General features: G+C 69.5%; 52 protein-coding genes and 2 pseudogenes (1 of these 54 cut by a window edge). 26 read left to right on the top strand and 28 right to left on the bottom strand.

From position 1 onward, the window contains the following. Positions 1-398: the final stretch of a phosphocholine-specific phospholipase C gene (locus tag DN771_RS04870; protein WP_116996228.1), read on the top strand. The gene continues 1,756 nt to the left of window position 1, outside the view; only the last 398 of its 2,154 coding nucleotides appear in the window; its start codon lies off the left edge, out of view; it ends in the stop codon at positions 396-398. Between the two features lie 27 nt (positions 399-425). Here DN771_RS04870 and DN771_RS04865 read toward each other — a convergent pair whose 3' ends face one another. Together DN771_RS04865 and DN771_RS04860 are read right to left on the bottom strand one after the other, a co-directional pair. After that, positions 426-884 (bottom strand): SRPBCC family protein, encoded by a 459-nt coding sequence (locus DN771_RS04865; RefSeq protein ID WP_116996227.1) that lies wholly within the window; start codon positions 882-884, stop codon positions 426-428. After that, a complete protein-coding gene (locus DN771_RS04860) occupies positions 881-1,456 on the bottom strand; it encodes an ArsR/SmtB family transcription factor (protein WP_116996226.1) in 576 nt (191 codons plus the stop codon). Before DN771_RS04860 ends, DN771_RS04865 begins: the two co-directional genes overlap by 4 nt. Positions 1,457-1,682: 226 nt before the next feature. Between DN771_RS04860 and DN771_RS04855 the strand changes: the two genes are divergently transcribed. The 4 genes from DN771_RS04855 to DN771_RS04840 all read left to right on the top strand — a co-directional run bounded on the left by DN771_RS04855 (position 1,683) and on the right by DN771_RS04840 (position 7,054). Next, positions 1,683-2,465: a hypothetical protein gene (locus DN771_RS04855; RefSeq protein WP_116996225.1), complete on the top strand. Its 783-nt coding sequence runs from the start codon at positions 1,683-1,685 to the stop codon at positions 2,463-2,465. Between the two features lie 67 nt (positions 2,466-2,532). Continuing rightward, positions 2,533-3,285 carry an ABC transporter ATP-binding protein gene (locus DN771_RS04850; protein ID WP_116996224.1) on the top strand — a complete coding sequence of 251 codons (753 nt, stop codon included), beginning with the start codon at positions 2,533-2,535 and terminating at the stop codon, positions 3,283-3,285. Further along, positions 3,282-4,652, top strand: a complete 1,371-nt coding sequence (locus DN771_RS04845) for a sensor histidine kinase (protein ID WP_116996223.1) — start codon at positions 3,282-3,284, stop codon at positions 4,650-4,652. The genes DN771_RS04850 and DN771_RS04845 overlap by 4 nt, the downstream gene beginning before the upstream one ends. Further along, positions 4,649-7,054 carry an FtsX-like permease family protein gene (locus DN771_RS04840; RefSeq protein WP_116996222.1) on the top strand — a complete coding sequence of 802 codons (2,406 nt, stop codon included), beginning with the start codon at positions 4,649-4,651 and terminating at the stop codon, positions 7,052-7,054. The genes DN771_RS04845 and DN771_RS04840 overlap by 4 nt, the downstream gene beginning before the upstream one ends. Here DN771_RS04840 and DN771_RS04835 read toward each other — a convergent pair. From DN771_RS04835 to DN771_RS04800, 8 genes are all read right to left on the bottom strand, one after another. After that, a complete protein-coding gene (locus tag DN771_RS04835; protein WP_227462275.1) occupies positions 7,020-7,676 on the bottom strand; it encodes a response regulator transcription factor in 657 nt (218 codons plus the stop codon). The two genes, DN771_RS04840 and DN771_RS04835, sit on opposite strands and share 35 nt — an antisense overlap. A 7-nt stretch (positions 7,677-7,683) precedes the next feature. Then, positions 7,684-8,025 (bottom strand): hypothetical protein, encoded by a 342-nt coding sequence (locus DN771_RS04830; RefSeq protein ID WP_116996221.1) that lies wholly within the window; start codon positions 8,023-8,025, stop codon positions 7,684-7,686. Positions 8,026-8,114: 89 nt separating this feature from the next. After that, the gene (locus DN771_RS04825) at positions 8,115-9,236 is read right to left on the bottom strand and encodes a glycosyl hydrolase family 8 (protein ID WP_162941543.1); all 1,122 of its coding nucleotides are present in this window, start codon (positions 9,234-9,236) and stop codon (positions 8,115-8,117) included. A 2-nt stretch (positions 9,237-9,238) separates the two neighbouring features. Then, positions 9,239-10,858 (bottom strand): glycosyltransferase family 2 protein, encoded by a 1,620-nt coding sequence (locus DN771_RS04820; protein WP_162941542.1) that lies wholly within the window; start codon positions 10,856-10,858, stop codon positions 9,239-9,241. Between the two features lie 2 nt (positions 10,859-10,860). Continuing rightward, positions 10,861-13,566 (bottom strand): glycosyltransferase family 39 protein, encoded by a 2,706-nt coding sequence (locus DN771_RS04815; protein ID WP_116996219.1) that lies wholly within the window; start codon positions 13,564-13,566, stop codon positions 10,861-10,863. 92 nt (positions 13,567-13,658) lie between these two features. Beyond that, positions 13,659-14,804: a polysaccharide pyruvyl transferase family protein gene (locus tag DN771_RS04810; protein ID WP_116996218.1), complete on the bottom strand. Its 1,146-nt coding sequence runs from the start codon at positions 14,802-14,804 to the stop codon at positions 13,659-13,661. Next, positions 14,801-15,985 (bottom strand): glycosyltransferase, encoded by a 1,185-nt coding sequence (locus DN771_RS04805; protein WP_116996217.1) that lies wholly within the window; start codon positions 15,983-15,985, stop codon positions 14,801-14,803. The genes DN771_RS04810 and DN771_RS04805 overlap by 4 nt, the downstream gene beginning before the upstream one ends. Then, a complete protein-coding gene (locus DN771_RS04800; RefSeq protein ID WP_116996216.1) occupies positions 15,975-16,778 on the bottom strand; it encodes a glycosyltransferase in 804 nt (267 codons plus the stop codon). The genes DN771_RS04805 and DN771_RS04800 overlap by 11 nt, the downstream gene beginning before the upstream one ends. 373 nt (positions 16,779-17,151) lie before the next feature. Here DN771_RS04800 and DN771_RS04795 point away from each other — a divergent pair, with 373 nt between their 5' ends. Together DN771_RS04795 and DN771_RS04790 are read left to right on the top strand one after the other, a co-directional pair. Then, positions 17,152-19,659 (top strand): efflux RND transporter permease subunit, encoded by a 2,508-nt coding sequence (locus tag DN771_RS04795; RefSeq protein ID WP_116996215.1) that lies wholly within the window; start codon positions 17,152-17,154, stop codon positions 19,657-19,659. Between the two features lie 50 nt (positions 19,660-19,709). Continuing rightward, positions 19,710-20,903: a CaiB/BaiF CoA transferase family protein gene (locus tag DN771_RS04790; RefSeq protein WP_116996562.1), complete on the top strand. Its 1,194-nt coding sequence runs from the start codon at positions 19,710-19,712 to the stop codon at positions 20,901-20,903. A 19-nt stretch (positions 20,904-20,922) separates the two neighbouring features. On the opposite strand, the gene DN771_RS04785 is transcribed toward DN771_RS04790, so the two are convergent. Further along, positions 20,923-21,753: an EamA family transporter gene (locus DN771_RS04785; RefSeq protein ID WP_116996214.1), complete on the bottom strand. Its 831-nt coding sequence runs from the start codon at positions 21,751-21,753 to the stop codon at positions 20,923-20,925. A 92-nt stretch (positions 21,754-21,845) separates the two neighbouring features. Here DN771_RS04785 and msrB point away from each other — a divergent pair, with 92 nt between their 5' ends. From msrB to DN771_RS04770, 3 genes and pseudogenes are all read left to right on the top strand, one after another. Further along, positions 21,846-22,238, top strand: coding sequence for a peptide-methionine (R)-S-oxide reductase MsrB (msrB, locus tag DN771_RS04780; protein ID WP_116996213.1), 393 nt, complete (start codon positions 21,846-21,848; stop codon positions 22,236-22,238). A 124-nt stretch (positions 22,239-22,362) separates the two neighbouring features. Then, positions 22,363-23,298 (top strand): UDP-glucuronic acid decarboxylase family protein, encoded by a 936-nt coding sequence (locus tag DN771_RS04775; RefSeq protein ID WP_116996212.1) that lies wholly within the window; start codon positions 22,363-22,365, stop codon positions 23,296-23,298. An 11-nt stretch (positions 23,299-23,309) separates the two neighbouring features. After that, positions 23,310-25,205: pseudogene (locus tag DN771_RS04770) on the top strand (carboxyl transferase domain-containing protein); the annotation flags it as partial. Positions 25,206-25,293: 88 nt separating this feature from the next. On the opposite strand, the gene DN771_RS04765 reads toward DN771_RS04770, so the two are convergent. The 3 genes and pseudogenes from DN771_RS04765 to DN771_RS04755 form a co-directional block, all read right to left on the bottom strand. Next, positions 25,294-26,601, bottom strand: coding sequence for a phosphotransferase (locus DN771_RS04765; RefSeq protein WP_116996210.1), 1,308 nt, complete (start codon positions 26,599-26,601; stop codon positions 25,294-25,296). Between the two features lie 143 nt (positions 26,602-26,744). Continuing rightward, positions 26,745-28,004 (bottom strand): annotated as a pseudogene (locus tag DN771_RS04760) (acyl-CoA dehydrogenase family protein); the annotation flags it as partial. Between the two features lie 62 nt (positions 28,005-28,066). After that, positions 28,067-29,107: a M48 family metallopeptidase gene (locus tag DN771_RS04755; protein WP_162941541.1), complete on the bottom strand. Its 1,041-nt coding sequence runs from the start codon at positions 29,105-29,107 to the stop codon at positions 28,067-28,069. Between the two features lie 94 nt (positions 29,108-29,201). Between DN771_RS04755 and DN771_RS04750 the strand changes: the two genes are divergently transcribed. Together DN771_RS04750 and DN771_RS29205 are read left to right on the top strand one after the other, a co-directional pair. Beyond that, a complete protein-coding gene (locus DN771_RS04750) occupies positions 29,202-29,480 on the top strand; it encodes a hypothetical protein (protein ID WP_116996207.1) in 279 nt (92 codons plus the stop codon). A 283-nt stretch (positions 29,481-29,763) separates the two neighbouring features. Then, the gene (locus tag DN771_RS29205; RefSeq protein WP_162941540.1) at positions 29,764-30,579 is read left to right on the top strand and encodes a hypothetical protein; all 816 of its coding nucleotides are present in this window, start codon (positions 29,764-29,766) and stop codon (positions 30,577-30,579) included. A 105-nt stretch (positions 30,580-30,684) separates the two neighbouring features. Here the strand turns inward: DN771_RS29205 and DN771_RS04745 are convergent, their stop codons facing one another. From DN771_RS04745 to DN771_RS04720, 5 genes are all read right to left on the bottom strand, one after another. Next, entirely contained in the window at positions 30,685-30,864 is a 180-nt protein-coding gene (locus DN771_RS04745) for a hypothetical protein (RefSeq protein WP_116996206.1), read from the bottom strand. 207 nt (positions 30,865-31,071) lie between these two features. Further along, positions 31,072-31,704, bottom strand: a complete 633-nt coding sequence (locus DN771_RS04740; protein ID WP_162941539.1) for a trypsin-like peptidase domain-containing protein — start codon at positions 31,702-31,704, stop codon at positions 31,072-31,074. Positions 31,705-31,851: 147 nt separating this feature from the next. After that, positions 31,852-32,715, bottom strand: coding sequence for a hypothetical protein (locus DN771_RS04735; RefSeq protein ID WP_191912108.1), 864 nt, complete (start codon positions 32,713-32,715; stop codon positions 31,852-31,854). Positions 32,716-32,913: 198 nt separating this feature from the next. Then, positions 32,914-33,114 carry a hypothetical protein gene (locus DN771_RS04730; protein ID WP_116996203.1) on the bottom strand — a complete coding sequence of 67 codons (201 nt, stop codon included), beginning with the start codon at positions 33,112-33,114 and terminating at the stop codon, positions 32,914-32,916. A gap of 476 nt (positions 33,115-33,590) precedes the next feature. Continuing rightward, positions 33,591-34,511, bottom strand: a complete 921-nt coding sequence (locus DN771_RS04720; protein WP_116996201.1) for a hypothetical protein — start codon at positions 34,509-34,511, stop codon at positions 33,591-33,593. A gap of 169 nt (positions 34,512-34,680) precedes the next feature. Here DN771_RS04720 and DN771_RS04715 point away from each other — a divergent pair, with 169 nt between their 5' ends. The 8 genes from DN771_RS04715 (at position 34,681) to DN771_RS04680 (ending at position 41,419) form a co-directional block, all read left to right on the top strand. Further along, positions 34,681-34,881 (top strand): hypothetical protein, encoded by a 201-nt coding sequence (locus DN771_RS04715; RefSeq protein ID WP_116996200.1) that lies wholly within the window; start codon positions 34,681-34,683, stop codon positions 34,879-34,881. Positions 34,882-35,401: 520 nt separating this feature from the next. Then, entirely contained in the window at positions 35,402-35,824 is a 423-nt protein-coding gene (locus DN771_RS04710) for a hypothetical protein (RefSeq protein WP_162941538.1), read from the top strand. Between the two features lie 45 nt (positions 35,825-35,869). Beyond that, entirely contained in the window at positions 35,870-36,592 is a 723-nt protein-coding gene (locus DN771_RS04705) for a recombinase family protein (RefSeq protein WP_205528430.1), read from the top strand. Between the two features lie 293 nt (positions 36,593-36,885). After that, entirely contained in the window at positions 36,886-37,053 is a 168-nt protein-coding gene (locus DN771_RS30825; RefSeq protein WP_420810920.1) for a plasmid mobilization protein, read from the top strand. A gap of 205 nt (positions 37,054-37,258) precedes the next feature. Continuing rightward, on the top strand, positions 37,259-38,881 hold the full coding sequence (locus tag DN771_RS29195) for a hypothetical protein (protein ID WP_162941536.1): 1,623 nt from the start codon (positions 37,259-37,261) through the stop codon (positions 38,879-38,881). 464 nt (positions 38,882-39,345) lie between these two features. Beyond that, positions 39,346-39,978, top strand: coding sequence for a hypothetical protein (locus tag DN771_RS04690; protein ID WP_162941535.1), 633 nt, complete (start codon positions 39,346-39,348; stop codon positions 39,976-39,978). A 158-nt stretch (positions 39,979-40,136) separates the two neighbouring features. Then, complete coding sequence (locus tag DN771_RS04685; protein ID WP_162941534.1) at positions 40,137-40,550, top strand: hypothetical protein; 414 nt, start codon at positions 40,137-40,139, stop codon at positions 40,548-40,550. Then, a complete protein-coding gene (locus DN771_RS04680; protein ID WP_116996193.1) occupies positions 40,547-41,419 on the top strand; it encodes a serine/threonine-protein kinase in 873 nt (290 codons plus the stop codon). The genes DN771_RS04685 and DN771_RS04680 overlap by 4 nt, the downstream gene beginning before the upstream one ends. Here the strand turns inward: DN771_RS04680 and DN771_RS04675 are convergent. From DN771_RS04675 to DN771_RS04660, 4 genes are all read right to left on the bottom strand, one after another. After that, positions 41,353-42,144 (bottom strand): hypothetical protein, encoded by a 792-nt coding sequence (locus tag DN771_RS04675; RefSeq protein WP_116996192.1) that lies wholly within the window; start codon positions 42,142-42,144, stop codon positions 41,353-41,355. The two genes, DN771_RS04680 and DN771_RS04675, sit on opposite strands and share 67 nt — an antisense overlap. A 103-nt stretch (positions 42,145-42,247) precedes the next feature. Then, positions 42,248-43,207 carry a tyrosine-type recombinase/integrase gene (locus tag DN771_RS04670; protein WP_162941533.1) on the bottom strand — a complete coding sequence of 320 codons (960 nt, stop codon included), beginning with the start codon at positions 43,205-43,207 and terminating at the stop codon, positions 42,248-42,250. 94 nt (positions 43,208-43,301) lie between these two features. Beyond that, complete coding sequence (locus tag DN771_RS04665; RefSeq protein WP_116996190.1) at positions 43,302-44,339, bottom strand: tyrosine-type recombinase/integrase; 1,038 nt, start codon at positions 44,337-44,339, stop codon at positions 43,302-43,304. Positions 44,340-44,524: 185 nt separating this feature from the next. Next, positions 44,525-45,241, bottom strand: a complete 717-nt coding sequence (locus DN771_RS04660) for an MBL fold metallo-hydrolase (protein WP_116996189.1) — start codon at positions 45,239-45,241, stop codon at positions 44,525-44,527. Positions 45,242-45,251: 10 nt separating this feature from the next. On the opposite strand from DN771_RS04660, the gene DN771_RS04655 reads away from it, so the two are divergent. Next, a complete protein-coding gene (locus DN771_RS04655) occupies positions 45,252-46,748 on the top strand; it encodes an aldehyde dehydrogenase family protein (protein WP_205528429.1) in 1,497 nt (498 codons plus the stop codon). Between the two features lie 66 nt (positions 46,749-46,814). Here DN771_RS04655 and DN771_RS04650 read toward each other — a convergent pair whose 3' ends face one another. Further along, positions 46,815-48,221, bottom strand: coding sequence for an NAD(P)/FAD-dependent oxidoreductase (locus DN771_RS04650; protein WP_116996188.1), 1,407 nt, complete (start codon positions 48,219-48,221; stop codon positions 46,815-46,817). Positions 48,222-48,240: 19 nt separating this feature from the next. Between DN771_RS04650 and DN771_RS04645 the strand changes: the two genes are divergently transcribed. After that, a complete protein-coding gene (locus tag DN771_RS04645) occupies positions 48,241-49,128 on the top strand; it encodes a CPBP family glutamic-type intramembrane protease (protein ID WP_116996187.1) in 888 nt (295 codons plus the stop codon). Beyond that, positions 49,125-49,748, top strand: coding sequence for an acyltransferase (locus tag DN771_RS04640; protein WP_116996186.1), 624 nt, complete (start codon positions 49,125-49,127; stop codon positions 49,746-49,748). Before DN771_RS04645 ends, DN771_RS04640 begins: the two co-directional genes overlap by 4 nt. Positions 49,749-49,907: 159 nt before the next feature. On the opposite strand, the gene DN771_RS04635 is transcribed toward DN771_RS04640, so the two are convergent. The 3 genes from DN771_RS04635 to DN771_RS04625 form a co-directional block, all read right to left on the bottom strand. Further along, on the bottom strand, positions 49,908-50,456 hold the full coding sequence (locus tag DN771_RS04635; protein WP_116996185.1) for a GNAT family N-acetyltransferase: 549 nt from the start codon (positions 50,454-50,456) through the stop codon (positions 49,908-49,910). 272 nt (positions 50,457-50,728) lie between these two features. Further along, entirely contained in the window at positions 50,729-51,352 is a 624-nt protein-coding gene (locus tag DN771_RS04630) for a hypothetical protein (RefSeq protein ID WP_162941532.1), read from the bottom strand. Next, complete coding sequence (locus DN771_RS04625) at positions 51,349-51,867, bottom strand: DoxX family protein (RefSeq protein WP_116996183.1); 519 nt, start codon at positions 51,865-51,867, stop codon at positions 51,349-51,351. The genes DN771_RS04630 and DN771_RS04625 overlap by 4 nt, the downstream gene beginning before the upstream one ends. Positions 51,868-52,074: 207 nt before the next feature. Between DN771_RS04625 and DN771_RS04620 the strand changes: the two genes are divergently transcribed. Both DN771_RS04620 and DN771_RS04615 read left to right on the top strand, forming a co-directional pair. Then, complete coding sequence (locus DN771_RS04620) at positions 52,075-53,829, top strand: ABC transporter ATP-binding protein (protein ID WP_162941531.1); 1,755 nt, start codon at positions 52,075-52,077, stop codon at positions 53,827-53,829. Further along, the gene (locus DN771_RS04615) at positions 53,826-55,649 is read left to right on the top strand and encodes an ABC transporter ATP-binding protein (RefSeq protein ID WP_116996181.1); all 1,824 of its coding nucleotides are present in this window, start codon (positions 53,826-53,828) and stop codon (positions 55,647-55,649) included. The genes DN771_RS04620 and DN771_RS04615 overlap by 4 nt, the downstream gene beginning before the upstream one ends. Positions 55,650-55,659: 10 nt before the next feature. Here the strand turns inward: DN771_RS04615 and DN771_RS04610 are convergent, their stop codons facing one another. Then, positions 55,660-56,439: a DUF2510 domain-containing protein gene (locus DN771_RS04610; protein ID WP_162941530.1), complete on the bottom strand. Its 780-nt coding sequence runs from the start codon at positions 56,437-56,439 to the stop codon at positions 55,660-55,662. Between the two features lie 104 nt (positions 56,440-56,543). Here DN771_RS04610 and DN771_RS04605 point away from each other — a divergent pair, with 104 nt between their 5' ends. Further along, positions 56,544-57,224 carry a histidine phosphatase family protein gene (locus tag DN771_RS04605; RefSeq protein WP_116996179.1) on the top strand — a complete coding sequence of 227 codons (681 nt, stop codon included), beginning with the start codon at positions 56,544-56,546 and terminating at the stop codon, positions 57,222-57,224. The last annotated feature ends 206 nt before the right edge of the window (positions 57,225-57,430 follow it).

Raw genomic sequence — 57,430 nt, 5'->3', positions numbered from 1 at the left:
GGGACGTGGCCGCGGACGGCGGGCGCTACGACCTGTGGCTCCTCGGGCCCAGCGGGTTCCACCGCACCGTCGTCGGCACGGTCGACGACGCCGGCGGGCCCGAGGTGGTCGCCAGCCATGCCGCCGAGACGTCGACGCTGTCGCTGGCGCTCAGCACCTCTGGTGGCGAGCCATTGACGTTCCGCATCAGGCCGACGGCCTACGGCGGCGCCGCCCCCGAGCCGGTCGCCGTGTCTGGGGACGCCGCTGTCGTCGTCGACTGGGACGCCGCCGAGACCGGGGGTTGGTACGACCTGGTCGTCACCGTCGACGAGGTCGCCGGCTTCGAGCGCCGCTTCGCCGGACGCCTGGAGAACGGCCGGCCGAGCGTGAGCGACCCGGCGTTCGGGGTCGAGTAGGCACCGAGCGCGGCGCCGGAGAGCGACTCAACCGGTCGCGTTGAGCTGCTTGGCGAGACCGTCGAGCATCTCGATCCAGCCCTCGACCATCTCGTCGAAGTACTCCTTCTCCCAGTCCGCCCCGGTGCCGTAGGCACTGGAGACGACGCGGAGCACGCAACTGCCACCGGACGCCGATTCGATGAGGAACTCGGTGGCGATCGGGCTGACGTCCGACCAGTCGTGGCCGCCGATCGGGGGCCAGGGCTCCTCGTAGGCGAAGCGATGAGGCGGCGAGTAGTCGGTGACGACGCCGATGGACGTGAACTCGCCGAGGTCGAACGCCACCTCGCCGCCGACGTGCGGATCGAGACGGGTCGGCGCCATCCATGTGGCGAGGCCGTCGACGGTGGCGATCGCGTCCCACACCTGCTGCGGGGAGGCGGTCACCTCGTAGGTCCGTTCCATGCGGTGCCGGAATCGGTCGGGCTGATCGGCGGTGGTCATGAGGGCTCCTTCGGTCGGGGGTACGAGGCGATGGTCAGGCGGTGCGGTCGTCCGTCGTCGTGGTGATAACGAGCGGCCAGCGCGGCGACGGCCGACTGGAGATCGGCGGCGAACGCCGCCCGGTCCTCGGGTGATCGGAAGCCGATCACCGTGTCGACGGTGAGGGTGGGGAGGCGTGTCCCCGGCTCGGCGCGCTTGGCCATCGCTCCGACCTCGGACACCGACCGGGCGCTGACCGCGATGAGGTACGCGGACGACAGGTGATCGGCGACCTGGTCCGGGTCGGCCGCGGCGCCCTGGACGACTCCCGGTGCGACGACGAGATGACGCGCCGATCGTCGCATCAGCCGTTCGGTGATCCCACCCCAGACACGCTCGCCGGCGAGCTCGACGAGGCCGTGGGCTTCCAAGGCCTTGAGGTGGTAGTTGACCTTCTGGCGGGTCAGACCCACGGCCGCGGCGATCGTGGTGGCCGATGCCGGCTCGGTGAGGGCGTCGAGGATCGAGGTGCGGATCGGGTCGAGCGCGACCTCGACGGCCGCGGGATCGGCGAGCACCCGAACGTCGTCCATGCCGCGACGGTACCTCTTGACAAGAAATATTGTCAAGAGGTCGCTGCCGGCGAGCCGACGCCACGGCGGCGGCTGGGGAAGCGACCGCACGGGTCGGCGGTGGTGGTAGCACCACCGCCGTTCACCTGCTGGTCTGGTTCTCCGACAGGGCCGCGCGGCGCGTTGATGGTCACCGACATCAACCCGGATCACCGTCCGCAGACCCACCCCCTCAAGGAGCCGAACCGTGACGTCTCGTCGCCAACCCCCCGCCCGCCTGCTCACCGCCGCCGCCGCCCTCGTCGTCACGGCGTTCGCCGTCTCGTCCGGGGCGGCGGGCGCCGAGCCTCCGACCAGCGACCCGCAGCTCGACCCCGCCTTCTGTGACGGTGTCGTCGGCTACCAGGCCGCCACGACCGGATTCCCCGAGACCCCGGAGGAGATCGCCCTGTTCGTCGACGATCAGGTGATGCCGGCGCTCGACCTGATGGTCGAGCACAGCGACGGTGACCTCGCCGCCAGCGTCGGCGTGCTTCGCGACGCCATCCTCGAGCTCGAGGACTCGGGCGACCCGACTCCTCTGTTCGAGGACCCCGAGGTCCTCGGTGCCCAGGAGGCGGTCGGGGAAGCCACGCACCGCCAGTGTGAGCTGCAGGCGATCGACGTGCTCGCCGCCGACTACTCGTTCGGGGGCATCCCCGAGGAGATCGACGCCGGCCGCGTCAGCATCGCCTTCGTCAACGACGGCGAGGAGGAGCACGAGCTCGTCCTGCTCCGTCGTCCCGACGACAGCACGATGACGCTCGACGAGTACCTCAGCGGCGACCCGGGCGCGCTGTTCGAACAGGCCGAGTTCGCCGGCGTGCTGTTCGCCGGTCCCGGCGGGACGATGTACACCGCCCTCGACCTCGACCCGGGCACGTACTTCGCGATCTGCATGATCCCGACAGGCGGCGACCCCGAAGCCGAGCCGCACTCCGCCCACGGCATGACCGCCACCCTGGTCGTCTCCGACCCGGGCACGGTGTGAGCGGCTGATCGATCAGTCTCCGAAGGACACGGCGAGAGGGGGGCCGATGCGGCATCCTGGACGAGCGATGTCGCCGGCCCACCCTCCGTCCGTTCCCTCATCTCACCCCGCCGGCGGCCCCTCCGCACCGGCCGGCGTGTTGTCGGCCCGCGGGCTGCGACGTGTCTATGACGCCGACACGGCACCGGTGAGAGCCCTGCGCGGCGCCGACCTCCATGTATCCACCGGTGAGTTCGTCGCCGTCACCGGGCCGTCGGGCTCGGGCAAGTCCACGCTCCTCAACGTCCTGGCCGGACTCGAGCGCCCCGACGACGGGACGGTGACGCTGGCCGGTATCGAGCTCACCACGCTGAGCGACAGCGCGGCAGCCCGGGTGCGCCGCCGCCACGTCGGCATCGTGTTCCAGTTCTTCAATCTCGTCGAGTCGATGACGGCAGCCGACAACGTCGCCCTGGCCGCCCGCATCTCGGGCCGGCCCCGGCGGGCCGCGATGGCCAGGGCCGCCGAGCTCCTCGACGTGCTGGGACTCCTCGACAAGGCAGGGGCCCGGCCGGCCACGCTGTCGGGAGGCCAGCGCCAGCGCGTGGCGATCGCCCGGGCGCTGGCGTCGGAGCCGACGCTGCTGCTCGCCGACGAGCCGACCGGAGCGCTCGACAGCGACGGCACGGCCGAGATCCTCGAGTTGTTCGCCCGTCTCCACGCCGCGGGGCAGGCCATCGTCGTCGTCACCCACGACCACGAGGTCGCGGCGTGTGCGGACCGCATCGTCGCCATGCACGACGGGATCCTCCTGCCGCATCGTGACGGAGGCGTCCCGTGATCGCCGCCGTGCGCACGATCGTGGTCGCAGCCGTGGCCGTGGCCGTCGCGTACGTCGTGGTGCTCCTCGTCAACGGGCAACCGCCCGACGGCTCGTGGTGGCCCGGGCCGGCGATCGGCCTGGCCGCCGGCGCCGTCGTGATCGCCCACGGGCTGCAGATCGTGGCCGGCCGCTGGCGGTCGCGCCGTGTGCCGATGCGCTCGCCCGAGCGGGTGATCTCCACGTTCGCCGCCCGGCTCGGCAGCGGCGTGCCCGTCGATGAGCTGCTGACCGAGCTCGGAGACGCCGTGCGGTTCGGGTTCGCCGCCGACCGGGTGGAGGTGTGGGGCCGTGGATCCGTCGAGGACGACCACTTCACGCTCGTGGCCGCGGTGCCGCCGATTCCTCATCCCGCCACCGCCCCGGCCCACGAAGGGCTCGATCTCGCTCCGGCGGAGCTGGCGGCGCTCGGGCGTGTCGGCACTGCCGGTGAAGCGTGGATGGACGTGTGGACGCCGACCGTGGCCGCCCGCCGCTGCCTGACGATGGCGCGACTGGCACCGGCGCGGCACGGCGGAGATGTGCTCGGGCTCGTGCTCGTGGAGCGCGCCGACGCCGGCCACGAGTTCCGACCCGCCGACGACCGGGCGCTGGCCGATCTCGGCGGACGGCTTGGCGACCTGATGCGCAACCGGCTGCTCGACGCCGCGCTGCGCGACACGCTGCAGGACCTGCGCCGGGCCAACCAGGAGCTGCGAGCTTCGAGGACGCGCGTCGTCGCCGCCGCGGACGCCGAACGGCGCCGCGTCGAGCGGGACCTGCACGACGGCGTCCAGCAGGACCTCACGTCGCTGGCCGTGCGCCTCGGTCTGCTCCGTGACGTCGCCGCCACGGCACCGGCTCACGACGTCGTCGCCGGGCTCGACGCGCTGGCCGCCGACGTGGCGGGCATCGTGGGGCAACTGCGGGCCCTGGCCCACGGCATCTATCCGCCGCTCCTCGTCCAGAACGGCCTGGACAGCGCCCTTCGGTCGGCGGCCCGCCGCGCGCCTCAGGCGGTGACCGTCGAGGCCGATGGTCTCGGCCGGCTCCCGGGCGACGTCGAGGCGGCGATCTACTTCTGCTGTCTCGAGGCGATGCAGAACGCCGCCAAGCACGCAGCGGGATCCGACGTGACCATCACGCTCACGCGCCGTGACGACGACGCCGAGTTCACCGCCGTCGACGACGGGGCCGGGTTCGATCCCGCCGCTCCCAACGAGGGCCAGGGACTGCAGAACATGCGTGACCGCCTCGGCGCCGTCGGTGGCACCCTCGACGTGCACTCCGGCTCCGGCGGTACGACGATCCGCGGCTGGGTGCCGCTGACGACCCGGACGCAGTCGTGATCGCCGGCGCCGAGGATCCCGTGACGTCGTCGGCCGGGTTCTCGGTGTCGGGTGTGGTCGCCGTCGCCGGCCACCACGGACGGCGAAACCTGGCCGCACACGTCGTCCTCGGCGTGCTGACGGGACTCGCCCTGGCCGTCGCCGTGGGTGCCCTGGCGACCGCTCGGCGGACCGCCACCGTCTACGACCGCCTCGTCGAGGCATCGGGGACGGCCGACTACCGGGTGGCGCTCTTCGGCGGCGTCGACCTGGCCGGCGAGGTGTCCGTGGCACCCGGAGTCCGGGCGTCGTGGCCAGCGACCGCAGGAGTGGCCCGCCTCGACGGCTTCGGGGTGGTCTATCTCTCCGTCGAGACGGGCCCGACCGACGCCACCGGCGTGGTCGAGACGGTGGTGACGAGCGGCCGCGACATCGCCCCGGAGGCCGACGACGAGGTCGTCATCGCCCAACCCGTCGCCGTCGAGCTCGGGCTGCAGCCAGGAGACGAGCTGACGCTGTCGTTCCTCACCCCGGCCGAGATGCTCCAGTTCGACACGGGCTTCGGTGACCCCGACGGCCCGCGCGTGGTGGTGCGGGTCGTCGGCGTCAGCCGGGCGGCCGGGGTCCGCGCCCGGACGGCGATCGTGGCCGGGCCGGCCTTCGCCGAACGGTACGGCGACGACATCTCCGTGGGGACCGCCCTGTACGTCGACCTCGAGCCCGGGGCCGCGTCACGATCGCGGTTCCTGCGCGCGGTCGATGAGATCGTCGCCGCCCACATCGACCCTGCTGCCGGCCGGGCCGAGCTCGCACCGATCGAGCTGTCTCCTTCCGACGGCGACCGCGCCGCGTACGCCGCCACCGCTCGCGTGCTGGACGTCGGCCAGCTCGTCGCGGCGGCCATCGTCTTGGCCGGAACGCTCGTGGCCGTCGTCCAGGTGCTCGGTCGCCGGCACCGGGCTGCCCGTGCCGATCAGCTCACGGAAGCCGCGCTTGGGCTCTCCCGATCGGAGCGCACGGTCGCCAGGGCTCTGGGCGTACTCCCCGCCGCCGTCGTCGCGGCGGGGATCACCGGGGCCGGAGTGCTGGTCGCCGGCACGTTCGAACCGCTGGGAGCGCTCGCCAACCTGGAGCCGAACCCGGGGTGGGCACCTCACGCCGGGCTCGCCGTCGCCGGTGCGGCGACCGCCGGAGTGCTCGTCCTCGGGGCGTCGACGTGGGGCGCGTGGCGCGCCGGACGCCGGCAAGGTGCCGAGCTCCGGCCCTCCATCCGGGCCAGACGGTGGTCGGCCGTGCGGACCCTCGGGTCACCGCCGGTGGCGGTCGGCGTGGCCTTGGCCCTCGACACCGCGCCGGAGGGTGCCGGCGCGACGGGGTCGGTCCCGACGAGGGCGTCGGCGTTCCTCGTGGGGGCCGGGCTCGCCGGACTGGCCGCCGTGCTGACGTTCGGGGACAGTCTCGACCGCCTCGTGTCGAGTCCTGATCGATGGGGGTTCACCGCCGACATCTCGGTGATCGACGCCAACGACGACATCGTCGCCGCGCTCGTCGAGGACCCCGACGTCGGGCAGCTGTCTCTGCTGTCGGTGAACCAGCTGAACGTCGACGGGATCAACGTGCACGCCTATGCCGTCGATCCGGTCGGCGACTCCGACCTCGGCTGGACCGTGCTGGATGGCCGCCGGCCCCGACACCGAGGTGAGGTGATGCTCGGCCGTCGGATCCTCGACGACCTCGGCGCGCGCACCGGCGACACCGTCGAGCTGCGCGATGGCGCACGCCTCACGATCGTCGGCACCGGGGTCGGCCCGGCGCTCAACGGCGAAGCGCTGGGCGCGTCCGTGCTGGTGACCGCCGAACGACTGTCGATCTCCGGGGAGACTACGGGGTTCCGGGAAGCGCTCGTGTCGGCCGTCGCGCCCGAACGCGCCGCCCCGTTGATCGCCGACCTGGCCGAGCGCTACGAGCTGATGGTTCGGCAGCCGCCGAACGAAGTGGCCAACCTCGACCAGCTCGGGCGCCTCCCCGACCTCCTCGCCGTGTCCCTCGCCGCGATCGCCACGGTCGCCCTGCTGCACTCCCTCATCTCGACCGCCCGCCGGCGGTCGACGTTCGACGTCCTGCGGGCGCTGGGCTTCACCACCCGCGACACGGTCGCGACCGTGCTCACCAGCGGCCTGACGATCGTCGCCATCGGTCTCGTCGTCGGGATCCCCATCGGCCTCGGGGTCGGCCGCCTCGTGTGGTGGGCAGTGGCCGACTCGGTCGCCGTGGCGACCGACGTGTCGATCCCGGTGCCTGCGCTCGTCGTCGTCGCCGCCGGAGCAGTCGCCGTCGCCGCGGCCACGGCGGCGATCCCCGCCCTCAGGCTGCGGAGGACGGCACCGATCAGGAGCGGGCGAGGTGAAGGAGCACCGCCTTGACGCGCCGGTTGACGTCGGGCTCGTCGGTGAGGCCGAGCTTGGAGAAGATCGAGTTGGTGTGCTTCTCCACGGCACGCTCCGACAGGACGAGCGTGCCGGCGATCGCCGCGTTCGACTTGCCCGACGCCATCTCGCTCAGGACCTCGCGCTCGCGTGGCGTGAGCAAATCGACGTTCGACGTGGGGCGGCGTCGTTGGGTGACGAGCCGTTCGACCACCGTCGGGTCGATCACCGAGCCGCCGGCGGCGACGGTGTGTACGGCCTCGACCAGCTCGCCGTGCCGGCTCACCCGCTCCTTCAGGAGGTAGGCACGGCCGGCGCTGCCCTGGTCGAGCAGCGTGACGGCATAGTCGGGGTCGTCGTACTGCGACAGCACCACGACACCGGTCGTCGGCTGCTGGTCCCGCAGCCGACCGGCGAAGGCGACACCTTCGTCGGTGTGTGTCGGAGGCATGCGGATGTCGGTGACGACAACGTCGGGCCGCCCCTCGGCGACGGCCGCCTCGAGCGCGGGCAGATCGCCGCCGGCCCCGACGACGTCGATGTCGGGCGCGGCCTTCAGGAGCGACACGATTCCCTCGCGTAGCAAGGCGTTGTCCTCGCCCACGACCACCCGGATCACGGTGTCGTCACGGCTCCATCACGGCCCAGCCACGGCGCTGCAGCTCGGCGGCGAGCAGTTCCGACGACATGTCGCGCACGGCGCGCTCGTCGGCACTGAGGCGCTCGACCGGCGGGGAAGAGATGGGCGCGGCGTCCCCGGACGGCCGTTGATCCTGGGCTTCCTGCAGCTGGGCGATGAACTCGTCGGCCTCGTCACGGGTGAAGCGGCCACCAGCCTGCCGCTGGTTGAAACCCATCGGGCCGCGGGCGTCGCGAAAGTCGGTGTGGCCGGCGTCGTTGAGCAGCTCGAGAAGCTCGGCGAGTTGCCGTGCCGTTGCCGGAGGGCCGGCTGACTGTCCGAAGGCCATCTCCGCATTCTGCCCGACCCGGCCCCCGACTCCGCCGCGCGCTTCGGGCGTCGACGATCTCGGAGTGTCGGCTCAGGCGTCGCAGGTGGTCAGCAGGTGGTCAGCAGATCGGTGTCGAGCCAGAGGCGGGCCAGGGCGATCCACACCGCGCCGTAGTACGTGGGGCGGGCATCGTCGAGCTCCGTGGCCACATCGAGCAGGCCGGCCGCCGCCTCGGCGTCGCCGGCGGCGTGAGCCGCGGCGGCCGCCGCCACCAGCGCCGCCGGGTACGGGTAGTCGCTGGCCGGGGTGCCGTCGAGGTGGTAGGTGGCGTTCACCGTGCCGTCGGCCACCTCGGCGGCGAGGAACGGCCAGGCACGGGCGGCCAGCTCGCGGCCGGCCGGGTCGCAGTCGGCGGCCAGCTGCACGATGAGCCGCACGGCCTCGAATCCGTACACCGTCAGATCCCCACCCGGCGCCGGCCGAGGCTGGATGCTCGGACCCGCCGAGCCATCGTCGACGCTGACCGTGGCCCAGTCAGGAGGCAGGTGGGGAGGCGCCGCCATGAGGTCGGCGGTCAGTCGCCGCGACGTGGCCGCGATCGCGGCCCAGCGGTAGTCACCGGCATCCGCCAACAACGACATGGCCGGCAGGACGAAGTAGCTCGGATTGACGATGCCGTCGGCGTGAGCCCACGGACCGGCGACGAGCACCGGTTGCCCGCCGACGTCGACCACCTCGTTGGCCACGATCGCGTCGGCGATCCGGGCTCGGTCGACGGCCATCGAGCGGTCGCCGAACCGGTCACCGGCGAGGACGAGAGCGGCGGCGACGAGGAGGTCGGCATCGGCGGCGGGCATCCGATCGGCGATCTCCCCGTCGGACCATCGGAACGCCAGCAGGCCGCGCTCGGTCATCAGGTGCTCGAAGGTCCATCGGCGCATCGCGTCGAAGGCGGCGGCGTCGCCGACCGCGGCGGCGATCAACATGCCGTAGGCCTGGCCCTCGCTGACCGTGTCACCGCCCTGGTCGTGACGCACGACCCGACCGTCGGGCTCGACGTAGCGGTCGAGGAACGTGCGCGCTGCGGCCGCCGCCTCGGTGGCCGCTTCCGCGCTGGCGACGGTCTCCGGGGCGTCTCGTTCGGCGAGCACCGTCGTCGGTGGACCGGTCCCGCTCCACGCGGCGATGACGACCATGGCTGCCGCAACGGTCGAGCGAGCGGCCGGCATCGTCAGGCGGCCTCCTGCTCCAGCGCAGCCGACGGCGCCTCCGCCGCGGTGAACGTGGGCAGCAGCGCCGGGGCGATGCCGTGGCCGAGGATCGTGATGTGCACCATGGCGAAGGCGACGTTGTTCAACGTTGCCGCGTCGGTGCCCTTCGTCAGCCCGTAGACGGCGACGACGAGGAGCACGCCGAGGACGGCAAGCGTCGGCCACACCGGCCGGATCTGCCGGCCCGTGGCGCCCTGCTTCGGGGTGACGACGAAGCGACCCTTCCGGCCGGCCAGCGCCGCGCATGATGCATGAACGTGGATCCAGAACGTCGCCGCCGCGAGGGTGTAGGCGCCGAACGTGTAGCGACCGCCTCCGATCGTCGCCACGACGGCGAGGGAGAGCGCGAAGTACGGAGCGAAGGCGGCGAGGAAGCTGTCGGCGGCCGCCCCGGCCACCGGTTGGGCGCCGGTCAGGATGCGGATCACGGGCAGCGACAGGTACACGAGCACGGTCCAGCCCGTGAGGAAGTACGACGCCGACAGCAGGTACTGCAGCTTCAGGGTCAGGCGCAGGCGGGAACGCAGGACACGTCCGAGCGCGCCGACGCAGCCTCGGGCCCAGCGGTTCTGCTGGCTGACGTAGGAGGCGGCGTCCTCGGGCCCGAGACCACTCGCCAACACCTCGGGCACGTACGCCGACGTCCAGCCCCGCTCGTGCATGCCGATCGACAGCTCGAAGTCCTCGGTCACCGATGCCTCCGGAAAGCCTCCGGCGTCGTCGAGCGCCGACCGCCGGAACACGACGTTCGTACCGCAGCAGAACATCGCCCGGTGGGCATCCTTGCCGTTGGCGATCGGGCCGAAGAACAGCGCCTGCTGGTGCCAGGCGGCGGCCGGCAGCTGGCCGGCCACCGCGCCGTCGGGAGCGGTCCCGTTGGCGTAGTACTGCGGCGTCTGCACGTAGGCCACGGTGGGATCGACGAACTCCGGCAGCGTGCGTTCGAGGAACTCCGGGGCGGGGACGTGGTCGCAGTCGAGGACGAGCACGAACATCCCGTCGGTGCGGCCGAGCGCGTGATTGATGTTGCCGGCCTTGGCACCCGAGTGCACCGTCCGGCGGAGATAGCCGACGCCGTGGCGACGGGCGAGCGCCGCCATCTCGTCACGGTTGCCATCGTCGAGGACGACGACGCGGACCTGGGCACCGGTGAGGCGGGCCGCCGCGGCGACGGTGGGCTCGACGACATCGACCGGTTCGTTGTACGTCGGGATGAACACGTCGACCGTCACGTTGCTGATCGTCACGGCGTCTCGGGGCCGCCGACGCGTCCGCCGGCCGAGGCACGTCCACCAGAAGCCGATCGCCTGAGCGGCGTTGAACAGCTCGACGATCACGAGCACGGTGAACAGCACCGGGTTGCCGACCCGTGAGGGCCGGAGCAGCCACGAGAAGTAGGCGACGAGACCGAACAGGGCGACGAGGGCGAGGAGCCGGGCCCGACGCCGCCGCCCGGCCGGGTCCGGCGACGGGTCCCAGCGCACCGGATCGAGCCGCGGGTCGGCCGCCTCGGGCAGCGGCGCGGCGGCAATCGGCGGCGGCAGGGTGGTGGTCGTGGTGGTGCTGGTGGTGGTGGTCATCGTCATCGTCCGAACGCCTTGTCGAGGGTCTTCACCGAGGGGCCGGCGGGACTCATCTGCCACACGCGGACGTTGGGCACGCTGAAGCGGTCGACCAGCGTGCGGCGTTGCTCGAGGTCGGCGAGCACGCCGCCCAGTGCGGCGGCGCTCGCTTCGGTGTTGACGATGCGGTCGGTCGACACCACCCAGACGGTGACCCCGTTGGGGACCTCGGAGCCCACCGGCCGGGAGTCGACGCCCGGGGCGTAGTAGTCGACGACGTCACCGAGGTACGACGGCTCGTAGAGCACCACGTCGTCGGGGCCGGCGACCTCCTCGATGCGGCGGAAGGCGCCCTCGAAGTCGTACAGCCGCGGGTTCGCCCCGTTGAGCTGCTGGTCGACGAGGCCCACCGACATCGCGGTGAGCAGCGCCGTCGCGGCGATGCTGGCCGCGACCCGGCGCCGCGTTGCGGCGGTGACGAAGCGGGCCGACAACAGCAACAGCGCCGGCACGGCCCCCGAGAAGTAGCGCAGCTCGAACAGGTCGCGCTTCATCGAACCGATGGCGAAGAGGGCGGCGATGGGCACGACGATCAGGCCGGCGAGCAAGAGACTGACCCGCGAGCGGCCGCGTCCGAGCAGCACCAGCGTCACCACGATGAGCAACGGCCAGAGCGCAGCGAGCTGCACCATCACGCCGTCGGCGTGATAGCCGAGCAAGGCCCAGATCAGGTTGGCGCCGAGGGCGTAGATGGACACCGCACCGCCGAACGACGAGTTGCCGGCGCCGGCCTGGCCGGGCACCAGCCCGGCGCCACCGCGGTTGGTGTAGGCCGCCAGCTGGTCCTGGAGGAGGGGCAGCATGGGCGCGACGGCGACGACGAAGACGATCGTCGACACCAGCCAGCCGCGCAGCAGCCGGGCTCGTTCGGTTCGGTCGCGTCGGCGCAGCCAGAAGATCGCGGCGAACGCCAGCTGGTGCACGGCGATCGGGAGGAGCGCGAAGTACTGCGTCCACAACAGCGCCGCCGTGCAGATCCCGTAGACGATCCAGTCCCGGCGCAGGCCACGGCGCACGGCCTGTACCTGGGCCCCGATGGCGAGCGCAGCGACGAGCATGAACTGCGAGTACATGCGCGCCTCCTGCGAGTACCAGACGCAGAACGGTGCCACCGTCGCCATCGCCGCCGCGACCCAACCGGTGCGGCGGTCGTAGACGAGCCGGCCCACCCAATAGAGCGCGGGCACGAGGGCGACGCCCGCCAGCAACGACGGCAGGCGGACAGCCAACTCGGACGTGCCGAACAGCCGGACGGTGATCCACAGCAGCACGTGATGGGCCGGTGGATGCACGTCCGTGAACCGCATGTCGGCGAGCATGTCGCCGAAGGGCATCTGGGCCTGCTCGACGCTGATCGCCTCGTCGACCCAGAGGCCGCGGGACGTGGCGAGACGCACGGCCGCGGCGATCGTGCAGAGGCCAGCCAGGCCCGTCAGTCGACCGCGCTCGTGGCGGGCCCATGCGAGCACGCGGGTTGCCATCGGCGTCGGGGCGCCGGCGAATCCGTTAGCTGCGAGTGACGTCCTCGACCGAGGTGACAGCTCGAGGACGGCGGCGAGCCCGCTCGTGACGAGCAGTGTCACCGCCACCACGGCACCGGGGCTGCGGGCGAACATCGCGATGAGACCCACCTGCACCGAGACGGCCACGGCAACGGCGATCACCGCGAATCGCGCCCGGTCGTCGGCGACGAGGCGGGCGAGGCGGACCCGGGTGGCGGCGATGAGGGCCATGGCCACGAGATAGGGCCCGACGAGGGGAGCGACGTCGGCGTAGCGCTCGCCGAACGTCAGCTCGACGAACGGACGGGCGACGAGGGCACCGACCACCGCCACGGCAGCTCCGACGGCGATCGTGATGGTGGTGGCGGTGCGCGCCGCGCCGCCGTCGGCCGGTCGGCCCGACGCCACTCGTCCGAGCGCGGGGAGCAGGACCAGCGGGACCGTCGCCGTGGCGAACACGGCGGCCCCGCCGATCGTCGACAGCACGCCGAAGTCGGCGGCGGCCTCGCGGCCGAGGACCCGGTCGGCGACCAGGAGGTCGGCCGTCTGCAGCACGGCGACGAGCGCGAACGGCGCGGCGGCTGGAAGCATCGCCCTGGCGAGCGACGCCGTTCGGGGGCGGAACTCGACTGCGGACGGTGCCGGCTGATCGGACCGGCGTCGTGTCGTGACGGTGATCGCTGCGACGTAGCCGGCGGCGGCGGTGGCCGCCGCGCCACCGGCGGCGCCGAACTTCGCGGCCAGGGCCACGCCCGCGGCGAGGCGGACCAGGGGCTCGGCGACGAGGCTGGCGGCAATCTGCCGGTGGTGGCGTCGCCCATAGGCGACGCCGCGCCGGGCGCCGAGGAGGGCGGCGGCCGGCGCGGCGAACCCGAGGGCGACGACGAGTCCGGTCTCGACGTCGAGGGCGGCGGCGATGGGGACGGCGCTCGCCGCGACGACGACACCGATGACGGTGGCGATCGTGACGATCCGCGTCGACAAGGCCTCCAGTTGGGACGGGTTGAGCGCACCGGCGGCGCTCAACGCCGCGCCGGGAACGCTCAACAGCACGTAGACGCCGAGGAACGCGGTCATGTGCGAGTACTCGGACGAGGGCAGCACACGGGCGAGGGCGACGGCGAACGCCAGGTTGCCGAGGCCGGCGATCCACTGAGCGGCCATCACCCCGAGCTGGGAACCTGCCGTCGACCATCGACGCGGCGCCCGCGTGAGCGGGGCCGGCTGCCCGGTCGGCGGGGCCCATGGTGTGACGTTCACCATGACCGGGCTCCCGCCGACAGGGGCAGGGCGCTCAGCGTGGCCGGCTCGGCCAGTTCGCCATCCGCCAACAGGAGGCGCAGCAGGTCGAACGCGGTCGCCGCGGCCGCCGCCTCACCACGGACGGCGGCCGCCGTCGGCGGGGGTCGACGCAGCGCGCCGGTGACGGCGGCGGTGTACACCTCTCCGCTGGCGTGGGGCGGGACGGAGAGCTGGTCGAGTCGCCGGGCGACTCCGGCGAGCTTCGGCTCGTGGGCCACGGCGACGAAGCGTCGATTGGAGAGCCCGGCCGCGACGAGGGCGTGGAACCGCAGTCCGAGCACGACGTCGACCGACTGGTCCGAGAGGTGTGCAGCGGCGTTGCCGACGTCGTGGGGCGGATCGTCGATGACGGCGCCCGGGATGCGATCGGCGAGGCGGCGGGCGAGCCTGAGATCGGCGTCGCTGCCGGCCCCGGTCTGCCACGGCTGGAGACGGATGAGCCAGTCGCCGCCGAGACCGTCGAGGCCGGCAGCGAGGTTCCGTTCGAACGCGGCGTCGCCGGCCAGGTGGCTGAGCGCGACGGCGACCACAGACCGGTCGGCAGGCGCCGGTGCGGCCGGCGAGCGGCCAAAGGTGGCCACTCCGTCGGCCAGCGCCCAGACTGGATCGGCACCGATCCAGAACGGCGAGGGGACGCCGGCGTCGGTGAGGACGGCGGCGGACTCCTCGTCCCGGAGGATGAGCAGGTCGGCGTGCCGGGTGATCCATGCGCTGAGCCGGGCCGCGGCGGGGCCGTGCAGGTCACCGGCACCGACACCGACGAGAGCGACCGGCCGTCCCCGAGTGCGAGCGGCGAGCATCAGGGCCGCCGTGTTGCGCAGGAGGGCGGTCGGCCGGCGCCCCGACGACCGGTGCAACCGCTTGAAGATCGTCCCTCCGGCGACGACGACCGCGTCCACAGCGGACAACGCGCGGGCCACCGGCAGCGCAGTGGCCGCGATCGTGGCGACCCCGTGCCGCCCGGCGGTCTCGTCCGGGTCGGCAGAGGCGACGAGGAGCTCGTGATCTCCGAGCGCGTGGACGAATGCCGCGCACAATGACTCGTCACCCGGATTGCCTTGCCCGAACGCGCCGACGAGGAGGACTCGAGCGCGGCTCATGAGGCCAGCCGGCGGACGCCCGTGAGTACGCTGCGATAGACGTCGGCGGTGCGGCGCCCGACGGACTCCCAGCTGCGCCCGGCCGCGAAGATCTCGGTCCAGCGCCGCAGTTCGTTGACGGCGTCGGCATCGGTGGCGAGGTCGCGCAGGCGGTGGGCGAGCTCGGGCGGGTCGAGCGGAGCTGTCAAGGGGCTCGGGGCACCGGCGCAGCGCGCAAGCGGGGGCGACAGGAGCACCGGGGTCCCGTGAGCGAGGGCGAGGGCGAGCACGCCGCTCGCCGAGAAGGGCTTGGGGTAGGGGAGGAGCGCCACGTCCGCGGCGGCGAACCAGTCGGCGACGTCGGCATCGGCCACGTAGCCGGTGAACAGCGCGTCGCGGTGGCGCCGGCGCAACTCGGCCCCGTAGCCCTCGCTGCCGCGGGCGGCGAGGCGGGGGTGCTCGCCGCCGGCGACGACGAGGCGCACGGCATTGCCGGCGAGCCGGGCTGCATCGAGCGCTACCTCGATGCCCTTGTACGGGGCGAGGAACCCGAAGCACAACGCGACGAACCGGTCGTCGAGGCCGAGGCGCCGGCGCGCTGCCTCGCGGTCGGGCGTCTTCGGTGCCTCCACGCCGTGGGGCACGACGACGACGCCTGGCACGACGCTGCGGAAGGCTTCCTCGTGGACGATCGTCGCCGCCGAGGCGCGCAGCAGGGACGATTGCACCCCGGCGATGCCGAGCCGGGCCACCGCCGGTGGCACGCTGACGCGGTGCAGCGCCGTGTACGAGCGGTCGACGGTGGCCGGCCGGACGACCTGGTGCATGGTGGTCACCAGGGGCGCCGTGCCATGGCGGCGAGCCTCGACCAGCGCGGGGATGAGACCGGCCAGGGCGCCGGGCCCGCCGTAGAGGAAGAGCTCCCACTGAAGGTGCACGACGGGCGCGCCGGTCGCTGCCGCCGCCCGCAGCGCGACGGGCAGGGCCCGCGGTCCGAACGGGAACGCTCGCAGCACGGACACCGGTCCGTCGGTGAAGCCCGCAGGATCGCCGTCGAGCTCCGGCGCGACGACGGTGACGTCGAGACCGGCGACGGCGAGGCCGCCGGCCAGGTTGGCCGTGTACGACGCGACGCCGCTGTGGCCGCCGTGATGCTGCCCGGCCGGCGGGTAGGGCGAGATGATCGCGACGTCAGGCCGCATCGACGACTTCCCGATGCGCGGGCGTCGGAGTCACGGTGGGCGTCCGGTCGGTCAGCGTTTCGGTGAACGCCTCGACCGCCGGCTGGACGGGAAGGGTGCGATGGTGGACCCAGAGGCGCACCGCGCCGGCCACCATCCGCCGTACCTCGCGGCGGACGTCGATCTTCGACCCGGCCTGGTCGATCCAGACCGTCGGCACCTCACGGACATCGAAGCCCAGGTGGTCGGCGACCAGCAGCAGGTCGACATCGAACAGGAAGTCTCGTGACGACAACAGGGGCACGACCCGCTGAGCGGCGCGGCGGCTGAGCACCTTGGCCCCGCACTGCGTGTCGGTGTACGGCAGCCGGAAGCAGCGGCGGATGCCCCAGGCGAAGCCGCGCGACGTCAGGGCCCGACCGGACCCACGACGGCCGGGCGTGAACGAGGCGGGTAGGCGGCGGCTGGCGATCGCTCCGTCGGCGTCGGCGTCGGAGGCGACGGCGACGAGCCGGTCGAGCTCGGCCGGGGGCGTGGCGCAGTCGGCGTCGACGAAGGCGATGAGGTCGGCGTCGCACCGACGGAAGGTCTCCATCAGCACGCCGCCCTTGCCGAGCTTCGGGAACTCGTGCAGGACGACGCGTTCGTCGTCGGCCATGTGGGTTCGAACGATGTCGGCCGTGCGGTCGGCACAGCCGTCGAGGGCGATGTGGAATCGGGCGTCGTGGGCCCGGATGCCGTTGCGGTAGGCGTGGAGCGTGCGGCCGATGCGGGCTTCTTCGTCGTGGGCGGGGATGACGATGTCGAGCGACACCTGGTGCCTCCTGTCTGCTCTGGGCGGGAAAGGAGGCGCGCGCGACCAGCGATGGTGGAGATGTTGACCGATCCAGAAAGGGGGTGGGGTGGGATCGGCCGGAACCTCGACGCGTGCGCCCTGGGCTTCGTTGTCCGTCGTCGACTGTAAGCAGACCGCAATGTCGGTGCAAGGCGCCCCCCGAGACGACCGTCACAGTCGGGGCGGCGATGTGCGTAATGACCTGGGCGGATGAAGGATCGCCCGTCCGAGAAGTTTTCCGTTGTGTAACGAAATGATGCGCGAACGCGCATCATTTCGTCGCGAGTCGCGCACTTCCAGTCGCCGTGAGCGCACGACATTAGGGTTGGCCGATGCTCGGACGTAGTGCGAGATGATGCAGCGGTTCTGGTCGTGGCTGGCCGTCGCGCTGGGCAAGCGGGCGGGCCTCGTGGGGCTCGTCGGATTGATCCTCACGCTGGCACTCGGCTTCGGCATCACCCGCCTCGAGTTCGCCACCGGGCAGGACAGCTACCTCAACAAGAGCGACGAGGTGTACATCGACAACGTCGACTACCAGGCGCTCTTCGGCGGGCAGGCCATGCTCGGCCTCATCACCATGGACGAGGGTCACTCGGTGACCGAACTGTTCGACGCCGACGGGATCGAACAGTTCGACGCCCTCCACGACGACCTCACCGAGACGGGCGACTACGAGTCGGTGGTCACGCCGCTGATCGCCCTCGAGTACACCGACATCCTGATCCAGGGCGGGACCCCCGGCAGCGACCCGACGCTCGGCATCGCCGGTCAGCTGCTCGTGCGGGGCATCGCCGAGGCGGAGACCGAGGAGGAGACCCAGATCCGCACCGAGCAGTCGCTGCTCACGCTGCAGCGGGTCAACGAGGTACCGCCCGAGGAGCGCACGTTCGACAGCCTCGACTGGGTCGACTTCCTGATCCACGACAACGAGGGCGAGACGCGACTGTCGCTGCGGACGTTCTTCGACGACGACCGTCACGCGACGATCGTCGTGCGCCTGCCCGGCAACGCGTCGATCGACGAGGAGGGTGCGGCCGCCGTCTACGCGCAGGAGCGTCTGCGCGAGCTCGAGTTCCCGAACGCCACGGTCACGGCGACCGGCGCAGCGATCCTCCTCAACGACATCAACGACTACCTGCGCGGCGGGATGCTGATGCTCGGCGGCATCGCCGTGGCGCTCATGACGCTGATCCTCCTGCTGCTGTTCGACGTGCGGTGGAGGCTGTTGCCGCTCGCCGTAATCCTCGTCGGCGTGGTGTGGGCGTTCGGTCTCGCCGGGTACCTCGGCATCCCGCTCACCATCGTCACGATCGCCGGGCTGCCCGTCATGCTCGGCGTCGGCATCGACTACGCGATCCAGATGCACGCGAGAGTCGAGGAGGAGGTCATCCTCGATCGCTCCGAGCACCCCATCCAGGAGACCGCGCGCAGCCTCGGCCCGGCCCTGCTCGTCGTCACATTCGACGCCGTCTTCGCCTTCCTCGCGCTGCGCTTCGCCAAGGTCCCGATGATCCGCGACTTCGGCCTGCTGCTGGCTGTCGGCATCGCCGTGATCTGCGTCAACTCGATCGTCATGCCGCTCGCCGCCCTCGGCATTCGCGAGTTCCGGTCGCCGACGACGGGGCGGGACTTCCGCGAGGGGATCCTCGGTCGCCTCACCGTCAAGCTCGGTGGCTTGCCGCAGACGTTCGCCATCCCGCTCGCCGTGGCCAGCGTGGCGATCTTCGTCGGCGGGATCCTCGTCGAGGACGACCTCAGGCTGCAGACCGATCCGATCGAGTGGGTGAACCAGAGTTCGGGGACGATCGAGGACATCCGCACGCTCGAGGCCGAGATCGGCACGTCGGGCGAGCTCGGGGTGTTCGTGCAGAGCGCCGAGGGCTCCACGATCTTCACCGACGAGAACATGCGGTTCCTGCACGACCTGCGCACCACGCAGCTCGCCACGCACGGCCCGGGCTCCGACGCGCCGCGCCACCTCCTCAACGCCAACAGCATCGAAGCGGTGCTCACCAACATCGCCTACTTCGAGGGGGCCAACGCGGTCTGGCCCACCGGGGCCGAGGCGGAGCTGGCCTACGCCGTCGCCCCACCGGACATCCAACGCAGCCTCGTCAGCCCCGACCTCACCGACGCCAACATCGTGTTCCGCGTCAGCCCCGGCACGATCGACGACCTCGCCATCGTCGTCGACGACTTCCGCGAGACGCTCGACCCAGAGCGGTCGGGCGGCGCCGACTCCACGCTGATCATCCCCGAAGGCACGCGGGCGACGCCGTCGGGGCTCGCCGTCGTCGGTGTCGGCCTGCTCGAGAACCTCGAGTCCAACCGAGTGCTGCTCACCTACTTGTCGATGGGCTTCGTGTTCCTGTTCCTGGCCATCCGCCTGCGCTCGATCGTGCGGTCGGTGCTGTCGCTGGTGCCCGTCGCCATCGCGGTCGGCGCGGCATCGCTCGTCGCCTGGCTCGTCGGGTTCGAGCTGAGCCCGATGACGGCCATCGGCGGACCGCTGGTGATCGCCGCGTGCACCGAGTTCACGTCGCTGATCCTCCTGCGTTTCGTCGAGGAGCGGGCCCGGGGCATCGAGCCGCAGGAGGCCGTCGACGTGGTCGCCGCCCGGACCGGGCGGGCCTTCATCGTCTCGGGCCTCACGGCCACGGCCGGGGTCGCCGTGCTGTCGTTCTCGTCGCTGCCGCTGTTGCGCGACTTCGGCCGCATCGTCGCCATGAACGTCGCCGTCGCCCTCCTCAGTGCGCTGATCGTGCTGCCCCCGCTGCTGGTGTGGGCGGAGCGCCGCGGCTGGGTGTCGCGCGGGTTGATCAAGCCGGCCGAGCCGATGATCGACACCCCCGAAGCCTGACCGGAGGCCCGATGCCGGGCGGGCGGCGCGCAACGGCCAACATCTCGTCGATGACGAGCGACGCGGGCACGGGGAGCAGGACGGGCACGAGGGGCCACGGGGTGATGGCCGGGATCCGGGTGGTCGAGTTGGCCGCGTGGGTCGCCGGCCCGGCGGCGGGTGGCATCCTCGCCGACTGGGGCGCCGATGTGATCAAGATCGAGCCCGAGCGCGGCGATCCGCAACGCCAGATCTTCGGCGCCGTCGGCATCGCCGACCAGACGGCCAACCCGCCGTTCGAGATCGACAACCGCGGCAAGCGCAGCGTGGTGCTCGATCTGCAGAGCGACGCCGGGAGGGCCGAGCTCGAGCGCCTCGTCGCCACCGCCGATGTCTTCATCACCAACACGCGGGTGGCGGCGCTCACGCGCCTCGACCTCCATCCCGACGCCCTGCGGAGCCGCTACCCCGGCCTCGTGTACGGCATCATCACGGGCTACGGCCTCGACGGACCCGATGCCCACCGACCGGGCTACGACGTCGGGGCGTTCTGGGCCCGCAGTGGCCTCGGTGCCGCCCTCGTGCCCAAGGGCGCGCTGCCGCCGGCGCTCGCGCCGGGGTTCGGCGACCACGTCACCGGGCTCGCCCTGGCGGCCGGGGTGGCCGGCGCTCTGTTCGACCGGGAACGCACCGGCCGCGGCCACCTCGTGGCCACCAGCCTGCTGCGCTGCGGCATCTACGGCAACGGCTGGAACACAGCCACGCTCCTGCGGTTCGGCAAGGTCTCGTCGCCCCGACCGCGAGAGCGGACGGCCACGCCGCAGGTGAGCGCCTACCTGTCGGGCGACGGCCTCGGATTCTGGCTGCTCGGCCTCGAAGGCGATCGCCACTGGCCCGGCCTGCTCGACGCCCTCGGCCGTCCGTCCTTCGGCGACGACCCGCGCTTCGCCACGGCACGGAGCCGGGCACTCCACAGCGAAGCACTGGTGGCCGAGATGGACGTCGCCTTCGCCGGGATGACGATGGCCGAGCTCGCCGAGCGGTTCGACGCCCACGACGTGTGGTGGGCGCCGATCAACACGCCCTACACGCTGCGCGACGACGCCCAGGTGGAGGCGTCGGGCGCGTTCGTCGAGGTCCCCGATCACGACGGCGGTGCCCCGTACCGGTCGGTCGCCAGCCCCGTCGACTTCGACGGGGCGACCTGGGATCTCGGCCCCGTCCCACGGCTCGGCGAGCACACCGACAGCGTGCTCGGGGAGTGACGGCGTCGAGTCCCCGGTCTCATCCCGTCGACACGAGCAGGATGAGACCGGCGAGGATCACGGCCGCGGCCACCGTCCGCCGCCGGGCGTCCTCCTCGGCGAGCACTCGCGAGCCGAGGAAGGCGGCGATCACCACGCTCGACTCACGCAACGCGGCGACGTAGCCGACCGGCGCCGAGCGGACGGCCACCAGCACCAGCAGGTAGGTCACCGCCGTGCACGTCCCGGTGGCGAGGAACTTGCGCCACTCCTCTCGCGCCGCGATGGCCATCGTCCGACCCCGGCCGGCGGCGATGCCGTACCCCGTCACGGCGATCCCGGTCGCGACGAACACGGCGAACGGGTAGAGGTCGGTGTCCAGCGTCCGCGACGCGTGGCTGTCGTTGACGGTGTACACCCCGATCGACATCCCGACGACCAGCGCCCAGCCGATCGCCGGCGCGAGCGGGCCGTGGCCGGTCGCCAGCACGCAGATGCCGATGGCGACGACGACGACCGCCGCGAACGTCAGCGCGTCGAGGCGGTCGTCGAGCACCACGATCCCGCCGATCCCGGCGAGCAGGGCGCCGCTGCCGCGGACGATGGGGTAGACGGTCGAGAAGTCGCCGTGGTCGTAGGCCCGGGCCAGTCCGACGACGTACGGCAGGTGCACGGCACCGCAGATCGCTGCCCACCCCCAGGCCGCCGCGGGCAGGTCACGTTGCACGCCGATGACGATCGCCCCGATCGATCCGGCGGCGGCGAACTGACCCCACAGGGCGATGAAGCGGTCCCTGCTGCGCTTGGCCACGAGGTTCCAGCCGGCGTGCAGCACTGCGGCGACGAGGGCCAGCACCGTCGCTCGGAACACGGCGCCAATGTAGGTGGCCGTGTCGGTGGTGGCTGCGGCCTGGCCGTCAGGCCACGGAGCGGCGCCGTTGCGCCGCCAGTAGCGTCGTTGTCATGCCCGAGATCGAACGCACCGACGAGGAGTGGCGTGAGGTCCTCACGCCCGAGCAGTACCAGGTCCTGCGCCAGGCCGGGACCGAACGGCCATGGAGCGGCAAGTACGTCGACAACCACGACGACGGCACGTTCCACTGCGCGGCGTGCGGCGCCGAGCTCTTCGACTCGTCCACCAAGTTCGAGTCGGGGAGCGGATGGCCGAGCTTCTACGACACGAAGGAGGCCGATGCCGTCGAGCTCGTCGAGGACCGCAGCCACGGGATGGTGCGTACCGAGGTGCGCTGCCGCACGTGCGGCTCCCACCTCGGCCACCTGTTCCCCGACGGTCCGGCGCCGACGGGCCTGCGCTACTGCATGAACAGCCTCGCCCTCGACCTCGAGACGTCGTAACGGCGACCCATCCGAGTGTTGAAGCGCACCGGAGTGTCGTAGGACCCCCGTCGGGGCGTTCAACACTCGGATGGGGCCAGCCCGGTCCGGCCGCTCGGAGGGGAGACCGCCTACGCTCACCGCCATGGCGCGTGTTGTCGTAACCGGTGGAGCCGGGTTCCTCGGATCCCATCTCTGCCGGGCATTGCTCGATCGGGGCGACCAGGTCGTGGCGATCGACAACTTCATCACCGGATCGGTGGGCAACGTCGAGGCGCTGTTCGGTCGGTCCGGCTTCACGTTCGTCGAGCACGACGTGAGCAACTACCTGTGGGTGCCCGGCCACGTGGACGCCGTGATGCACCTGGCCAGCCCGGCGTCGCCGGTCGACTTCGAGCGCATCCCCATCCAGATCCTCAAGGTGGGCGGACTGGGCACGCACAACGGCCTCGGGCTCGCCAAGGCCAAGGGCGCCAAGTTCTTCCTCGCGTCCACGTCGGAGGTGTACGGCGATCCGCTCGTGCACCCGCAGCCCGAGACGTACTGGGGCAACGTCAACCCGATCGGGCCCCGCGGCGTCTACGACGAGGCCAAGCGCTACGCCGAGGCGATGACCACCGCCTACCACCGGGTCCACGGACTCGACGTGCGGATCGTGCGCATCTTCAACACGTACGGGCCGCAGATGCGCCCGGACGATGGCCGGGCGGTCTCCAACTTCCTCGTGCAGGCCCTGCGCGGCGAGCCGATCACGATCTTCGGCAGCGGCGAGCAGACCCGGTCGTTCACGTTCGTCGACGACGAGATCCGCGGCTTCCTCGCCCTGCTCGACTCTGACGTCACGACGCCGGTGAACATCGGCAACCCCGCCGAGTACACCATCGGGCAATTGGCCGAGATGGCGATCGAGGTCACCGGCTCGACGTCCGAGCTGACCTACCTGCCATTGCCGGTCGACGATCCGGCGCAGCGCCAGCCCGACATCACCAAGGCCCGGGAGCTGCTCGGTTGGGCGCCCACCGTCGAGCTGCGCGAGGGATTGGAACGCACCGCCGAGTACTTCCGGACGGTGCTGTCGTGAGCGGCGCATCGGTCAACGGGACCCACGTCGTCAGCCCGCTGCAGGGGACGATCGTGTCGTTGCTCGTCGCGCCGGGCGACGACATCGCGACGGGTGCCCTGGTCGCCCTCGTCGAGTCGATGAAGATGCATCACGAGGTCCGCGCCGATGCCGCGGGCGTGGTCACGGCCGTGCTCACGGCGGTGGGGGCCACCGTCGCCAGCGGCGATGCCGTGATCGTCGTCGACCCCCTCGCGGTCGACGCGCATGGCCCCAGCACCCCATCTGGCCGCGCTGTCTCGACGGGCGGCGGGTCTGGTTCAGGCGAAACCAGCTCCTCGGTCGCCGAAGTGCCCACCGTCGATCCGTCGTTGCGCGCCGATCTCGCCGAGACGATCGAACGGCACCGCACGGGCCTCGACGCCGCCCGACCCGACGCCGTGGCGTCGCGGCGCAAGCGGGGCCGCCGCACCGCCCGCGAGAACATCGCCGATCTCTGCGACGACGGGTCGTTCGTCGAGTACGGGGCCCTGGCGATCGCCGCCCAACGCCGCCGCCGGAGCATCGACGACCTGATCGCCAACACGCCGGCCGACGGGCTCGTCGGCGGCATCGGCACGGTCAACGGCGACCTCTTCGACGGGCACGCCCGCCAGGTCGCCGTGGCGTCGTACGACTACACCGTGCTCGCCGGCACCCAGGGGACGATCAACCACCGCAAGAAGGACCGTCTCTTCGAACTGGCCGCCGAGCTCCGCCTGCCCTTCGTTCTGTTCACCGAAGGCGGCGGTGGCCGGCCCGGCGACACCGAGACCCCCGGCCCGACGGGCCTCGACTGCCTGGCGTTCGGACTCTTCGCCGAGCTGTCGGGCCTCGTGCCGCTCGTGGGGGTCAATGCCGGCTACTGCTTCGCCGGCAACGCCGCCTTGCTCGGCTGCTGCGACGTGGTGATCGCCACCGAGGACTCCAACATCGGCATGGGCGGGCCGGCGATGATCGAAGGCGGTGGGCTGGGCGTGTACCCGCCGACCGCGGTCGGGCCGATCGGCGTGCAACGCGCCAACGGGGTGGTCGACATCGTCGCCGCCGACGAGACCGACGCCGTCCGCCTGGCCAAGCAGTACCTGTCGTACTTCCAGGGCCGGACGTCGTCGTGGACCGCCGCCGATCAGACCCTCCTGCGCGACGTCGTGCCGGCCGACCGCCTGCGCGTCTACGACATCCGGCGGGCACTCGACCTGCTCTTCGACGGGGGATCGGTCCTCGAGCTGCGGCGGGACTTCGGCGTGGGCATCGTCACGGCACTCGCCCGCATCGAGGGTCGCCCCGTCGGCGTGCTGGCCAACAACCCGATGCACCTCGGCGGGGCGATCGACACCCCGGGATCCGACAAGGCGGCCCGGTTCATGCAGCTGTGCGACGCCTTCGACCTGCCGCTCGTCACCCTGTGCGACACGCCGGGGATGATGGTCGGGCCCGATGTCGAGGAGACGGCGCTGGTGAGGCACTGCAACCGGCTGTTCGTCACCGGCGCCAACATGACCGTGCCGCGGGTGACCGTGGTGCTCCGCAAGGCCTACGGGCTCGGCGCGATGGCGATGATGGGCGGATCGACGAAAGCGCCGATCGCCTGCCTCGGGTGGCCGACGAGCGAGTTCGGTGGCATGGGGCTCGAAGGTGCCGTGCGCCTCGGCTATCGCCGCGAGCTCGACGCCGCTCCCGACGGCGGCTCCCGCGAGGAGCTCTTCCAGTCGCTCGTCGCCAAGCACTACGAGGTGGGCAAGGGCATCAGCGTGGCCTCGTACTTCGAGATCGACGACGTGATCGACCCCGCCGACACGCGCCGCCACCTCGCCGCGCTGCTCGACGCCGCCCCGCCGCCCACCTCGCGCTCGGGCAAGAAGCGCCCCAACGTCGACACCTGGTGACCACCCCCACCCATCCGAGTGTTGAAGCGCGCCCGAGTGTCGGGCGCCCCCCGTCGGGGCGTTCAACACTCGGGTGGGTCGCGGGTGGTCAGGTGCGGTGGAGGTGCTTGGGGTTGGCGACGGCGACCTTGTGGGCGACGTGGCGGGCGAGGGCGTCGAGATCGACCTCGCTGCCGGGCGGGCCGAGCGGCGGCGGTGGGCCGAGCTCGATCTCGCGGCGCACCATGGCGGCGACGTTGGCGGCGACGCGGGCGTGGAACCGCACCCGGTCGGTGGTGGCGGCCATCACGTCGCCGGTGAGGAACTCGCCGAGGGCCTCGACGAGGTCGGCGGCGGTCGGTCGTCCGTGGCCGTTGGGCTCGACGGTGCCTACGGCCTCCACCTGGCCCTCTCGTGCCGCGGCGGCCGCGTCGGGGGCGAGCAGGAGCAGCAGATCCCATTCCTGTTCGCAGACGCGGCGGCCGATGGCGGCCAGCTCGATCGATCGCTCGGCGCCGTTGAGGTGGGCGGAGGCCATCGTCTGGCACATCGCCCCCCACTTGAGCGTGTTGAGCACCTCCCACCACTGCAGCTCGTCGAGGCTGATGTCGACACCTCCGGCGGCGCGGTAGGCGTCGAGCAGTTCGTCGCGTTGGCCGACACCGGCGGCGGGGAGCCGGGAGCCGAACCGCCACGCCTTGGTGCAGATCCAGCCGAGGTCGTCGCCCGGTTCGCCGAGGTGGACGAGCTCCCAGTCGAGCACGGCGCGCAGGCCGTCGGCGTCGACGATGAGGTTGCCGAGCCGGAAGTCGCCGTGGAGGAGGGTGACGGGGCGGGGAGGCGGGCGGTGGGCGTCGAGCCAGGCCAGCGCCATGTCGAACGTGGCGCTCGTGCCGATGTCGGCGGTGTCGGCGAGTCGTTGGCGAAGCCCGTCGAGGGCATCGACGGTCGCCAGTCCGCCGACGGCGTCGGGACCGAGGGCGTGGAGTCCGGCGAGGAACTCGCCGCACTGGCGCACCAGCACGCTGCGGGCGTGGGCGAAATCGTCGTCGCGCAAGATGTGCGGGGCGAGCGTCTGACCGGGGACGCGGCGCATCACGAGCCCGGCGGCGCCCCACAGCGACGTGCCGTCGTCGGCGATGAGGACCTCGGGCACCGCGAGGCCGGCGCCGGCTGCAGCGTCGATCGAGCGCGCCTCGCGGCCCATCGATCCCTGCTCGCCGGGCCGGCCGGGCGGGTCACGGCGCAGGATCAGTTCGTGGCGGGTTCCGTCGGTCGCGATGGCGTCGAACGACCACGTTTCACGCGACGCGCCGCCCGACAGGCGGCGCAGTTCGGTGACGGTGACGGCGCCCAGCGATGTGGACAGGGCGGACGCGAGCGCAGACGCCAGCTCGGTCGCGAGCTCGTCGGTCATCGTCCGCCGACGGGGGCCGTCTCGGCCTGAGCACTGGTCTCGCGGACGCCCTTGCCGCTCGGGGGCTGCGCCCCCGCTCGCTGCGCTCGCGCCCCATCGCCGCCGGGCTCGCTGGCGCTCGCACCGTCGGCGGCGTCCTCGCGGACGCCCTTGGGCGCGCGCTGGCTCATGAAGCCGAACATGTAGCCGGCGATGCGGCGCTTCTGGATCTCGTCGGAGCCCTCGGTGATGCGGTAGCGGCGGTGGTGGCGGTAGATGTGCTCGAACGGCTTGTAGCGGGTGTAGCCCATGCCGCCGTGGACCTGGATGGCGAAGTCGGCGGCGTTGCAGCACAGCTGGTTGGCGCGGTAGTTGCAGATCGACACCTTGTCCGACACCGAGAAGGCGCCGTAGGTGTCCATCATCCACGCCGTCTTGTGGATGAGGGCACGCAGCATCTCGGCTTCGGCCTGGAGCTCGACGAGGGGGAACTGGATCGCCTGGTTGGACGCCAGCGCCTTGCCGAACGGGCGGCGCTCCTTGGCGTACTTCACCGACTCGTCGATGCAGTACTGCGCGGCGCCGAGGCTCGAGGCCGCCTGGCGGATGCGATTCTCGTTGAAGAAGTGCTGCACCACTTGCAGCCCGCGGCCCTCGCCGCCGAAGATCGACGAGTGCGGCACCCGGACGTCACGCAGCGTCACATGGGCGTGATCGGTGGGCATGTTGAACGTCCACAGGTACTCGTCGATCGTGAACCCGGGCGCGTCGGTCGGCACCAGGAACGCGGTGATCCCCTCGCCGTCGCCGTCCTCGCCGCTCGTGCGCGCCATGATCAGGTCGTAGGGCGCCTTGTGCACGCCGGTGTTGAACGTCTTCTCGCCGTTGATCACCCACTCGTCGCCGTCGCGGACGGCGCGGGTCTCCATGTACGTGGCGTCGGAGCCGTGATCAGGCTCGGTGATGCCGAACGCGAATCCGCTCCGGCCGGCGGCAAGGTCGTCGACCCACTGCGTCTTCTGCTCGTCGGTGCCGTACGCGAGCATCAGCAGCAGCCCGACGTTGTTGCCGACGATGGCGTGCTCGTTCTGCAGGTCACAGTGCAGGCCGAGCCCTTTCGCCGCGAGGTGCTCGCGAATGACAGCCATGCCGAGGTTCGTGCCATCACGGCCGCCGAACTGGGCGGGGAACGGGTAGCGGTAGTGGCCGGCGGCGTCGGCACGACGCTTGGCCTCTCCGAGCAGCGCCTCCCACTCCTCGCGAGGCACCCCGCCGCGATCCCAGTCGGTCCGCTCGTACTCGCGCCGATGATCGAAGAAGCGAATGTTGTCGTCGGCCTCCTCGAGCGGCTTGATCTCACGTTCGATGAAGTCGTCGAGCTCGGCGAGGTACGCCGTCAGCTCCTCGGGCAGGTCGAAATCCATGGCGGCCATGTTGACGCGCCCGGCCGCGTGGATCGGAGTCGGACGACGGTGCCGCCCTCTCGTCAGGTCGTCGAGGGCGACAGCGGCGGGCGCGCCAGCCTGGCCTCGCGATACGCAGCGTCGGCACGGGTCTCGAGCTCACGAGCGGCACCCGCAGCCGAGACGCTGTCGTCGCTGACCAGCTTGAACCACAGCAGGCGCGCCCGTTCGGGACGGACGGCGACCTCGGATCGGTCGTGCACGAGCCGGGCACACACGTTGCCGAGCGATTCCGGGTTGCGCGCCAGGAGGATCGCCGCGACGTCGGCGAGCTCGTCGCTCTCCCGCCGGATGCTCGCCATGGCCCGCCCCACGAGGACACGACCCAGACCACCGACGATGGCCAGGAGGAGGCCGAGGGCGATCAACGAGACGATCAGGTCGAGATAGAGGCCGAGGCCTGCGACCAGGCCGCCGAGGCCGGCGATGAGCCCGGTGATCCGGTGGGCGCTGGCGACCGACGACTCGGCGGCGGTGATCCAGCGGGCGTCGTGGGCGTGTAGGTGTGCCATCTCGTGGGCGAGCACGGCTTCGACCTCGTCGCGGGGGAGCCGCATCAGTCCGGTCGTGGCCACCAGGGTGCGTCGGCTCCACTGACGCACCGAGAGGGCGTTGGGTGCCGGGTCGTCGATCAGGGCCAGCCGGGGAGCGTCGACGCCGAGGCCGAGCGAGAGCTCCTCGGCGACGTTGCGGAACCGCGTCGCAGCCACCTCGTCGAGGTCCGAGCCGCGGCGATCGTCCAGCGGCCGGGCCGCGATCTCGTGGAGCAGCTTCGCCGGTGCCCCGAACAGTCCGTAGAGCACGATGGTGCCGGCGATGACGAGACCGACCGCAGCTCCGAGCACCTCGGCCACCTCCCCGGCCCAGCCCCAGAGGGGGAAGTCGCGGATGGATCGATCGAGGAGACGGGACCAGCCGTAGGCGAGGGCGCCGAGGATGAGGAGCCCGGCGCCCGCTGCTGCGCCGCCGGCGAACACGGCACCGGCGACCACCCACACAGGGGCGCGCAGGCGGGCCCACATCCTCCGGTGATCGAGTGAGTCGAGTCGTTCGGGCTCCTGCATCGGCGCCGAAGAGTAGAGGACCCGCTCACCTGCGTGCGGCGAGATCAATACGCAGGCGCGCATCGACTGCGCCGACCGAGGGTAATGACTGAAAATGCATCACAACCATGCCTCCAGGTCCCCCCGTCGGATCGCGTCGATCGTCGCGGTCGGCATCGTCTCGGTTGCCGGCTTCGCGGCGTGCGGGGACGACGACGACACGCCGGACGAGACCGAGGTCGAGACGGTGACGTCCGACGTCACGACCGAGTCCGAGGTGACGGTCGATTCCGAGGTGACCTTGGGAACCACCGTGTCGTCCGAGGTCCAGGTGACCGACATCGAGACCGATGTCAGCGAGGTCGAGGTCGGCGGGCCCGTGACGACGGGCTGATCCGGTGCTGATCCGGTGCTGATCCGGTGCTGATCCGAGAGGTTCAGTTGCCGAACATCGTCAGCCACTGATCCTTGGACGAGGGCTTGTAGACGTAGTTCTGCTACTGCGTTCTGCAGGCCCTCTGATCAGGGCTCATGTACTGCTTCCCGAAACCTCGGCTCCTCCAGTGGTGTGCAGTTGTGTGCAGGCGGTGGCCCAGCTGTCCAGCAGGTGACATGGCCTAGTTCACATCATGTCATGGCGGGGAGACCCCAACTCGCAGTCTCTATCCTTGGTCAAGATGCTCGCTGGCGACGTGGTCTGGGGTTCTGTGGGGGAGTGGGTTTCCGGCACCGGCTCCATTGCAGCCGTGATCATCGCCGTTCTGTCGATGCGCCGTGCGAGGCAGTCGGAGAGACTTTCGGAATCGGCTGTCCGTGAGGCAAGTCGGGCTGCCGATGGAGCGCTTGCGGCTGTTGCCGAAGCGAGCCGGGCCCGAATCGACGACCGCTCCGCCCATCTAGCCGTAAGGATCCAGCGCACGACCGAAGATTGGCACTACAGCTCCGCCTATGAGCGTCTGTTTGCCAATAACCCTCGCCCGTGGGAGCTGGAGTTCGACCAGCTTGATCTCCCGTTCTACGCCGTCGAAGAGGCCCCAGGTTCTCTCTGGTTCAAGCTTGATGGCGACATCACCAACGAGGGCACGACCACGACACGGGTGCGTCTCGACGGTGAGGCTCGCTTTACCGAAGCGTTCGTCGATGAGATTCGGTACGGCGAAGTTGTCGACAGTGAGGTCAGTCTCGCTCCCGGCGATTCCGTGCGTTTTGAATGGTGGCCCGGCGCATCAACGACCGAGTTTCTCCGAGCCTCTCGGGGAGAGACCGATCGAGGACGATTGATGCTGGTGATCACAGGACGGGACCTTCACGGGCGCTACGTCGACCACGTCTTTGTCACGGGCAACGGTCGACCCTTCCAACAGGAGCCCGGCCGACCGCATTCATGGATCGCTTCGCCGACACCGATAGGCGTAACGGTCAACCGGGCACGGAGGACCTACTACGCCCTCGGGGAGACGCTGACTGGCCCGCCCGAAGACCTCTGGGGCTGAGGTCGGCACCCGCCACACCACCTCGACACATTCGGGCACCCGCCCCCCGACATGCAAGATGGCCGCCCGGTGCATAGTCTCCGTGCTTGGGCGGCCATCTGCTTTCTAGGTTTGTTCCCGCTCTGAGTAGAACTCGGCGGTGAATCCCTGGGTGAGCGACACACTGACCTTTCGGACCTTCTGCCCGTTGCACCTGGCCAGCACGGAGGCGGTAGCCAGCATCGCAACGAAGTACAGAAACCGGAGAGTCAGCCCGACGACCAGCACGAGGATCGTGCCGGCCATCGCTTAAGTCAGTTAGTCACCTCGGGCGTGTTTCCGATCAAGCAACTCCTCCAATCGGGCGCCGGGCCAGCCGCCTGAAGGCCTTCCGCCGAAGGTTGTTCTCTACGTATGGGCGACCATCGACAATTGTAGTGAGAATCTGCCACACGACGGCTCGATGTCACGGCGTAGGTGCCATTGTCGCAGGGCCGGTCAACGATCATCCGATCACTCCGGGTACGGGTGACCCGCCTCGACGGCGTCTTCCAGCAGGTCGAGTACTGCTTGCACGTGCCAAACCCGCCCAAGACTCTGCGGGGCATCATCCGGCAGTCCGGTGCGACCGGCGTAGACGCCGATGAGGCGATAGTCCGTGACGGTCGTGCTTCGCCAATCCGCCGTGGAGCGGAGAATCTCGGACTCGTCGCCTTCGGTTTCTCCGGCGTGAAGACGTTCCATCGCTGCGGCGACGTCCGGGCTGACCTCGAATCCGGGAACTATCTCGGCTTCGTACACGGGTGAGCCCGACATCCCGGGTCCTCCAGCTCCGTCGACGAAGTAGTACGGAAGTCCCGGCTCGTAGGCCCATGCAGGCTCCGTTGCAACGCCACCTCGTCGCCACACTGGCAGCGGGCCGTCGAGTGGGGGATCTCGAAACGGGTAACCGACGATGGCGACGTCATCCCCCGCAACAGATCTGAACGGCACCTCGATGGCGCCCAGGTCGACCGGATTGACGGGTGACAGTCCGGCGAGGTCGATCGGAAGCATCACGATGTCGACGCCTTCAGAGCGTTGTTGGTGCTCACCGAAGCGGAAGCTCGTCGGGTCTCTCAGGTTGGATATACATCGTGGCTGCATGTTGCCGTCGTGGTCAGGCAGAGCAAAGCAAATCTGATCGGGTGAGTCTGGCAGCCCCCGCAAACAGCTTGTCAGGGCTAAGGGCCCGACAGGGCGTGGCCGGTCCGTCACCAGCGGCGACAGTCGAGGCTGCAACGCTCGACTGCGTTAGCCATCTGGGTCGGCTCGACGGATCACGCCCGACCGGAACCACTGCACGAGTGTGACCGCCAGGTGGACGGCCGCTTCAGCCTCGGCCTGCGAGACAGTGAGCGGTGTGGTCTCATCGTCCGTTCCGTGGCGGTCGTGCTGACCCGCAGAAAGTGCCCGCAACATGCTTTCCACCAGGCCGACGTCTCCGAGCGTCGTGGTCCACTTCTCGGGCTTGGCCTTCAGTGCAGCCGCCATCTTCCCGATCGTCGCCAGCGAGTCGTCTGGGCTGATGACCGGGCGAGCGATCGCCTCGACTGCCCGCACAGCGTTACGGTACGCCTCTGATGGATTCGGGTTCCGACCGAACGCAGAGTTCCAGGCAATCCGGAGGTAGTCGGATTCACGGGACCCTCCCTCCATCGTCGCCCGGGCGGCTGCAGCAACCGTGGCATCGAGACGCTTCTCCAGACAGGCTCGTCCTTCGCCATCGCTACCTACCGTCCATGCCGAGCCGGACTCCTCAAGGATCACTCTGAGGGCTAGAGCCAGGGAATGCTCGGGGCTACCCACGACGCCTAGGAAATAGTCAAGAAGGTCGAGGCCGGTGTCGGGTTCGGCCAGGAGTCCAATCAGGTTCTCCGCAGCCTGTTCCTCACGAATCAGGCTGTTCTGGCTCGGGCGGTCGAGTTCAACTTTCAGGTACCGTTCTGCCGCCAAGACGTCTGCCGTTCGTGCCTTGTAAGTCGACATGTCGAACACGAGGGGCCGCAGCCAGTCCGCAGCACTCTGCCGCATCCATCCGGGGACGCCCTCGTGCAGTGCGTTGATACCCGCCTGCTCGTCGGCGTTGCTCCGCACCGACAATGGTGGTCGAGCCATGGAAACGGCAGGCTAGACGGCGTCGTGCCGTGGACACGGTTGGGACACGGCGGGAGCCTCAGCGGAGTCCGAACGTCCGACGAACCTTCCGCTTTCGTCCCGACTTCGTGGTCGGGATCCCCGTGGCACGTGCAATCTTCCGCTTGGCGCTGGTGATGCCGAGAGCACGTTTCAGGCTGGGCTTGCGCCCGAATCCCTTCACTTCGTCCGCCGGTTGTACGGCGCCTGGTTCGTCGGCTTGAGGCTGATGCCCTCACTGCTCGCCTTGCTCTGGACGGCGTCCTCCGTCCGGCCGAGCTTGAGCCCGATCACCCGAGTTGGAGTGTTCTCTTTGGCCAGATCCTTGAGCCTGGCTACCTCGTCGGCACTCCAACGCTTGCCGCTGTTGTCTGCGGTCATCCCATCCCCCTGCGGTTCAGCCCACCGCAGACCGAGAGTAGTTGACCGTCCACCGGGCACGTGCCGGCAGGGCCTTGGGTGATGGCCCCCGCCGGCTAGCCGCCGTCAGCCACCCGGTGGAGTAGACGACAGCGGTGCCAACAACCGTAGCCAGTGCTCGGTGCCGCCCTGACGAGAAGGTGCCGGCGGGACGGGGGCAGAGCCTCGCACCGCCCCGCCGACGATGCCGCCCGACGATCCGACAGTCTTCGAACGCTATTCGAAGGACCGAGACTGAGCAAGTGCCGTGTGGTCGACCTCGCCCCGAAGGTGTCGGACGAGGATCCGTCTGATCGCAGCCGACACGTTGAGCCCTTCCCGCTCGGCAAGCGCCCGGATGGCCGCTCCATCTTCCGGACGGAGGTACGTGATCAGCTCATCGGTGAACCGGGAAGGCGATCGGCTATCGGATCCGGACTGAGCACGATCGGTCATAGCTACCTCCGTGCCCGCCGCACGAGCGGGCGTCGGTTCGGTTCCGGTTCGAGACGAGAGGCTTCGTCGATGAGTCGGTACACCTCCTGCCACAGGGCACGCTGTGCACTCGTCGACACCCCGCCTCGTTGAGCCTCGCCCTGCTGCCACTCAGTCAGCCGGTCGATCTCCATTCGAGAGATCTCCCGCCGAGACGAGAGCCACGCTGCTGCATAGGCGGGCGGAACGTCCTCGGCTCCTTCGGGGATCTGGATCGTGGCCGCCTCAGTCGGCTCGTCCGGGTGACTGGACCATCGGTACGGCATTCGGTAGGTCACCTGGAACTCGTCGCCTTCGGCCACGCCCCGAGGCATTCGAACGATCCTGCCCGAGGTGTGGATGGTGCTGTCGACGTTGCCGAGGAACTCCCAGTTCGGGATCTCATACAAGTCCTGCTTCACCGAGAGCACCGACCGGGTACCAGCCGGAACCTCAAGGATCTGGCGTGGCCAACTCTCGACGGTGGCGCCGGGATCGGAGATCGCTGCCAGCGTCTCCGTCAGAACCAGCCGGATGCCGAGTGCTTCCATCCGGGCGAACGAACGCTTGACGGCCCCGGCGACACGCTGGCGGTTCCACTGAGGGTTCACCAAGCCGGGATCGTTGGAGTTGTGCGACTGTGCGGTGGTGCCGTAGTACCCACGAGACACCGTGAAGATCGGGGTCGGGTCGCTGGACTTGCCTGAGACCAGCACGAGTTCGTTGCCGAACTCGATGACGTCCGAGACGTTCACGGACTCCGGGCTGGACAGCGTGCAGGTGGTGTCGGTCGGCCCCCAGGCCTCGGTGCGGACCACGGCCCTGCCGACCTCGTTGTACGCCTGGATCTCTTGGAGTGCCCGGTCGACCAGATCGCCCATCGCCACGGTGACGGTGCTGGTCATCGGCTGGGCCTGTCGGTCGTGGCGCTCGGCAGAGACGGGCGAGTCGGGTCACCGGGGGCGGTGGGAAAGCGAGAGGACAGCAACGGGATCTCCTGGGGCGTGCAGCTTCCGGCAACTTGCCGGACACCATGACCCCCACGGCCGACGAGACGGACCCCGGGGGTCGGTCGTGAAGACCGCAACCGCCACCAAGAAGCTCCGCCCCGAAGACCACGCTCTGACCCTCGACGAGTACCGGGCGATCGAAGCCGCTGACAACGGCATGCCATGCCCGCTCGATGCGGAAGCCCTCGACACCGCCAGACGGAAGCTGGCTGAGCATCGGACACCGGGCCAGGCGCTGGCCGTCCTGCCCTCGATGCACTACTGAGAAATGTCTGTTCTCTACGGTCTGAGCGACCCTTCCTTATATCTATCCACCGTCCTTTATCAACCCCCCTCTTCCTGGTCCCGCCCAGATCCTCGGACCCCCCATACCCCCTTCATTTCGTTCGGTCCCGTGAGCCCTCGCCCGTGTCGGCGGGGCAGACAGCTGGCCGTGTCGGGCGGGCCTGGCCAGGTCGCTCGATAGAGGACGGCCGTCGTCGACGGCCCGGGAGTGCCTGACATAAGGAACACCCAAGAGGGAGCGGAGCCTGGCTACGGGACTGGCCATGGTCGTGCAGGCGTCTCGGCCGTGGGGCGGCCGGAACACGCTGGACGCTCGGGCTGCTCGACGGGGCTTCGGTCGGAGCGGCTTGCCGGGTAGGCCGTTGCTGCCCCGACGCTCGGCTGTCGCACCTTGCCATCGGGCAGGGATCCAGCCCGGCCAAAGGACCGGTCTGTCCTGTATACGACCGTTTTCAAGATTTCTCTTGACTCTGTTCACCGTCTTGTATTGAAATAGCCCTATGCCTACTTTCACTACATCCCAGCACAGCGACATCGACAGCGAGACGCTGCTCGAGTCTTTCATCGAGGTGGCCGCCCGAGTCGGCTACCGCCCGAGTTCGTTCGACGACGTCATCCTCGACGACGAGCAGGCCGAGCTGGTCGACGCCGTTGTGGTGCGAGGGTGGACGATCGATCAAACGGCCCTCGCCTACGACGTGCATCGGAACGACGTGGCCCACGCCGTCGATCTCGCCCTCTTCGGACATCGGGAGCGAGCCCATGCGTGTTCCTCGATCACCAACGGCCAGAAGGAGATCTACGACATGGTCGTGATCGACGGGCGTCGCCCGTCCCGAGTGGCCGACACCATCGGTCTGTCCAGCCAGTACGTCGAGTACACGGTGCAACTCGTACGTGAGCTGCTGCCCGACGCCGCCTGACCGAACCCTGGAAAGCCGACCCTGGATCGTCCAGGATCGTGAAACATGACGCCGGCCCGAGTTGCGGGCCGGCCCGAAAGGAACCTCAACCAAATGAAACCAAGAACGACCGAGGGTCGGGGAGATTCCTCGGCCCTCGTCGGCTATGTCCGGGTCTCGACGGCTGAACAGTGCTCGTCGGGTCTCGGCCTAGACGCACAGCGGGCGGCTATCCGTGACGAGTGCGACCGGCGAGGCGTCAGGCTCGTGGCTGTCTACGAGGACGCAGCATCGGCACGGACGCTTGCAAACAGACCAGGCCTAGCGATGGCGCTAGAGGCTGTCGAGTCCGGTCAGGCTGATGGCCTGATCGTCTCGAAGCTCGACCGTCTGAGCAGATCCCTGCTCGACTTCGCCGGCCTGATGGAACGGTCACGACGGGACGGCTGGACACTCATAGCTCTAGACCTCGGAGTCGACACGTCGACACCGCAGGGAGAGCTGATGGCGTCCGTGTTGGCCACGTTCGCCCAGTTCGAACGACGGCTTATCGGGCAGAGAACCAAGGACGCACTGGCCGAGCTGAGAGCTCAAGGCGTGAAGCTCGGGCGTCCCCGGATGATCCCAGACTCCACGATGGAACGGCTGACGACGCTTCGAGAGGCAGGGATGACGTACCGACAGATAGCCGAGACACTGAACGCCGAAGGCATTCTGAGCGGTGCAGGCAAGGCGTGGCACGGCTCTACGGTCCACCAGGCTCTCAAGGCGAGAGCGGCCGACACCTAGACGTTCGGGAACGCCGAGAGAACGACGTTCGTGTGTCCTGAGATGCCCGTTCAGCCTGCTAGATGTAACTGTCGGTAACAGTTTGGGGAACAGTATCGGCCGGCGAGCGAGTGCTAGGGCCGTGCGTCCCGTTGGGCTGCCCTGATCGGGTGCATGGCAGTTGCCGCAGGTGCCGACTGAGGTCGCTCTGGTCCTGCTCCTCAGACTTCTTTCGGGTGCTTCTGTGTCCCGGCCGTTGCCGCCGTACAAGGGGGACTGATCGATATCGGTTCCTCAACCCGGAAGGTGACGACATGACCACAGCAGAACGGCAACTCAAGGACCGGCCGATCCTCATTCGGTTCACCGAGGACGAACGACAAGAGCTCCGCCAGGCTGCCGAATCGGCAGGACTGACACAGGCCGGTCTGGTTCGGCGCCTTGTCGGCGCCCACCTGGCCGAAGCAACGCCATCCGCATGACGTCAGGACGTCACCGGACACCGGCCGGATCACCAGTGCATTCGACTCCTGGTTCCGAGGGACCGCCTCTCGACGCTTCGCCAGCTCGCATCCGTCCGGCCGACGCTGGCCGACGATCGGGTGATCGCTCACGGAGCCTTGGCTGTTGCCCATGGCTCCGGGGAACCGCCTCTCATCGCACTCACGTCTCACCGGCCCCGGCACCATGACAACTGAGAGCAGCGACACACCGTCGCCTGACGCCGAGCCGACACGGCTCGTCGAGAACGAGCACCCGACCTTCCTGCTGCCACCGTGCGTGTCGAGACGACTCGATGACACCGACCACGGGGCACACGGGAAGGCGACGCTCAACGCCGCCCGCTGGATGCTGTACCTCGGAGCTGACACCCGAGCAGTCGACCGCTGGTGCGACGAACGCTTCGACCAGCTCGAAGGCGACGGCTCGGCCGCCGAGCTGAGGGCTGCGGTCACGGCACGAAGAACAGGCAAACGGCCTCGCCAGACCCTCGCCCAACGGCTGGCCAACGAAGTCGTAGCCGATCGGCCGACCCTCACGGTCGGCCAGACAGTCGAATACCTGGAAGCCGCCCAAGCTTCCGCCGACCTGGACCGCCAAACCGACCGCCAGATTCTCGAGACCGTGATCCGTCTGGCCCACACGCTCAACCGGCCGTCGATCGAACTCCCCGTGTCGATCCGGCAGCTGGAGATGGCGAGCGGATACCGGAGCAGAGCCATACGCCTGTCGCTCGGAAGGCTCCAGGCGCTCGGTTACCTGAAGCAGACCAGACCAGCAAGAGGTGCTTTCGCACCCTCCTACCTGATCAGATGCCCAGTCCATGCCCCAAAGATCACGGCCTGGCAAGACCAGGATTCCCCGGACCGAAGCCCTGCTTCGGCCGGCCCTCCTCCTTCCACTGTCTCCCCGGTCTCTAGGCTTAGTATGCAGTGTGGTCCTTATGAGACTCTTCAAGGGCACCCGGCGTTCCACCGGACGGCACTCGGCAAGTCCGGCCAAGCAATCCTGACGTTTCTGCTGGCAGAGCCCGAGGCTCGGACAGCACAACAGATCCAGGCCGGAGCCAAAGTCTCGAAGCCCACCTTCCACAGGATGGCGAAGCAGATGCTTAGAACGGAAGACTGGCCAGCCGTCCTTGTCAAAGAAGGGCAAACGTACCGACCCGTGCCCAACCTTCCGGACGTCCTCGACCAGATCGCAGCCATCGGTGAGGTGACGCCGCTAGAGCGTCACCGTCGCCGTGATGCCCAGATCGAACGGGAGCGTGAGTCCTGGACGCAACGCCTCGGTACGGAAGGCGAATGGGCTCAAGAATCGGACGGATCCGACACCTTTCCTGACGGGCCTCAGAGTCCACCGAGCACGTCCCCGGCTCCACAGTCGGCTGACCGTGCTGCCGCCTCGCACACGGCCACACAGGCGCCTCTGAGGCCATGCGACGGACCGTTCACCAACGGGAAGATCATCGGCACGAACGGTGCCGTTCTGCTGGATCTGGACGCCCTCCGAATCGACTCCACGTTGGAGATGGAAATCGATGGATGCGACGTCCGATACGTCGACCGATCTACCGGCGAGGTGTTCAGGGGGTGCAGCTCGTGTGACGGACTCACCGAACCGGAGTCCTGGTGCTGCGGCCGTTGTCGCAGCCGGCTGAACCTCCCTGACGACCGGCCAGGCCGAGGGATCCTCGGCGTCGTCGACCCAGAGACGGGCGAGGTCATAGAACATCGCTGGGCCTCAGTCGAACCATGGCCGCACGACCGGGAAGAGGACGCCGAGCAGCTGCTCGTGTCCGGCTGGTGACGAGCCGCACGACGCTGACACCCCTGCCCTCAACACAAGAAAATTCCCATCCATCTAGCAGGGGATATCTGAGAAATATTCGCTGATGGCTGTGTTCACGCCTGCCACCGCAGGGGGCCTCTATGGACCCGAGGCGGTCCTATCCCTCTAGTCAGGAGACAGGCAGTGCAAACAGACCAGCGAACGTCGGAGGCCATCCGAGTTTGGATACGGCCGGGAGAAAGGGCCCAACTGGAACGGCTGGCCCAAGCCGACGACTCGACCATCAGTCGATTCGTACGGCGGCTTATCCAGCGCTCGATTACCGAGCAGGCAAGTCAATGAGGCCGGCGAACAGGTCCGGCCTCTCGACCGGACCTGCCACCACAATTTCTCTTCACCTCATCCTACACCCCGAGTCCCGAGCGCAGGTTACCTCCTGTTGTCACCGCCGAACCGGGCACCCGAAAGCGAAAACCGTGCCGATGGACCGGCCCGCTCACTCGCCGCTCAAGTGGCTTGAGGGCTCACTGGGCTCGTTCAGGAACACCGGACATGGCGACATGCGAACAGTCAGCACGTTCCTCGCCTCGTACGAAGACTGGAAGGTGTTCAAGGGTGACATCGACGCCCTGCGGACCCTCAACGCTCACTGGCCGGCAGCCCAACGGCTCGCAGCCAAGGTGCTGGAAAGGCCAGGCCCGTCCGTGTCGAGATACCCGGACCGTCACCTTGAGTTCCTCAGGTTCCGGCAGGAGCTGAGAGAGCGTGTCCGGGGTGAAGCCCCAGCTGGCCCAGAGGTCGGGCACCACTCTGCGAGGTACGCCAAGGCGTTCGTCCGCACGCTCCCGCTGATCAACGCCGTCTACCGAGAGCCCCAGCCCTCAGTCTCGGCGTGGTGTCGTGCGGCTGGTGTCGGCCGCAAGGTCTTCTACGGCAACCGGGACGTGTTGCTCGGATCCGAAGGCGTGCCCGGCATCGCTGAGAAGACGGGCGCCGGCTACGTGGTCCGGGCCGACTTCCTGCAGGCATTGAACGAGCTGTCCAGCCGGCCGCTCGATGCGTCCGGCACGACGGCCAACGACGTTGCCGACCGGTACGTCCGGCAGGCGTCGTGACAGCGCCGGAAAGGTACGGACGAACGAGGGAGCAACGGGAGACGGACCGAGCGAAGGCATCGGTCGCTGAGAAGCAGGTGAAGCAGTGGCTTGCCTCGCCCCGCCTTGTCGACAACCTCGACTCGTTCGATCACCTCGACCTGTGGATGCCCGGTCTCGTGATCGAAGTGAAGTCGAAGCTCCAGCCGCTCGGTCCCCGGTGGACGATGCATCGTCCTGACGTGCCCGAGGCGGACTTGTTCGTCCTCGACGAGCTGTCATTTCGGAAAGGCATGGCCGGGCCGTCAACGCCGGGCTTCCTGCTCACTTACTACGTCCTTGAGGATCGAGTCACCGGACGCTGGTTCCTCGCCAGGCTCGATGAGCTGGCGGTCGCACCCAAGGCTCGCCTCGATCGGCTGGGTTCGTCCGGTGGTGCGAAAGGCAAGCTCCTCTTCAACCTGTCGGACTTCAGGCAGCTGGCCAACCCAGCCGTCGACCTGCGGGCTTCGATCGCCGGAGACACGGCTACGAGGCCGTGGGACGGCTCTGGTTGCCTCCTGCTGGGTTCGGGCACGGTGCCGACCGTATGACCCCGGAGGACCGCTACCGGCTCCTGCACCTCGTCGGCTACGGCGGCACAGCTTTCGTCTGGAAGGCGGTCGACACCGAGACCGGCGGGACGGTTGCTGTCAAATGGGCCAGACTCGACTTCGACGAGGAGCACGCTCGGCGCCGCTTCGAAGCGGAAGCTGCCGTGCTCGGCGACATCAACCACCCGAACGTCCCGAAAGTCTTCGAGACGTTCGATCGCAGAGGTCGGCCGGCCATGTCGATGGAATGCATCGAAGGACGACTGCTTGCCTCGATCGTCGAATCTCCCGGAGCCCTTGACGTGCCGGCCGTGGCGGGCATCGGCTCGGATGTGGCGAGGGCACTGGAGGCCACCCATCACACCGGTCGCCTTCATCTGTCCGTCAAGCCGGGCAACATCATGGTCACCGAGCACGGCCGGGCCGTCCTGCTCGATTTCAACCAGTCGAGCCCAATCGGGGAGGTGGCCGACAATCCCGACGAAGGACTGTTCTGCGACTTCTGGGAGGTGGCGCCCGAACGGGTCGAGTTCGAGCCGCTCGAAGAACCCGCTGACGTCTACTCGCTCGGGTGCACCCTTTTCGAGGCCCTCACAGGCGGTCCGCCGTTCCAGGACCGCAAGGTGTACGACCTGTTGATTGAGAGGCTGTGGCGAGATCCTCCAGACCTGAGCGAGATCCGGCCGGACCTCCCGGCCGGGCTCGTCTCACTCGTTCATCGGACGCTGGACCGCAAGCCTGAATGCCGGCCAACGCTCGGAGAAATCGTCGACATCCTGCAACCGCTTGCGGCGTCGGACGGTCAGGCCTGCGAGCCGGTCACCAGTGCGGAGATCCCGAGAGCCACAGCTCCGATCAACGTCACGTAGAGCCCAGGACCGGCCTGGATGTCGACACCGGTTCCGGCCAGGATGTCCCTCGCCACATCTCGGTACTGGATCAGGTTCCTGAGGGCCACGCCGATGCAGGCAAGGGCAGCGATGCTGCCGAGTGTTGCTCCGGCCGCCTTGTCAGCGAGCAGCACGAGTCCGCCAATGACGGCGGCAATACCGGTGGCCCAACCTCCCCACAGCCCGGAGATGTCGGAGCCAACGATCGAGGTGCTCAGCCCAAACGGCCCGGACGCCCGGTACCACGGAAGGAACACGGCCACTACGACGGCGCCGGCACACAGGGCGCCCCAAACCTGTGAGGCGGCCATGCTGCTGGTGGCAGCCGTTGGCCGCAGAGATGGACTGGGCGGTGGCACGGTTCGTTGGACCGGCGACGGCGACGGTGGTGCGAGTGGAGTCCGGAGAGCCCTGGCCGCCTCGGGTGCGGCTTCCAGAGAGCCACGGACAACGGCACCCCTTCGCAGGGCCTCGACGAACAGTTGGAGCTGTTGATTGCCGGTGTAACTGCGATCGATGTCGAACGCCTCGGAACCGACCGTCAGAGTCGAGCCAGATAGCCGGACACCCGCCGAGATCTTGATGTCGGCATGCCATCGGTCTCCGCCCATGCCCCTCGCCCGGATCACGCCGTAGAACGGCAGATAGGCGAGCTGGACCAGATTCCCACCCGACCGTCGAGCGACGATCGTGAACTCGTTCACCACAAACCCCTCCCCTCGGTCCGCACCACCCGCCACCCCAGGGGGCTGGGACCGGTCTCAAGTCTCGCATCAATGCGGCTGCAGGCAAGAGGGATTTGGCAACTCACGACAAGGCCAGTCGAAACTCGCTCATGGCGGCTTTGGTTCGATTCGGATTGGACGCCAGATAGCGCTGCGTGGTGGCAATGTTCCGATGACCGAGAGCTTCCTGTGTTGCCCTCAGCGGGTCCTGGCCGGATCTTGCGGCCTGCTCGTAGAAGAGGTCGGCGAAAGTCCTTCGCAGATCGTGCGGCGTCACGTTGACACGCAGCCGGTCTGACACCTCCCGACACATCGTCGTCATCACGGCCTCCGTGACGGGCTGGTCCCATAGTGCTGTGATCACCCGTTTGCCGATGTCTGGAGCCCAGAGCGACTTGAAAGATGGGAAAACCGTTGATGCATCGGAAGGTGCTGTTTGGCGCCAGTTGACAAGCTCGTGTTGAAGCTGCGGTGCAAGGTGTATTTCACCTTGCCCGCCACCTTTCCTCGTCACTACGGCGGTCGCCATGTCCGGGCCGAATGAATCCCACCTCAAACTGACAAGTTCCCCTGCCCGAAGGCCAGTCATCACACCTACCAGAAACATGAGCCGGTTGCGCAGCTGGATCGGGGAAGTCGGGTCGAAGGCGTTGTATGCCTGGCGGATCTGCTCGGCCGTCAACCAGGTGCCGAGGCGTCGGACGCCGGATCCGGTAGTCACGAGATAGAGCAGATCGGCCGCCGGATCGATGTCGATCAGGTCCCTGTACTTGAACCAGGCGAAGGTCGAACGACACCATGCCCGTCGCTGCTTGATGGTCGAGGGAGCCGGGTTGCTACCCGAGAGACAGAACTGCGCCAAGTGCTGTGGGGTGAAGTCTGAGACGGCGACATTCTCCGGATACATGCGCTCAAGGCGTCGCATCGTCTTGAGCATGGTGTTCACGCTCTTCAGCGTTCGAACACGACCAGATTCAGACGCATAGAGAGCAGTGGCGACGCCGAGCGAGACTTTGCTGGTGGCGGATCGTCCGTAGGTCACGGAGCCGACGGTACACGCAAACTTCGATAAAAGCGAGACATTCGACCATGCTAATCACAGTAAAGAGACAGTCTCATACCAGGGTTAAATTACCTCAAAGCTGGCCCATCGTGGCGGGCAGGCCGAGGAAGTCGAGTGCTGCTCTCGTCCGGTCGCCGTCGTCGGGCCACAAATGTCCGTAGGTGTCGAGTGTCTCGGCAGCCGTTGCGTGACCCAGCCGAGCCTGTACGACTTTCACGGACAGCCCGCTGCGGATCAGCAGCGAGGCGTAGAAGTGCCTGAGGGCGTGGAGGCCGGTGCGTGGTGGCAGCCCTGCTGCCCGAGCTGAGGTCTGCAACGCCTGGTGCACCACCGTCCGACTGTCGACTACCAGCGGGCTCTCACGGCCGAACTCTTCGACGTGCGACTGCATACGGCAGACGAGCCAGGCCGGGATAGGGATGGATCGGATACTCGTGTGGGTCTTCGGTGCCCGGACGGCACCGCCAGGGACGACTTGTCGATCGACCGTCAGGGTCAGTCGCTCGGTGTCGATTCGGTCCATCCCAACTGCGAGAGCTTCGCCCAGTCGGACACCTGAGCCGGCGGCAAGGTCGATGAGGATCTGCATTCGGGCCGGCATCGCCGCCCGCATCTCCCGCACCTGGGCCACAGACGGGATCGCTTCGGCTCGCCGCACGAGCCTCGGAAGTCGGATCCTCGTGGCAGGGGAGTGGGCTATGAGCCCATCTCGCTGAGCCTCGCTGAAGATGGCTGCGAGGAAGGCCACCGTCGTTCGCACCGTTGACGGCTCGTACACGGCCGTGAGATCCACGACGAACTGTTGGACGTCGGCCCGAGCTATCTCATCGATTGGCATGTCACTGAAGACCGGAAGGATGTGGCGACGTAGCCGGCTTTCGACTCCTGCCGTAGTCCCTGGCTTCCAGAGCTGTCGTCTCTTCCAGGCTGCGACGTACGTCGAGAAGCCGACCGGAGCCGTTGTCGTGGTTGACGACGTGGCCCCAGTCATCGTGGTGGCGAACGTCTCGGCTTCAGCCTTCGTGGGGAAGGTCCTCCATCGCTGGCGGCCCTCAAGGTCACGCCACCGGACGGCCCATCGGCCGTTCGTTCGTTGCTGGATTGATGCCATCTCGGCTCCCTTTCGACGGGAGGCGAGGAGTCGGGGACTGTGTGCATATGTGTGCAGTTCGGAGTTGGCGGCCTGGGCGGTAGCTAGGCCGTCAGCTCCTGGCCTGAAGCCGACTGCTAGTCAGCCTCGACGGCAAAGTGCCAGGTCACGCCGCCCTGGCGGCGATACGGCGATCGGCCCGCCGATCAGTTGCCGAACATCGTCAGCCACTGATCCTTGGACGAGGGCTTGTAGACGTAGTTCTGCTCGCGGATCACGTCGAGCGTCCCGCTCGACGGCAGCGAGTAGCGGTGCCCCGGGAAGACCACGGTGCCTCCGGGCAGCGTGGCCAGCCGCTGCAAGCTCTCGTACATCTGGCCGACATCACTGCCGGGCAGATCGGTGCGTCCACATCCTTCGAGGAACAGCGTGTCGCCCGTGACGAGGCGTCCGTCGACGAGGAAGCACTGACTGCCCGGCGTGTGCCCGGGTGTGTGCAGCAGCTCGATCGCCACACCCCCCACCCGGACGACGTCGCCTGATTCGTGGGCCGCCAGGTCGCTCTCGGCGATGCCCGTGGTCTTCGACACCCACCGGGCCTCGGGAGCTTGGACGTGGACCGGCACCGACAGACGCTCGAGCAGCCGGGGCACACCCTCGATCGTGTGGCCCATCATCGAGCCGCCCACGTGATCGGGGTGATAGTGCGTGGCGAGCACACCGGTCACCGTCATGCCGTCGGCGGCGAGCGTGTCGATCAGGTCGTCCACGGCGTAGGCCGGGTCGACGATCACGCACTCGCCCGTGGACCGGTCCCCGATGGCGTACACGAAGTTGACCATCTGCGTCGCCACCGGGTCACCGACGGCGAAGTCCCGCCCGCTCAGCAGCTGACGGAAGTAGATGGAGGGATCGGTGGCCATGGTGCCTATTGTGCCGTCGATGTTGGAGCGACTGGAACCCGGGCAGCTCGTGGTGGTCGGCGACGGCCTGGTCGAGGTGAGTGCGGAGCTGGCCGAGGCGTTTCGCCCAGGCGATCGCCTGGTGGCCATCGCGGCCACCGGCGACCTCCTCCACGTGCCGTCAGCGGCGCTGGAGGCTGCGGCATCGGCGACCGACGCAGCAGTCGGCGCATTCGCCGCGCTCGGAGCGGTGAGCGACGACCAGATCACAGCGTTCTTCGACGCCTTCGCCGCCAACCTCGACGATGACGAGACGATGGCGCCGGTGCTCGCCGCCAACGCCGCCGACGTCGAGGCAGCGCGGGCGGCGGGCCGCTCGACCACACGTCTGGTGCTCACCCCGTCGATGCGGGCCGACATGGTCACCGGCCTGCGGGGCTGGCGGGACTCCACGCTGCGCCGTGACGGCGAGGTCGCCACGTTCCCGCACGCGGGGTGGGCGGTCGAGGCCCGCCGCGCTCCGCTCGGCGTGGTGGCGTTCGTGTTCGAGGGGCGCCCCAACGTCTTCGCCGACGCCGCCGGCGTGGTGCGCACCGGCAACACGGTCGTGATGCGCATCGGCAGCGACGCCCTCGGAACGGCCGAGGCGATCGTCGCCGCCGCCGTCGAACCGGCGCTCGCCTCGAGCGGCCTCCCGGCCGGCACGATGAGCCTCGTACGCTCGCGCGACCGGGCGTCGGGATGGGCGCTGTTCGGCCGGCCCGACCTCGGCCTCGCCGTCGCCCGTGGATCGGGAACCGCCGTCGCTCAACTCGGCGCGGTCGCCAGGCAGGCGGGCACGCCGGTGAGCCTGCACGGCACCGGCGGGGCGTGGCTCGTCGCCGGCCGGTCGGCTGACGCCGGACGCTTCGCCGCCTCCGTCGCCAACTCGCTCGATCGCAAGGTGTGCAACACCCTCAACGTGTGCTGCATCCCCGAGGCTCGAGTCGACCTCGTACCGGTCTTCCTCGATGCCGTCGATCGTGCCGCCGAGGCGCTGGGCACAGCTGCGCGTGTCCACGTCGAGTCGCAGTCGCGTCGTCATGTGCCCGCCGACCGCTTCGAGCGGATCGTCACGGTCACCCGAGCCGACGGCGATCACGACGAGCCGCAGGCGACCGAGCTCGACGAATCCGAGCTCGGAACCGAGTGGGAGTGGGAGCGGTCACCGGAGGTGTCGCTCGTGGTGGTCCCCGACGTCGACCGCGCCGTCGCCCTCCACAACCGCTACAGCCCGCGTTTCGTCGCGTCTCTGATCAGCGACGACGAGGCCGAGCACCATCGCTTCTACGCCGCCGTGGACGCACCGTTCGTCGGTGACGGCTTCACGCGGTGGGTCGACGGCCAGTACGCCCTCGACACCCCCGAGCTCGGCCTCGCCAACTGGCAGTACGGCCGCCTCCTCGCCCGCGGTGGCGTGCTGTCGGGGGAGTCGGTGTACACCGTTCGCCACCGGGCGACGATCACCGACCCGGGCCTGCACCGCTGACCGTCGAGTTCCTGTACTGGTTTCGACCCGTTCACGGGCATTTATCAGTACAGGAAGCTGGGGCGGCTACCCACGGAAGGTCGTGTAGACGCGATCCCAGACGGCGGCGGCTCGAGGCCGGCCCGCGGCATCGGCGTCGTCGGCACGGCGCGCGGCGAGGGCGACGAGACGGATCCCCGCCCAGCGCAGCGGCTCGGGCTCCCAGCGGCGTAACCGGTGGCCGACGATCGGCAGTCGGGTGAGTTCGGTGTCGCGCCCGAGGATGAGGTCGGCCAGGGCTCGACCGGCGAGGTTGGCGGTGGCCACGCCGTCCCCCACGTAGCCACCGGCACTGGCGATGCCGGTCGCCCGGTCGAAGCGGACGTGGGGGTGCCAGTCCCTCGGCACGGCGAGCGGTCCGCCCCAGTGGAACGGGAAATGCACGTCGGCGAGCGAGGGGAACAGGTCGGCCACGGTGGCGACCAGCCGGCGCCGGACCTCCTCGTCGGTGTCGTGGACGGGATCGATGGTCGAACCGAAGTGGTACGGCGCGCCGCGGCCGCCGAACGCCAGCCGGCCATCGGCGGTGCGCTGTCCGTAGATCACCGAGTGTCGAGCGTCGGCGAACGTCGGACGATCGTCGAGGCCGATCTCCGCCCACCGCTCGTCAGGGATGGGCTCGGAACCGATCATCATCGAGTACAGGGGCAGGCAGTCACGCCGGTGACCCGGCAGCTGCGTGGTGAACGCCTCCGTGGCGAGCACCACGACCTCGGCCGTCACGTCCCCCCGACTGGTGTGGACCCGGGCCGGAGTGGTCGCCGTGGCCGGGGTGATGTCGGTGACGTCGGTGCCCTCGACGATCGTCACGCCGTGGTCGCGGCACGCTGCGGCCATCGCCGACACCAGGCGCAGGGGGTGGACAGCGGCGCAATGGGGCGAGAAGATCCCACCGCGCACGCCCGTCGCCGCACACATGGCGTTCGCCTCGGCGGCGTCGAGGAGGCGGATGTCGTCCTCGCCGATGCCGAACCGGCGGGCGCTGGATGCCTCCCGCCGGATCGACGCCAGCTGCCGGTCGGACCGGGCGAGCGTGAGTGTGCCCCCTCGATGGAACAATCCGTCACCCCCGCCGCTCGCGGTGTCGACGTTGGCGGCGAACCGGCCGACCGACTCCACGGCATCGAACATCGCCCGCTGGAGGGCGACCGCTGCGTCGCGTCCGTGCTGCCGGGCCAAGTCGTCGAGGCCCAGGGGGAACAGCGCCGAGCACCAGCCACCGTTCCGTCCGCTGGCGCCGAATCCCACCTGGTGCCGCTCGATCACGACGACCCTCGTCGCCGGATCGTTCGTGACCAGACTGAAGGCGGTCCACAGCCCGGTGTAGCCGCCGCCGACGATCACGACGTCGGCTTCGTGGGGGAGATCGACGGGTGCGACCTGCGGTCGCGTCCACGTCGCGTTCCACAGTGACGGCGGTTCGATCGGGGGCATCGACGCCTACGCTACGCAGGTGCTCCCGCACCCCACCGGTCGTCGGCCGACACTCTTCCCCCCGCCGACGGGTGCCCGGGCCGGATGGTATCCCGACCCGTACGGCCAGCCGTTCGCCCGCTACTACGACGGCTACCGCTGGTCCCCGTACACCGCACCGCTGCCACCTCCGCCGCCACCGCCTCCGGTCGAGCACCCGAGCCTGCCCTTCCCGGTCGTGATCGGCGCCGTGGCGATCCTCGCCGGGTCGCTGATCGGCAGCCGCTTCCTGCTCGACGCCCTGATCGATCGCGACTGGCCGGTGCCGGTCCTGATGGCCGTCTCCGTCGTCGTCGGCTACGCACCGTCGGTGGCCTGGCTCTGGTACGCCAGCAGGCGCTGGGGGAGTGGTCGACCGTTCGCCGACCTCGGTGTGAGCTTTCGGTGGGTCGATCTCGCATGGGGGCCGTTGATCTGGCTGGCCACGATCGCGGCGATGGGCATCGTGCTGAACACGGCCAAGGCGGTCGGGATCCCGTACCGGGGCAACCTCGATCTCGATCTCATCGACGGCCTGTCGACCGTCGTCGCCGACGTCAACCGCACGGCGGTCGTCTCGTTGGTGGTCAGCGCGGTGATCTGCGCACCCGTGGTCGAGGAGGCGATCTTCCGAGGCGCCGTGCTGCGCGGCCTGCTGTCGAAGATGCCGGCGATCCCGGCGATCGGCGTGCAGGGCGTGCTGTTCGGCTCAGCACACTTCAATCCCGACTTCGGGCGCGACAACATCGGGTTGCTGCTCGTCCTGAGCGTGTCGGGCATCGGCTTCGGCGTCGCCTCCTACCTGCTGCGCCGCGTCGGCCCGACGATCATCGCCCACGCCGTGATGAACGGCGTCGCCGTGTCCGTGGCGATCGCCCAGGCGTCATGACCAGCAAGCTCAACCCGATGCTCCACGTCAAACGGGCGGCGGGCGAGCTCGTGCACCGCGGGTTCGAGAGCGTGCAACGCCTCGGGGCGATCGGTCCGGGGACCCGCCGCGGCAAGCGCTTTGGCCGGTTCGGAGACCGCAGCGTCATCTGCTTCCCGCCGGCCGCGCTCTTCAACGAGCGCTACATCCACATCGGTGCCCACACGATGATCGGTCCCTACGTCACGCTGTCGGCCGGGATGGTGCCCGGGCAGGAGTGTCTGACCGACCCGGTGGTGCGGATCGGTGACCGCTGCCTGATCGGCAAGGGGAGCGGCATCGTCGGTCACCTCAGCATCGAGGTCGGCGACGACGTGTGGACCGGCCATCACGTGTACATCACCGATCAGAACCACGGCTACGACGACCCCACCCGGCCGATCTCCCTGCAGACGATGCCGGAACGCCCGGTGTCGATCGGGAATGGCTCGTGGCTGGGCCACGGCACGGTGGTGCTGCCTGGCGCGACCATCGGCGAGCACGTCGTGATCGGTGCCAACAGCGTGGTCCGCGGCGAGATCCCCTCGTTCACGGTCGCCGCCGGCAACCCCGCCAAGGTCATCAAGCACATCCCGCACTGAGGGGTACGGTCGCGTGACGGTCCCCGCTTCACGGATACACCGTGCGCCGCGACGACTCCGGCAACTTGCACACTTACCGCCCCGACAGCACCGAACTCAGGCCCTACTAGTGTCGTGAGTCGTTGATTCGTTGGAGATATGCGGCGAGGTTGTCGAGGATCAGCGGTCACCGGAGTGCGCCGCCTGCCACTCCTCACGGGTGATCTCGTACTCGACCTCGCCTTCCTCGGTCCCGGGAAGCGGGTCATCCCAGTCCATGTGGAACGTCCTCGTGTAACGCATCCCGCAGCGTTCCATGACGGAGCGCGAGCGGGTGTTCACCGCCATCGTCTCTGCTGTCACGCGACGTGCCCCGTGAACGTCGAACGCCGTCGCGATCAGCAGCCGGGTTCCCTCGGTCGCTAGACCTCGGCCCCACTGCTCTCGCCGGAGCCGGTACCCGACACTGAAGGACGAGTCCCCGATGGGAACGAGACCGAACCAGCCGACGAAGTCACCCGAGGCCCGGTCCGACGCGATCCACCGGTGGCCAAGGTGTTCGGCGACGACCGCCTCGACCTCCTCCCTGGTCGACGGACGACCGGTCAGATAGCGCATCACCTCCGGGTCGCTGTCGAGGCGCACCAGCACATCGACATCGCCGAGCTCGATCGGCCGTAGGACGAGCCGCTCGCTCTCGATGACCCTGCGCTCGCTACCGCATGGCATCGCTACAGCAGGTCCACTCGTGCCGCCACCCGCCCACGATGTCACGAGGCACCCACTCGAGCTGCTGCGGATTCGATCACTCCCGGGCGCTCTCTCGCCGCCGGGACACCTCCAGGTACGAACGGGAGGGTAAATACCCCACCGAAGCGTCCGGTATTTACCCTCCGGTTGGGACGGCGACCAGCGGACGGCCCTCCGCCTCGCACGCCCTTTCCGCTCACCGCCCTGGCACATCCCGTCAGGTCAGCCACTGCGACTGGAACGCCGGCGTGCTACTTGCTGGGCATGTCGTAGGGCGGGGCGCACGAGGGCATCTCGTTGTCGCCGGCGAACGTCTCGATGCGCTCGCTGATCGGGATGCCCTCCACGGCGGTCTCGGAGAAGCCGCGGATGTTGCCGGCCCTGAGGTCGTCGGTGAAGACCCGGCGGTCGTTGAGGTAGGTGCGGTAGTCCGCTTCCCACAGGGGCACGATGGCGGCGCCCTTGGGGTCGACCGGGCTGACGGCCACGACGCTGTCGAGCATGTCCTCGAGGATGCTGGTGGCGGCGTCGAGGTTGTCGGCCATGGCCAGGAGCTGATCGCGCTGCGCGGGGTCGTCGGGGTCGATCTCGGTGAAGTTCGTCAGCTCGAGACGCTCGTCCTTCGCCGTCGCACAGATCTGTTCGGCGCGCTCGGCCCAGCCGCGATCCTCGATCTTGTTCACCGCTTCCTTCGAGGCGAAGAAGAGCGCCCAGACCCAGAAGGCGGCGAATCCCACGATGACCAGCAGCATCGGGATGCGCCACCACTTCGAGCCCGGCGATTCCGTCTCGGGCGGGAAGCCGCCATCGGCGGGTTGATCGCCCCGGGGGGCCCGGTCGGTCACGTCGCTGGTCTGCTCGCTGAGTCCGCTCACGACGGTGCCGTGGCGACGGACGCCGGGCGGTAGCACACGACGAGCTGGGCGATGCCCGCTCCGACGCCGAGCAGCGCGGCGATCAGTGCTCCCGTCCAGTCGTCGAACGTGATGTCGAAGGCGTTGTCGAGGCTGAACCGGCCGGCACCGATGGCTCCGACGGCCCAGGCGACGATGGCGAAGGCGGCGGTGAACTCCCAACCGCTCTTCACGATGAAGAAGCCGTTGTTGCGATGCACCGACCACCCGGCGACGACCATCAGGCCGATGACGCCGGCGGCGGCGAACGGGGTGAGCAGGCCGGCGGCGAACAGCAGCCCGGCGCCGATCTCGGTGCCGGCGGCCATGCGGGCTTGGAGGTTCGGCCACTTCATTCCGATCGAGCCGAACCAACGAGCCGTGCCTGCGAGGCCACCGCCGCCGAAGACCTTGTTGTACCCGTGGGCGGCCAGGGCGACCCCGAAGAAGAGGCGCAGGACGAGCAGGGCGAAATTGACGTGGTCGAGCTCGTTCATCTGCGTCGAGGGTACAAGACCGCGCTGTTCCAGCCCATGATCGCCCCGGCCGGGGATCGCGGGGGCCGACGGCGTGGCCGAGCGCCCGCCGCCCGAAACGAGGCATCGAACCGGGATGCGGAGCCGATAGACAAGCGGAGAGTGGGGCAGACTCCGACACCAGACCGGTCCGGTCGCTTCCGGCGCGGCATGCGGATGATCGTGGCGATGGTCAGCATGCACAAGGGCGTGTTCGGCGTCGCCGTCGCCGGCGCGGCCGTGTACGCGCTGTGCACCGTCGGATCGAGCGTCGCCGTCGAATGGGTGATCGACCACGTCTTCGTTCCCCGTTTCGACGAGGGCCGTGTCGCCACGTCCGCGGTCGTCGGTGGTGTGACGTTCGTCGTCGTGGTCGGCCTGGTCCGTGCCGCCGGCATCGTCACCCGCCGCACGTTCGCCGGCATGACCAACTGGCGGGTCGCCTCGTCGCTCAGTCGCGGCGTGGTCGACCGCCTCGTCACCCAGCCCGTGTCATGGCACCAGAAGCGGCCCGACGGCGACCTCGTCGGACGCGCCGGCGTCGACACCGACGGGGCGATCGCCGTGCTCTCGCCGATCCCGTTCGCCACGGGAACGGTCCTCATGATCGTCGTGTCGTCGGTGTGGCTGCTGCTCACCGACGTCGTGCTCGGCGGGGTCGCCGTCGCCGTGTTCCCGCTGCTGATGATCACCAACATCCGCTATCAGCGGCGCGTCGATCGCCACTTCGACGCCGCCCAGCTCGAGCTGGGCCGGTTGTCGGCCGGCGTCCACGAGAGCTTCGAGGGCGTGCAGCTGGTGAAGGCCTACGGTGCCGAACAGCGCGAGACCGACCGGCTCGCAGAGATCGCCGGCCGCTTGCGGGATGCCCGAGTCAGAGCCGTCCGCCTGCGCGGCACGTTCGAGGCGCTGCTCGACGTCCTGCCGTCGCTCGTCAACGTCGGCCTCGTCGTGGTCGGGGCGTACCGGGTGCGTAGCGGTGCCGTCACCGTCGGCGAGCTCTCCAGCTTCGTCTACCTCTTCACGCTGCTGGTGTTCCCGCTGCGCATCATCGGCTTCGCCCTGTCGGAGATGCCCCACTCGCTGTCGGGTTGGGAGCGGGTACGCGAGGTGCTCGACGAGCCCATCGAGCCCGATCCGCTGGCGTCGATCGACGTGGCACCGGCTGGTATCGGCCTACGCCTCGACGACGTCACGTTCCGGTTCCACGGCGCGGTCGGTGGCCGGCCGGACCAGGCCGAGGCGCCGGCGCTCGACCACATCGATCTCGTCGTGCCCGCCGGGCGCATCGTCGCCGTCGTCGGGCCAACCGGTTCGGGCAAGAGCACGCTCGTCGAGCTGGCGGCCGGGCTGGTCGGTCCCGACTCGGGCACGGTGGCCACGAGTGCCGGCGAGCGGGCCATCGTGTTCCAGGAGGCCTTCCTGTTCGCCGGCACCATCCGCGAGAACATCACCATCGGTACGGACGCCAGCGACGAGGAGATCTGGGCGGCCCTGCGGCTCGCCCTCGCCGACCGCTTCGTCGCCGAGTTGCCGGGTGCCCTGGACACCGTCGTCGGCGAGCGCGGTGTGAGCCTGAGCGGTGGCCAGCGCCAGCGGGTCGCCCTCGCCCGGGCTCTGGTGCGGCACCCGACGCTGCTGCTGCTCGACGACACGACCTCGGCGCTCGATCCGGCGACCGAGCGGGCCGTGCTCACCAACCTGCGCCGGGCCCTCGACACCACCACGGTGTTGATGGTGGCGTCGCGGCCGTCGACGATCGCCCTCGCCGACGACGTCGTGTACCTCGAGCGCGGCCGGGTTATCGACCACGGCACCCACACCGAGCTGCTCGACCGGAGCGCCGCCTACCGAGAGCTGATGGAGGCGTTCGAGGCGGACCGCGAGGGCGCCGACAGCGACGCCTTGGTCCCGGTGACCGAAGCGGTCGGAGGCGGCGCGTGACCGCGCCGACCGTGCTCGCCGAGCCCGTCGGGCGCTTCTCTGCCGCCCGCACGATCGGCCGCGGCCTCGAGGAGGCTCCGGTCCTGCGGCAGGGCCTCGGGGTCACGTGGATGTTCGCCGCGATCGGAGCGACCGGGCGCGTCGTCCTACCCATCCTCCTGCAGCAGGCGATCGACCGGGGGATCGTCAACGATGGCGGCGTCCGCGTCGGCCTCGTGGCCGTGCTCGCGGCCATCGCCGCCGCCTCCCTGCTCATCTCCGGTCTCGCCAGCCGCCAGGCGATCCTCCGTCTCGGCGCCCGCAGCGAGCAGGCGCTGTTCCATCTTCGTGGTCGCCTGGTGTCGCACATCCACCGACTGAGCCTGGCCGACCACAACGAGGAGCGCCGCGGCGCCCTCGTCGCCCGGGTCACCAGCGACATCGAGACGCTGGCCCAGTTCTTCCAATGGGGCGGCCTCGCCTGGCTGCTCAACGGGCCGCTCATGCTGCTCGTCGCGTCGGTGATGCTCGCCTACGACTGGATCCTCGCCGTGGTCGCCTTCGCCCTCGCCGCACCGTTGGTGTTCGTGCTGCGCTCCATGCAACAGCGCCTCGTGCGTGCCTACGAGCGGGCCCGCGAGGACAACGGCGAGATGCTCGCGTCCATCAGCGAGGTGGTCGCCGGCGCCGAGACGATCCGGGCCTACGGCGCGGGTGAGGTGTACGGCGCTCGGGCGAGCGAAGCGGTCGAGAAGCGAGCGAAGTCGCAGATCCGCGCCGGCATCATCGGCGCTCTGCTGTACCCCGCCGGCGAGATCTTCTCCACGCTCACGGTGGCCGGCGTGATCGTGGTCGGCGTCGCCCGTGGCCCGTCGGCCGGCCTCACCGCCGGGGCCATGGTCGGCTTCATGTTCCTCACGTACCGGTTCCTCGAGCCGATCGCCGAGTTCACCGAGGTGCTCGACCAGACGCAGAGCGCGGTGGCCGGGCTGCGCCGGGTGCTCGGCGTGCTCGACCTGCCCGTGGGTCCGCCGGCCGCCACCGATCCGATCCCGCTGCCTCCGGGTCCGCTCGCCGTCGACGTGTGCGGCGTGAGCTTCGCCTATCCCACGAGGGGGACGGCCACCTCACTGGACGAAGCGGTGCTTCGCGATGTCGATCTCACCATCCCAGCCGGTCAGCAGGTCGCGCTCGTCGGGGCCACCGGATCGGGCAAGACGACGCTCGGGCGCCTGATCGCCCGGTTCGCCGACCCCACGGTCGGAGAGGTGTACCTCGGCGGCGTGCCGCTCCCACGCGTCGACAACGCCGATCTGCGGCGCCGCCTCGTCGTCGTCTCGCAGGAGCCCTTCCTGTTCGACGACTCGATCGCCGCCAACGTCGGGTTCGCCCGTCCCGGGACGTCGCTCGCCGAGATCGAGTCGGTCGTGCGCGATCTCGAGCTGGACGACTGGGTCGGCAGCCTCCCCGAGGGGCTGATGGCCGGTGTCGGAGAGCGAGGCGAGAAGCTCTCAGCGGGGGAGCGTCAGCTCGTCGCCCTGCTGCGCGCCGGCGTGGCGGACCCCGACGTGCTGGTGCTCGACGAGGCGACGTCGTCGGTCGACGCCCTCACGGAGGTGCGCATCTCGCGAGCACTGCAACGTCTGGCGGCGGGGCGGACGACGATCGCCATCGCCCACCGGCTCTCCACGGCAGCGCGGGCCGACCGGGTGCTGGTGATGGAGCGGGGCGAGCTCGTCGACGACGGCACCCATGCCGAACTGGTCGCCGCCGGCGGCGCGTACGCCCGGCTCTACGACGCCTGGATCGCGGCGACGTCGGTGCAGGACGCCCCGACCTGAGCGGCCGCCGTCACGGCGACAGGGCGACGCCGAACGGATAGGGCCCGGTGACGTGGGTGACGACGCAGGTGGTCTCGGTGCCGGCGGCCCGCTCGGGGTCGATGCCGGGAAGTCGAAGCGTCGCCGTGAAGGTCTCTGTCGATCCCGCCGCCACCCGGCCCACGTCGATGACGGCCGTGCCCATCTCGCCGCCGGCCCGCGTGCGCACGAACACCAGGTACTCGCTGCTGCGGTCGTCGACGTTGGTCAGCGATCCCGTGATGTCGACCGACGAGCCGTTGCGAGCACAGCGGGTGATCTCGACGTCGTGGTCGGGCGGGTCGGTGAACGAGTCGACCTCGTTCATCACGAGGACGGTGAGGAACACCCCGAGGGCGCACACCACGAGCGATGCCGCGCCGAGCACGATGCCGACCCCGGCGAACCCTCTGGGATCGGGCGGGTTGGCCCGCCGGGCGATGACCCCGTAGACGATGGCCAGGATGCCGCACAGCCCGCCGACGACGAAGAGGAACGGTACCCACGACAGGGCGAGGGCGACGATGCCGAGCACGAGCGCAGCCGTCGCCTTGCCGCTGCGCCGCGGCGCCGGCGTGGTGACCCAGCTCGCAGGCTGGCTGGTGCCGGGCACCGGCATCGGGGCCGTGTCCACGCTGCGGACGCCGTTGCGGCTGACGTCGGCCGTCCAGGTGACACCGTTGAAGTAGCGGTACTCGTAGCGGCCGGTCGGATCCGGATACCAGTCGGCGCGGGGTGGCGCGCCGGGAGGGTTCGGGCCCGGCTGATTCACGCCCGGCACCATAGAGGCCGGATCCCTCCGGCAGACGGAACGGCGCGGCCACGGACCCGGAAATGGTCGCCAGCGGACGGTGACGCCCCCGTAGCCTGGCCCGCATGACGGAACTCGTCCTGATGCGCCACGCCCAACCCGAATGGGTCAAGGACGAGCGGGCGATCGTCAATCCTCCGCTCACCGAACTGGGGCAGACGCAAGCAGGGCGGCTGGCCAAGGCGCTCGTCGACGAGCGCTTCGACGAGATCTTCGTCTCTCCGATGCAGCGGGCGCGGCAGACCGCGGCGCCCATCCTCGAGGTGCTCGGGCGTGACGAGGTCGTCGAGCCCTGGCTGGAGGAGATCCGCGATCCCGACTGGCACGGCGTTCCCGCCGACCGGGCGGCGAAGGCCTTCAAGGAGCTGCGGGAGCGACCGGCGGAGGCGATCTGGGACGGCCTCGACGGCGGCGAGGCGATGAGTGAGTTCGTCGCCAGGGTCCGCGACGGAGCCACGGCCTTCCTCGCCGAGCGGGGGATCCGGCCGGTGCCCGGCGAGTTGCCGGTCTGGGAGATCGACGACCCGCAGCGCCGGATCGGCCTGGTCGCCCACGCCGGCACCAACTCCGTGGTCACCTGCCATCTGCTCGGGCTGTCACCCACGCCGTGGGAGTGGGATCGCCTGGTGATGCGCCACGCCTCGATCAGCCGGCTCGTCGCGTTGCCCATCGGCAACGGCTACGTCTTCAGCCTCACCTCGCTCTCCGACGTCGAGCACCTCGACCCCGATCAGCGCACAGTCTGATTTCGTCCTCACTCCGCATCGCTCGCTGCGCTCGCTCGCTCCGTTGCGGCGAGGATGATTTGAGCTCGCTTCGCTCGCACGAGGAGACGAAAGAGGCGGCGGCGGAGTTGCTCCTTTGTCAAGGAGGGTGGTCATGCGGCGATGGGTTGGGCTTGTTGGCGGGTGTCGTTCCACATGCGTCGGATGATGCGGTCGGCGAGGCGGCG

It is taken from the genome of Desertimonas flava (assembly GCF_003426815.1).
Classification (GTDB): domain Bacteria; phylum Actinomycetota; class Acidimicrobiia; order Acidimicrobiales; family Ilumatobacteraceae; genus Desertimonas; species Desertimonas flava.
Note: the sequence above shows the minus strand (reverse complement) of the source record. Positions and strands in the feature narration are given on the sequence as shown.

Coding starts and splice junctions, on each gene's coding strand:
- DN771_RS29205 (WP_162941540.1), top strand. CDS start 29,764: ATGCTCGCTGGCGACGTGGTCTGGGGTTCTGTGGGGGAGTGGGTTTCC.
- DN771_RS04665 (WP_116996190.1), bottom strand. CDS start 44,339: ATGGCATCAATCCAGCAACGAACGAACGGCCGATGGGCCGTCCGGTGG.
- DN771_RS04720 (WP_116996201.1), bottom strand. CDS start 34,511: ATGACCAGCACCGTCACCGTGGCGATGGGCGATCTGGTCGACCGGGCA.
- DN771_RS04690 (WP_162941535.1), top strand. CDS start 39,346: ATGGACCGGCCCGCTCACTCGCCGCTCAAGTGGCTTGAGGGCTCACTG.
- DN771_RS04710 (WP_162941538.1), top strand. CDS start 35,402: ATGCCTACTTTCACTACATCCCAGCACAGCGACATCGACAGCGAGACG.
- DN771_RS04805 (WP_116996217.1), bottom strand. CDS start 15,985: ATGCGGCCTGACGTCGCGATCATCTCGCCCTACCCGCCGGCCGGGCAG.
- DN771_RS04815 (WP_116996219.1), bottom strand. CDS start 13,566: ATGGCCGCTCAGTGGATCGCCGGCCTCGGCAACCTGGCGTTCGCCGTC.
- DN771_RS30825 (WP_420810920.1), top strand. CDS start 36,886: ATGACCACAGCAGAACGGCAACTCAAGGACCGGCCGATCCTCATTCGG.
- DN771_RS04740 (WP_162941539.1), bottom strand. CDS start 31,704: ATGCAGCCACGATGTATATCCAACCTGAGAGACCCGACGAGCTTCCGC.
- DN771_RS04745 (WP_116996206.1), bottom strand. CDS start 30,864: ATGGCCGGCACGATCCTCGTGCTGGTCGTCGGGCTGACTCTCCGGTTT.
- DN771_RS04860 (WP_116996226.1), bottom strand. CDS start 1,456: ATGGACGACGTTCGGGTGCTCGCCGATCCCGCGGCCGTCGAGGTCGCG.
- DN771_RS04605 (WP_116996179.1), top strand. CDS start 56,544: ATGACGGAACTCGTCCTGATGCGCCACGCCCAACCCGAATGGGTCAAG.
- DN771_RS04810 (WP_116996218.1), bottom strand. CDS start 14,804: ATGAGCCGCGCTCGAGTCCTCCTCGTCGGCGCGTTCGGGCAAGGCAAT.
- DN771_RS04730 (WP_116996203.1), bottom strand. CDS start 33,114: ATGACCGCAGACAACAGCGGCAAGCGTTGGAGTGCCGACGAGGTAGCC.
- DN771_RS04750 (WP_116996207.1), top strand. CDS start 29,202: ATGCATCACAACCATGCCTCCAGGTCCCCCCGTCGGATCGCGTCGATC.
- DN771_RS04795 (WP_116996215.1), top strand. CDS start 17,152: ATGATGCAGCGGTTCTGGTCGTGGCTGGCCGTCGCGCTGGGCAAGCGG.
- DN771_RS04765 (WP_116996210.1), bottom strand. CDS start 26,601: ATGACCGACGAGCTCGCGACCGAGCTGGCGTCTGCGCTCGCGTCCGCC.
- DN771_RS04625 (WP_116996183.1), bottom strand. CDS start 51,867: ATGAACGAGCTCGACCACGTCAATTTCGCCCTGCTCGTCCTGCGCCTC.
- DN771_RS04790 (WP_116996562.1), top strand. CDS start 19,710: ATGACGAGCGACGCGGGCACGGGGAGCAGGACGGGCACGAGGGGCCAC.
- DN771_RS04830 (WP_116996221.1), bottom strand. CDS start 8,025: ATGGCCTTCGGACAGTCAGCCGGCCCTCCGGCAACGGCACGGCAACTC.
- DN771_RS04850 (WP_116996224.1), top strand. CDS start 2,533: ATGTCGCCGGCCCACCCTCCGTCCGTTCCCTCATCTCACCCCGCCGGC.
- DN771_RS04820 (WP_162941542.1), bottom strand. CDS start 10,858: ATGACCACCACCACCAGCACCACCACGACCACCACCCTGCCGCCGCCG.
- DN771_RS04825 (WP_162941543.1), bottom strand. CDS start 9,236: ATGCCGGCCGCTCGCTCGACCGTTGCGGCAGCCATGGTCGTCATCGCC.
- DN771_RS04650 (WP_116996188.1), bottom strand. CDS start 48,221: ATGCCCCCGATCGAACCGCCGTCACTGTGGAACGCGACGTGGACGCGA.
- DN771_RS04640 (WP_116996186.1), top strand. CDS start 49,125: ATGACCAGCAAGCTCAACCCGATGCTCCACGTCAAACGGGCGGCGGGC.
- DN771_RS04705 (WP_205528430.1), top strand. CDS start 35,870: ATGACGCCGGCCCGAGTTGCGGGCCGGCCCGAAAGGAACCTCAACCAA.
- DN771_RS29195 (WP_162941536.1), top strand. CDS start 37,259: ATGACAACTGAGAGCAGCGACACACCGTCGCCTGACGCCGAGCCGACA.
- DN771_RS04680 (WP_116996193.1), top strand. CDS start 40,547: ATGACCCCGGAGGACCGCTACCGGCTCCTGCACCTCGTCGGCTACGGC.
- DN771_RS04620 (WP_162941531.1), top strand. CDS start 52,075: ATGGTCAGCATGCACAAGGGCGTGTTCGGCGTCGCCGTCGCCGGCGCG.
- msrB (WP_116996213.1), top strand. CDS start 21,846: ATGCCCGAGATCGAACGCACCGACGAGGAGTGGCGTGAGGTCCTCACG.
- DN771_RS04755 (WP_162941541.1), bottom strand. CDS start 29,107: ATGCAGGAGCCCGAACGACTCGACTCACTCGATCACCGGAGGATGTGG.
- DN771_RS04775 (WP_116996212.1), top strand. CDS start 22,363: ATGGCGCGTGTTGTCGTAACCGGTGGAGCCGGGTTCCTCGGATCCCAT.
- DN771_RS04735 (WP_191912108.1), bottom strand. CDS start 32,715: ATGGCTCGACCACCATTGTCGGTGCGGAGCAACGCCGACGAGCAGGCG.
- DN771_RS04635 (WP_116996185.1), bottom strand. CDS start 50,456: ATGCCATGCGGTAGCGAGCGCAGGGTCATCGAGAGCGAGCGGCTCGTC.
- DN771_RS04865 (WP_116996227.1), bottom strand. CDS start 884: ATGACCACCGCCGATCAGCCCGACCGATTCCGGCACCGCATGGAACGG.
- DN771_RS04660 (WP_116996189.1), bottom strand. CDS start 45,241: ATGGCCACCGATCCCTCCATCTACTTCCGTCAGCTGCTGAGCGGGCGG.